This is a genomic window from Amycolatopsis heterodermiae (assembly GCF_034929455.1).
Taxonomy (GTDB): domain Bacteria; phylum Actinomycetota; class Actinomycetes; order Mycobacteriales; family Pseudonocardiaceae; genus Amycolatopsis; species Amycolatopsis heterodermiae.
Genome location: NZ_JAYFSI010000007.1, coordinates 171957 through 227223, shown reverse-complemented (window position 1 = coordinate 227223; position 55267 = coordinate 171957). Strand labels below are relative to the sequence as shown.

General features: G+C 72.5%; 58 protein-coding genes (2 of these 58 only partly in view). 29 read left to right on the top strand and 29 right to left on the bottom strand.

Annotated features, from left to right (window positions below):
- The 5 genes from VA596_RS28765 to VA596_RS28745 all read left to right on the top strand — a co-directional run.
- Window positions 1-674, top strand: partial view of a zinc-dependent alcohol dehydrogenase family protein gene (locus tag VA596_RS28765; protein ID WP_323331304.1) — the 3' portion only. Its footprint begins 331 nt before the window's first position; 674 of the gene's 1005 nt are visible here — the last part of the coding sequence; its start codon lies off the left edge, out of view; the stop codon is at window positions 672-674.
- Window positions 675-897: 223 nt separating this feature from the next.
- On the top strand, window positions 898-1455 hold the full coding sequence (gene pspAB / locus VA596_RS28760; RefSeq protein WP_323331303.1) for a PspA-associated protein PspAB: 558 nt from the start codon (window positions 898-900) through the stop codon (window positions 1453-1455).
- 70 nt (window positions 1456-1525) lie between these two features.
- Window positions 1526-1930 carry a VOC family protein gene (locus VA596_RS28755; protein ID WP_323331302.1) on the top strand — a complete coding sequence of 135 codons (405 nt, stop codon included), beginning with the start codon at window positions 1526-1528 and terminating at the stop codon, window positions 1928-1930.
- 85 nt (window positions 1931-2015) lie between these two features.
- Window positions 2016-2663, top strand: a complete 648-nt coding sequence (locus VA596_RS28750; RefSeq protein WP_323331301.1) for a hypothetical protein — start codon at window positions 2016-2018, stop codon at window positions 2661-2663.
- A 94-nt stretch (window positions 2664-2757) separates the two neighbouring features.
- Complete coding sequence (locus VA596_RS28745; protein WP_323331300.1) at window positions 2758-3435, top strand: GNAT family N-acetyltransferase; 678 nt, start codon at window positions 2758-2760, stop codon at window positions 3433-3435.
- Window position 3436: 1 nt separating this feature from the next.
- Here VA596_RS28745 and VA596_RS28740 read toward each other — a convergent pair whose 3' ends face one another.
- The 4 genes from VA596_RS28740 to VA596_RS28725 all read right to left on the bottom strand — a co-directional run bounded on the left by VA596_RS28740 (window position 3437) and on the right by VA596_RS28725 (window position 8227).
- Window positions 3437-3871, bottom strand: coding sequence for a hypothetical protein (locus VA596_RS28740; RefSeq protein ID WP_323331299.1), 435 nt, complete (start codon window positions 3869-3871; stop codon window positions 3437-3439).
- A 126-nt stretch (window positions 3872-3997) separates the two neighbouring features.
- Complete coding sequence (locus VA596_RS28735; protein ID WP_323331298.1) at window positions 3998-5275, bottom strand: sensor histidine kinase; 1278 nt, start codon at window positions 5273-5275, stop codon at window positions 3998-4000.
- 133 nt (window positions 5276-5408) lie between these two features.
- Window positions 5409-6848 carry a carboxylesterase/lipase family protein gene (locus tag VA596_RS28730; RefSeq protein ID WP_323331297.1) on the bottom strand — a complete coding sequence of 480 codons (1440 nt, stop codon included), beginning with the start codon at window positions 6846-6848 and terminating at the stop codon, window positions 5409-5411.
- On the bottom strand, window positions 6845-8227 hold the full coding sequence (locus tag VA596_RS28725; protein ID WP_323331296.1) for an FAD-binding oxidoreductase: 1383 nt from the start codon (window positions 8225-8227) through the stop codon (window positions 6845-6847). The genes VA596_RS28730 and VA596_RS28725 overlap by 4 nt, the downstream gene beginning before the upstream one ends.
- Window positions 8228-8428: 201 nt before the next feature.
- On the opposite strand from VA596_RS28725, the gene VA596_RS28720 reads away from it, so the two are divergent.
- A complete protein-coding gene (locus tag VA596_RS28720) occupies window positions 8429-9328 on the top strand; it encodes an NmrA family NAD(P)-binding protein (RefSeq protein ID WP_323331295.1) in 900 nt (299 codons plus the stop codon).
- Here VA596_RS28720 and VA596_RS28715 read toward each other — a convergent pair.
- Genes VA596_RS28715 through VA596_RS28705 form a run of 3 tightly spaced genes read right to left on the bottom strand, consistent with a single transcriptional unit; the run spans window position 9316 to window position 12900 of the window.
- Window positions 9316-11502 carry a xanthine dehydrogenase family protein molybdopterin-binding subunit gene (locus VA596_RS28715; RefSeq protein WP_323331294.1) on the bottom strand — a complete coding sequence of 729 codons (2187 nt, stop codon included), beginning with the start codon at window positions 11500-11502 and terminating at the stop codon, window positions 9316-9318. The two genes, VA596_RS28720 and VA596_RS28715, sit on opposite strands and share 13 nt — an antisense overlap.
- Window positions 11499-12461 carry an FAD binding domain-containing protein gene (locus tag VA596_RS28710; RefSeq protein WP_323331293.1) on the bottom strand — a complete coding sequence of 321 codons (963 nt, stop codon included), beginning with the start codon at window positions 12459-12461 and terminating at the stop codon, window positions 11499-11501. The genes VA596_RS28715 and VA596_RS28710 overlap by 4 nt, the downstream gene beginning before the upstream one ends.
- Entirely contained in the window at window positions 12448-12900 is a 453-nt protein-coding gene (locus tag VA596_RS28705) for a (2Fe-2S)-binding protein (protein ID WP_323331292.1), read from the bottom strand. The genes VA596_RS28710 and VA596_RS28705 overlap by 14 nt, the downstream gene beginning before the upstream one ends.
- Before the next feature lie 205 nt (window positions 12901-13105).
- Here VA596_RS28705 and VA596_RS28700 point away from each other — a divergent pair, with 205 nt between their 5' ends.
- On the top strand, window positions 13106-13693 hold the full coding sequence (locus VA596_RS28700; protein WP_323331291.1) for a TetR/AcrR family transcriptional regulator: 588 nt from the start codon (window positions 13106-13108) through the stop codon (window positions 13691-13693).
- A gap of 166 nt (window positions 13694-13859) precedes the next feature.
- Here the strand turns inward: VA596_RS28700 and VA596_RS28695 are convergent, their stop codons facing one another.
- On the bottom strand, window positions 13860-14267 hold the full coding sequence (locus VA596_RS28695) for a histone-like nucleoid-structuring protein Lsr2 (protein ID WP_323331290.1): 408 nt from the start codon (window positions 14265-14267) through the stop codon (window positions 13860-13862).
- Window positions 14268-14734: 467 nt separating this feature from the next.
- Here VA596_RS28695 and VA596_RS28690 point away from each other — a divergent pair, with 467 nt between their 5' ends.
- Both VA596_RS28690 and VA596_RS28685 read left to right on the top strand, forming a co-directional pair.
- Entirely contained in the window at window positions 14735-15268 is a 534-nt protein-coding gene (locus tag VA596_RS28690) for an FkbM family methyltransferase (protein ID WP_323331632.1), read from the top strand.
- Between the two features lie 207 nt (window positions 15269-15475).
- Complete coding sequence (locus VA596_RS28685) at window positions 15476-15784, top strand: glycosyltransferase (RefSeq protein ID WP_323331289.1); 309 nt, start codon at window positions 15476-15478, stop codon at window positions 15782-15784.
- 82 nt (window positions 15785-15866) lie between these two features.
- On the opposite strand, the gene VA596_RS28680 is transcribed toward VA596_RS28685, so the two are convergent.
- Window positions 15867-16145: a hypothetical protein gene (locus tag VA596_RS28680; protein WP_323331288.1), complete on the bottom strand. Its 279-nt coding sequence runs from the start codon at window positions 16143-16145 to the stop codon at window positions 15867-15869.
- Between the two features lie 92 nt (window positions 16146-16237).
- Here VA596_RS28680 and VA596_RS28675 point away from each other — a divergent pair, with 92 nt between their 5' ends.
- Window positions 16238-16510 carry a hypothetical protein gene (locus VA596_RS28675; protein WP_323331287.1) on the top strand — a complete coding sequence of 91 codons (273 nt, stop codon included), beginning with the start codon at window positions 16238-16240 and terminating at the stop codon, window positions 16508-16510.
- A gap of 71 nt (window positions 16511-16581) precedes the next feature.
- Window positions 16582-16986: an STAS domain-containing protein gene (locus VA596_RS28670; RefSeq protein WP_323331286.1), complete on the top strand. Its 405-nt coding sequence runs from the start codon at window positions 16582-16584 to the stop codon at window positions 16984-16986.
- On the opposite strand, the gene VA596_RS28665 is transcribed toward VA596_RS28670, so the two are convergent.
- From VA596_RS28665 to VA596_RS28645, 5 genes are all read right to left on the bottom strand, one after another.
- The gene (locus VA596_RS28665; RefSeq protein WP_323331285.1) at window positions 16983-17426 is read right to left on the bottom strand and encodes an ATP-binding protein; all 444 of its coding nucleotides are present in this window, start codon (window positions 17424-17426) and stop codon (window positions 16983-16985) included. The two genes, VA596_RS28670 and VA596_RS28665, sit on opposite strands and share 4 nt — an antisense overlap.
- Before the next feature lie 78 nt (window positions 17427-17504).
- Window positions 17505-18875, bottom strand: coding sequence for an MFS transporter (locus tag VA596_RS28660; protein WP_323331284.1), 1371 nt, complete (start codon window positions 18873-18875; stop codon window positions 17505-17507).
- Window positions 18876-18890: 15 nt separating this feature from the next.
- The gene (locus tag VA596_RS28655) at window positions 18891-19805 is read right to left on the bottom strand and encodes an amidohydrolase family protein (RefSeq protein ID WP_323331283.1); all 915 of its coding nucleotides are present in this window, start codon (window positions 19803-19805) and stop codon (window positions 18891-18893) included.
- 7 nt (window positions 19806-19812) lie between these two features.
- On the bottom strand, window positions 19813-20835 hold the full coding sequence (locus tag VA596_RS28650; RefSeq protein WP_323331282.1) for an amidohydrolase family protein: 1023 nt from the start codon (window positions 20833-20835) through the stop codon (window positions 19813-19815).
- 78 nt (window positions 20836-20913) lie between these two features.
- Entirely contained in the window at window positions 20914-21489 is a 576-nt protein-coding gene (locus tag VA596_RS28645) for a TetR/AcrR family transcriptional regulator (protein ID WP_323331281.1), read from the bottom strand.
- A gap of 151 nt (window positions 21490-21640) precedes the next feature.
- Here VA596_RS28645 and VA596_RS28640 point away from each other — a divergent pair, with 151 nt between their 5' ends.
- Together VA596_RS28640 and VA596_RS28635 are read left to right on the top strand one after the other, a co-directional pair.
- Window positions 21641-23083 (top strand): MFS transporter, encoded by a 1443-nt coding sequence (locus VA596_RS28640; protein ID WP_323331280.1) that lies wholly within the window; start codon window positions 21641-21643, stop codon window positions 23081-23083.
- Complete coding sequence (locus VA596_RS28635) at window positions 23080-24267, top strand: cytochrome P450 (RefSeq protein WP_323331279.1); 1188 nt, start codon at window positions 23080-23082, stop codon at window positions 24265-24267. The genes VA596_RS28640 and VA596_RS28635 overlap by 4 nt, the downstream gene beginning before the upstream one ends.
- 47 nt (window positions 24268-24314) lie before the next feature.
- On the opposite strand, the gene VA596_RS28630 is transcribed toward VA596_RS28635, so the two are convergent.
- Window positions 24315-25493 carry a sialidase family protein gene (locus VA596_RS28630; protein WP_323331278.1) on the bottom strand — a complete coding sequence of 393 codons (1179 nt, stop codon included), beginning with the start codon at window positions 25491-25493 and terminating at the stop codon, window positions 24315-24317.
- A gap of 115 nt (window positions 25494-25608) precedes the next feature.
- On the opposite strand from VA596_RS28630, the gene VA596_RS28625 reads away from it, so the two are divergent.
- Both VA596_RS28625 and VA596_RS28620 read left to right on the top strand, forming a co-directional pair.
- Complete coding sequence (locus tag VA596_RS28625; protein WP_323331277.1) at window positions 25609-25998, top strand: hypothetical protein; 390 nt, start codon at window positions 25609-25611, stop codon at window positions 25996-25998.
- A gap of 20 nt (window positions 25999-26018) precedes the next feature.
- Window positions 26019-26408 (top strand): VOC family protein, encoded by a 390-nt coding sequence (locus tag VA596_RS28620; protein ID WP_323331276.1) that lies wholly within the window; start codon window positions 26019-26021, stop codon window positions 26406-26408.
- Window positions 26409-26611: 203 nt separating this feature from the next.
- Here the strand turns inward: VA596_RS28620 and VA596_RS28615 are convergent, their stop codons facing one another.
- Window positions 26612-27523, bottom strand: coding sequence for a PfkB family carbohydrate kinase (locus VA596_RS28615; protein ID WP_323331275.1), 912 nt, complete (start codon window positions 27521-27523; stop codon window positions 26612-26614).
- 80 nt (window positions 27524-27603) lie between these two features.
- Window positions 27604-28155 (bottom strand): TetR/AcrR family transcriptional regulator, encoded by a 552-nt coding sequence (locus VA596_RS28610; RefSeq protein ID WP_323331274.1) that lies wholly within the window; start codon window positions 28153-28155, stop codon window positions 27604-27606.
- A 36-nt stretch (window positions 28156-28191) separates the two neighbouring features.
- On the opposite strand from VA596_RS28610, the gene VA596_RS28605 reads away from it, so the two are divergent.
- Entirely contained in the window at window positions 28192-29181 is a 990-nt protein-coding gene (locus VA596_RS28605) for a DMT family transporter (protein WP_323331273.1), read from the top strand.
- Here the strand turns inward: VA596_RS28605 and VA596_RS28600 are convergent.
- Complete coding sequence (locus VA596_RS28600; RefSeq protein ID WP_323331272.1) at window positions 29069-29536, bottom strand: DUF6292 family protein; 468 nt, start codon at window positions 29534-29536, stop codon at window positions 29069-29071. The genes VA596_RS28605 and VA596_RS28600 overlap by 113 nt on opposite strands.
- A 178-nt stretch (window positions 29537-29714) precedes the next feature.
- Here VA596_RS28600 and VA596_RS28595 point away from each other — a divergent pair, with 178 nt between their 5' ends.
- Together VA596_RS28595 and VA596_RS28590 are read left to right on the top strand one after the other, a co-directional pair.
- Complete coding sequence (locus tag VA596_RS28595) at window positions 29715-30101, top strand: ATP-binding protein (protein ID WP_323331271.1); 387 nt, start codon at window positions 29715-29717, stop codon at window positions 30099-30101.
- A gap of 180 nt (window positions 30102-30281) precedes the next feature.
- Entirely contained in the window at window positions 30282-32888 is a 2607-nt protein-coding gene (locus VA596_RS28590; RefSeq protein WP_323331270.1) for a hypothetical protein, read from the top strand.
- Between the two features lie 4 nt (window positions 32889-32892).
- Here the strand turns inward: VA596_RS28590 and VA596_RS28585 are convergent, their stop codons facing one another.
- A complete protein-coding gene (locus tag VA596_RS28585; protein ID WP_323331269.1) occupies window positions 32893-33984 on the bottom strand; it encodes an SGNH/GDSL hydrolase family protein in 1092 nt (363 codons plus the stop codon).
- 288 nt (window positions 33985-34272) lie between these two features.
- Between VA596_RS28585 and VA596_RS28580 the strand changes: the two genes are divergently transcribed.
- The 3 genes from VA596_RS28580 (at window position 34273) to VA596_RS28570 (ending at window position 40046) form a co-directional block, all read left to right on the top strand.
- Window positions 34273-38367, top strand: coding sequence for a SpoIIE family protein phosphatase (locus VA596_RS28580; RefSeq protein ID WP_323331268.1), 4095 nt, complete (start codon window positions 34273-34275; stop codon window positions 38365-38367).
- Complete coding sequence (locus VA596_RS28575) at window positions 38367-38681, top strand: STAS domain-containing protein (RefSeq protein WP_323331267.1); 315 nt, start codon at window positions 38367-38369, stop codon at window positions 38679-38681. The genes VA596_RS28580 and VA596_RS28575 overlap by 1 nt, the downstream gene beginning before the upstream one ends.
- A gap of 129 nt (window positions 38682-38810) precedes the next feature.
- Window positions 38811-40046 carry an NAD(P)/FAD-dependent oxidoreductase gene (locus VA596_RS28570; protein ID WP_323331266.1) on the top strand — a complete coding sequence of 412 codons (1236 nt, stop codon included), beginning with the start codon at window positions 38811-38813 and terminating at the stop codon, window positions 40044-40046.
- A 3-nt stretch (window positions 40047-40049) separates the two neighbouring features.
- Here the strand turns inward: VA596_RS28570 and VA596_RS28565 are convergent, their stop codons facing one another.
- From VA596_RS28565 to VA596_RS28555, 3 genes are all read right to left on the bottom strand, one after another.
- On the bottom strand, window positions 40050-40208 hold the full coding sequence (locus tag VA596_RS28565) for a hypothetical protein (protein ID WP_323331265.1): 159 nt from the start codon (window positions 40206-40208) through the stop codon (window positions 40050-40052).
- Window positions 40209-40235: 27 nt separating this feature from the next.
- Window positions 40236-41690: a phospholipase D-like domain-containing protein gene (locus VA596_RS28560; RefSeq protein WP_323331264.1), complete on the bottom strand. Its 1455-nt coding sequence runs from the start codon at window positions 41688-41690 to the stop codon at window positions 40236-40238.
- A 296-nt stretch (window positions 41691-41986) separates the two neighbouring features.
- Window positions 41987-42160, bottom strand: coding sequence for a hypothetical protein (locus VA596_RS28555; RefSeq protein ID WP_323331263.1), 174 nt, complete (start codon window positions 42158-42160; stop codon window positions 41987-41989).
- Between the two features lie 149 nt (window positions 42161-42309).
- On the opposite strand from VA596_RS28555, the gene VA596_RS28550 reads away from it, so the two are divergent.
- Window positions 42310-43305, top strand: a complete 996-nt coding sequence (locus VA596_RS28550; RefSeq protein ID WP_323331262.1) for a YncE family protein — start codon at window positions 42310-42312, stop codon at window positions 43303-43305.
- Window positions 43306-43324: 19 nt separating this feature from the next.
- Here the strand turns inward: VA596_RS28550 and VA596_RS28545 are convergent, their stop codons facing one another.
- Both VA596_RS28545 and VA596_RS28540 read right to left on the bottom strand, forming a co-directional pair.
- Window positions 43325-44104, bottom strand: a complete 780-nt coding sequence (locus tag VA596_RS28545) for a SigB/SigF/SigG family RNA polymerase sigma factor (RefSeq protein ID WP_323331631.1) — start codon at window positions 44102-44104, stop codon at window positions 43325-43327.
- 740 nt (window positions 44105-44844) lie between these two features.
- Window positions 44845-45159, bottom strand: a complete 315-nt coding sequence (locus VA596_RS28540) for a WhiB family transcriptional regulator (RefSeq protein WP_323331261.1) — start codon at window positions 45157-45159, stop codon at window positions 44845-44847.
- 789 nt (window positions 45160-45948) lie between these two features.
- Here VA596_RS28540 and VA596_RS28535 point away from each other — a divergent pair.
- From VA596_RS28535 to VA596_RS28515, 5 genes are read left to right on the top strand one after another with little or no spacing between them, the layout of a single operon-like run.
- A complete protein-coding gene (locus VA596_RS28535; protein WP_323331630.1) occupies window positions 45949-46449 on the top strand; it encodes a DUF4383 domain-containing protein in 501 nt (166 codons plus the stop codon).
- Window positions 46437-47624 (top strand): zinc-dependent alcohol dehydrogenase, encoded by a 1188-nt coding sequence (locus tag VA596_RS28530; RefSeq protein ID WP_323331629.1) that lies wholly within the window; start codon window positions 46437-46439, stop codon window positions 47622-47624. The genes VA596_RS28535 and VA596_RS28530 overlap by 13 nt, the downstream gene beginning before the upstream one ends.
- Entirely contained in the window at window positions 47621-48568 is a 948-nt protein-coding gene (locus VA596_RS28525) for an SDR family NAD(P)-dependent oxidoreductase (RefSeq protein ID WP_323331260.1), read from the top strand. Before VA596_RS28530 ends, VA596_RS28525 begins: the two co-directional genes overlap by 4 nt.
- Complete coding sequence (locus VA596_RS28520; RefSeq protein ID WP_323331259.1) at window positions 48565-48789, top strand: DUF6480 family protein; 225 nt, start codon at window positions 48565-48567, stop codon at window positions 48787-48789. The genes VA596_RS28525 and VA596_RS28520 overlap by 4 nt, the downstream gene beginning before the upstream one ends.
- Window positions 48790-48806: 17 nt before the next feature.
- Window positions 48807-49700 carry an oxygenase MpaB family protein gene (locus VA596_RS28515; protein WP_323331258.1) on the top strand — a complete coding sequence of 298 codons (894 nt, stop codon included), beginning with the start codon at window positions 48807-48809 and terminating at the stop codon, window positions 49698-49700.
- Window positions 49701-49707: 7 nt separating this feature from the next.
- Here VA596_RS28515 and VA596_RS28510 read toward each other — a convergent pair whose 3' ends face one another.
- Window positions 49708-50163: an SRPBCC family protein gene (locus VA596_RS28510; protein WP_323331257.1), complete on the bottom strand. Its 456-nt coding sequence runs from the start codon at window positions 50161-50163 to the stop codon at window positions 49708-49710.
- Between the two features lie 87 nt (window positions 50164-50250).
- Here VA596_RS28510 and VA596_RS28505 point away from each other — a divergent pair, with 87 nt between their 5' ends.
- Window positions 50251-50397, top strand: coding sequence for a hypothetical protein (locus tag VA596_RS28505; protein WP_323331256.1), 147 nt, complete (start codon window positions 50251-50253; stop codon window positions 50395-50397).
- 124 nt (window positions 50398-50521) lie between these two features.
- On the opposite strand, the gene VA596_RS28500 is transcribed toward VA596_RS28505, so the two are convergent.
- Both VA596_RS28500 and VA596_RS28495 read right to left on the bottom strand, forming a co-directional pair.
- Complete coding sequence (locus VA596_RS28500) at window positions 50522-50878, bottom strand: STAS domain-containing protein (RefSeq protein WP_323331255.1); 357 nt, start codon at window positions 50876-50878, stop codon at window positions 50522-50524.
- Window positions 50879-51005: 127 nt separating this feature from the next.
- Window positions 51006-52841: a SpoIIE family protein phosphatase gene (locus tag VA596_RS28495; RefSeq protein WP_323331254.1), complete on the bottom strand. Its 1836-nt coding sequence runs from the start codon at window positions 52839-52841 to the stop codon at window positions 51006-51008.
- A 300-nt stretch (window positions 52842-53141) separates the two neighbouring features.
- Here VA596_RS28495 and VA596_RS28490 point away from each other — a divergent pair, with 300 nt between their 5' ends.
- Window positions 53142-54011 carry a MerR family transcriptional regulator gene (locus tag VA596_RS28490; protein ID WP_323331628.1) on the top strand — a complete coding sequence of 290 codons (870 nt, stop codon included), beginning with the start codon at window positions 53142-53144 and terminating at the stop codon, window positions 54009-54011.
- A gap of 288 nt (window positions 54012-54299) precedes the next feature.
- Here VA596_RS28490 and VA596_RS28485 read toward each other — a convergent pair whose 3' ends face one another.
- Window positions 54300-54965 carry a VC0807 family protein gene (locus VA596_RS28485; RefSeq protein WP_323331253.1) on the bottom strand — a complete coding sequence of 222 codons (666 nt, stop codon included), beginning with the start codon at window positions 54963-54965 and terminating at the stop codon, window positions 54300-54302.
- Window positions 54962-55267, bottom strand: the 3' portion of a protein-coding gene (locus tag VA596_RS28480; protein WP_323331252.1) for an FAD-dependent oxidoreductase. It continues 807 nt past the right edge of the window; only the last 306 of its 1113 coding nucleotides appear in the window; the start codon falls outside the window, past its right edge; it ends in the stop codon at window positions 54962-54964. The genes VA596_RS28485 and VA596_RS28480 overlap by 4 nt, the downstream gene beginning before the upstream one ends.

Sequence of the window (55267 nt, the reverse complement as noted above, 5' to 3'; positions counted from 1 at the left end):
GGCTCGCGGAGTACCGGGCCGTCTCCGAGCATGCGCTCGTCGCGCTGCCGGATTCACTCACCTTCGAGCAGGGCGCGACCCTGCCGTGTGCGGCCGTCACGGCTTGGACGGCGCTCAACGGCGGCCGTCCGCTGGGTCCGGAAGACGTCGTCCTCACGCTGGGCACCGGTGGCGTGTCGTTGTTCGCCCTGCAGCTGGCGAAGGCGCACGGGGCACGGGTGGTCGCGACGACGTCGAGCGCGGAGAAGGCGGCCAAGCTGACGGAGCTCGGCGCGGACGTCGTCGTCGACTACGTCGCGACGCCCGAGTGGGGCAAGGCCGTACTCGACGCGACGGGCGGGCGGGGTGCCGACCGGATCGTCGAGGTCGGCGGGCCCGGCACGTTCGCGCAGTCGCTGGTCGCGGCCGGGACGCACCACGCCGAGATCGCGCTCGTCGGGTTCGTCGGCGCGGGCGGGGCGCCGGTCGAGTTCATGGACCTGTTCCGCAGCGGCGCGACCGTGCGCAAGACCTGGGTCGGCAGCCGGGACGACACCGAGGACCTCCTGCGGCGGCTGGCCGTCCGCCCGCTCGAACCGGTCATCGACAGCGTTCACCCGTTCGGGGAGGCCGACGCGGCGTTCCGGCACTTCAGGGGCCGGGGCCACTTCGGGAAGGTCGTCATCACCGCGTGAGGCGAAAGGGATACCGCTGATCGGCTGAACTGCTGGGGTGTCGACCGTTCGGCGGCACCCCGGCACCGTTCGCCGCGTGATCGGCCGGTTCCGGTCCGGAACCGCCGGGCCCGGGAGCATGCTGTCCTTTCCGACCCCGCGTCCCCGCACCTGACGTCCACTGTGGACATTGCCAGCGTGCCCGGCCCGGCGGTCATCTCGACCGGAGAATGGACACACTGTCGTGACCCTGCTGGACAGCAAGCTCGTCCGCTGCTGGACCTCCCGCCCGAACCTGCAGTCCCTCTACAGCCTCGCCGCGGCCGCCCCGCGCGTGCGCGCCTCGCTCGGCCTCGCGCCGACCGGCGGCGGCACGCTGAGCTTCAAGGTGGACGGCGACGCGCTGGACCGCACCGAGGCGGAGCTGCTCGCCGCGACGTCGGCCAAGCTGCCGGTGCACCCGCTGGTGACCCAGGACCTCTACGGCCGCTCGACGGTCCGCTGCTGGCGCCGCAACCGCGACCTGCGAGTGCTGACCGGTGACCTGGTGGACGTCGCCGACCGGCTGACCCGGGCGGGTTACGGTGGCGCGCTGCGCTTCGCGAGCGTCGAGTTCGCCGCCCCGGACGGGCGCCGGGACGGGAAGCTGATGCTCGTGTACCTGTTCGGGCGCGGCACCTTCCACGCCGCGGCGTCGCCCGGCTCCGGCACCCTGGACCGCGCGCTGGAGCTGCGCGCCCGGGCCGCGCTGCACGGCTCGCTGCCGTTGGAACCGGACGCACACCGGCGCTTCGTCGTCTGATATTTCCGCGTTTGTCGTGGTCACAGGGTTCTGCGAGGATGCTGCTCTCGTCCGAGCGAAGGAGATCGCCATGGCATCCCGGTTGAACCCGTACCTGAGCTTCAAGGACAACGCCCGCCAGGCGATGGAGTTCTACGAGACCGTGTTCGGCGGCAAGCTCACGGTGCACACGTTCGGGTCATTCGGTGCCCCCGAAGGGCCGGAAGCCGACAAGGTCATGCACGCCCAGCTGGACACCGACGGCGGCTACACGCTGATGGCGTCCGACACCCCCGAAGGCATGGAACACAACCCCGGCACCAACATCACGGTCAGCCTCAGCGGCGACGACGCCGACGACCTGCGGGGTTACTGGGACAAGCTGAGCGAGGGCGGCACCGTGACGGTTCCGTTCGAAAAGCAGGCGTGGGCCGACGAATTCGGGTGCTGCATCGACAAGTTCGGCATCCCGTGGATGGTGAACATCGGGCACTAGCCCGCTCCGCGGCGTTGCAGCCCGGCCCTGCGTCGGTGACGATGGAGGACCGGCGTGAAGCGGCGCCGGGCCCGAAGGAGGCCCGATGGCGGGTTCCCCCTGGACGTGTGCGCAGTGCGGCGCGGTCAACGACGGCGCCGCCGGGCGCTGTGGCACCTGCGCGAACCTGGCACCGGGCCGGGCCCGCAAGCGGGCGCTGTGGGTGCTGCTGACCCTGATGCTGGTCGCCGCCGTCGCGGTGACCGGGGTCGTGCTGTTCGCCGGGGGCCCGAAGTCCCCGCCCGCGGCGTCCGGGCCGTTCCCGCAGTACACGACGCCGGCGCTGCCGACGACCAAGACCGTCGTCACGACCGCCGAGGCCGTCACCCCGCCCGCCGCGCCCTCGACGTCCACCGCCAGCTCGGCGCCGTCGTCCACCCCGGCCGAGAAGCCGTGCCCGGGGGACGCCGCCCGGTACCTGCCGGGCGGCGCGGGGACGGCGCTGCTGGTGGGGGAGACCGCGAAGTCCGTCGTCACGGTCTGCAAGACCCCCGACGGCCGGATCTTCTACGACGGCCAGGCCCGCGGGCAGGGGGCTTCGGACGCCACCCACATCATGCTGCCCGCGCAGCCCGAGGGTGACGGCTTCGTCGCGGTGAACGGCGCGTACAGCTACAAGGTCGGCGGCGGGCGGCTCGTGGTGTCGGACGGCAGCCAGGTGCTCTCGGACGACGAGCTGACCACCACCGGCTGAGCGCCCGCTCACGATGTGGGAGCCGCGGCGCGGGATGGCGTTTTCGACGCATCCTGGCGGGTGATCACCCGAGGCCGACCCCGAGGTAGCGCCCATGTCTTCGCCGCTGGACAACCCGACCTGGACGTCGCTGGCCGGGCCGCACGCCCGGTTCGCCGAGCGGGCCGGCCGCGTGCTGCGCTACCCCGAGGACGTCGCGCCCTTCCTGGGCCTGCCCGACGACCCCGGCGAGCAGGACTGGCGGGACGTCGCCGCGCTGGCCGGCCCCGGGGCGACGGTCGTCGTCGCCGGCGGCACCGCCCGGCCGCCGGAGGGCTGGGAGGTGCTGGAGGTGCTCCCGGGCGTCCAGCTCGTCGACGAGGGGGTCGCGGCCGCGGCGGACCCCGAGGCCGTGCGGCTCGGGCCCGCGGACGTGCCGGAGATGCTCGACCTCGTCGCGCGGACGAAGCCGGGACCGTTCCGGAAGCGGACCGTCGAGCTCGGCACCTACCTCGGGATCCGGCGCGAGGGTGCGCTCGTGGCGATGGCCGGCGAGCGGCTGCACCCGCCCGGCCACACCGAGATCAGCGCCGTCTGCACCGACCCGGCCTTCCGCGGGCAGGGCCTGGGGACGCGGCTCGTGCACGCCGTCGCGGCGGGCATCCGCGAGCGGGGCGAGACGCCGATGATGCACGCGGCCGCCGGCAACACCTCGGCGATCCGGCTGTACGAGTCGCTGGGGTTCGTGGTGCGGTGGCGGCCGAACTTCGTGGCGGTGCGGGTCCCGGCCTGAGTCAGGCGCCGGTCGACGAGCCGGGCCGCACGATCATCAGCACGGTGACCGCGGCCCACAGCAGGTTGAACACGCCGGTCGTCATGCCCAGCCGGCCCAGGGTGGCCGGCGCGGGTGCGGCGAGCTGGCTCTTCTGGCCCGGCAGCACCACGAACGCGAGCACGGCCGCGGCGACCGCGGTCAGGCCGATGGACACGATCAGCCACGGGTCGCCCATGACGTGCATGGTGCCCGCGACGCCGAGCCCGAACACCGGGACGGCGATGGCCACGAGCGTGTAGACGCGGCAGATGCGGTGCAGCACGGTCACGGTGGTGACGTCGCCGCCCGCCGCCACCCGCCGGGCCGCGGCGGGGAACATGCTGGCCGCGACGGCGACCGGGCCGACGGCCAGGATCGCCGCCAGGACGTGCACCGAAAGCAGGAACTTCGACACGGAACTCCTCGGTTCGTACGGGAACGAGCCGAAGTTATCGGCTCGGCCGTGACGCCGGGAGTGGCTGGAATGCCAGATAGCGCCGAGATCCGGCCAGTGCTGGTGCCGCGTTCGACCGGGGAACGGCTAGCTCGGCACCCACAGGGTGACGCGGGTGCCGCGGCCCGGCTGGGAGTCCACCGTGCCGTGGCCGCCCACCTCGGCCAGCCGCGCCTTGATGGACTGGCTGATGCCGAAGCCCGGCGGCCGGTCGCGGACGTCGAAGCCCTGGCCCTGGTCGCGGGCGACCACCGCGATCCCGCCGTCGCGCTCCTCGACCCGCAGCACGACCTGCTTGGTGCCCGAGTGCTTCACGGTGTTGCGCAACGCCTCCCGGACCGCCTCGCACATCGCGGTCCGGCGGTCCTGCGAGAGCTTGTCGTCGTCGGCGAAGTCGGCGGCGACGAGCTGGGTGCGCAGGCCGTCGCGGGTCATCTCGGTGGCGACGTCGGCGAGTTCGACGGCGAAGCCGCGCGTGGAGCCGGACTCGACCGGCTCGGTGATCTTCCGGCGCAGCTCGCCCGCCTCGGCCTTGGCGATCGAGCGCAGCTCCTTGAGCCGGGCGACCGCCTGCGCGTCGTCGCCCGGGGCCGAGATCGCCAGCGCTTCGAGCGTCTGCAGGACGCTGTCGTGCATGATGCGCCGGGTCCGGCGGCGCTCGGCCTCGCGCCCGCGCCGCAGCCCGATGTCCAGGGCGAACCGGGTGCCGACGCCGAGCAGGATGAGGATGCCCGCGGCGAGCACGATGGCCACCGCGAGCGCGACCATGCAGCCGACCGAGCGAGTGAGGGCGAGCTGGTGGTCGAGCGGGAGGCCACCCGCGAGGGTGAGGGCCGACCGGAGGGGCAGCGCCGCGGCGAACAGCCAAAGCGCCGACGGCACGCCGGAGGTGCCCGCCCACATCGCGACCGTGCCGACCAGCCAGGTCCAGGAGACGTCGACGGCGAACGGCTGCACCGCGGCCGGGGCCGTCGCCGCGACGGCGAAGTTGAGCGCGACGCCGACCGCCAGATCCAGCGCGAGCGCGCGGCCGGTCGAGCGGGCCCGCAGGCCGCCGGTCCGCAGCAGCCAGACCGCCGCCGCGCTGTTGGCCGCGACGGCGAACACCGTCGCCGCGAGCACCGGCCCCAGCCCGAGGCTGCCGTTCGCGGCGGTGAACCCGATGAAGACCTTGATGAACGCGGCGATCCGGTAGGCCAGCGGCACGACCACCCAGTAGCGCGCGGCCCGGGCGAGCGTCGCATCGCCGACCGCGGTGAGGTCACCCTCGTCGTCGTCCGGTTCGAGGGGCTCGGCGGGCGTGCCGCGGCGCAACAACGTGCGGACGAACGCGCGCGGGGGCGCGTCAAAGCCCGCCTCGGGCATCGGTGTCCCCATTCATCCGGCCGTCCGGGCGGTTCGAGCCTCGCAGCGCGGCAGGGCCATGGTCAACCGTCCGGGTGACAAGTCTGCCCTGGTGGACCAAAGCCCGCCGTACGGGCGGGCGGCCGGGAAGTGATCAGTAGGTGGCCCCCGCGTGGAACGTCGTGTCCTCGCCGGTGTACTCCAGCCAGCCCGGCGAGCCGGTGGTGGCGAAGCGGTACCAGGCGCCGTTCAGGTCGTGGGCCAGCCGCCGCGGCGCGTCCTCGCCGAGCAGGCCGCGCGGCCCGGACAGCACGTCGAGGGAGTCGAAGACGAAGGGGAGCTCGAGGCCGTGGCAGGCGCCCATCCGGCCGTCGAGCAGCGGGGAGCGCCACTCGAACTCGTAGCGGAAGGTCCGGCCGGCGTGGTTCTCGGCCAGGTCGCGCACCGAGTCGCGGAAGACCAGGTCGGTCAGCGCGTCGACGAGCACCTCGCCCGCCACGCGCTCCCCGCCGAGGCCGTAGCGGTGCAGCACACCGGCCGGGTCGGGGTGCGACACGGCCAGCGACGCGACGGCCTGGTCGTCGGAGACGGCTTCCAGCACGCCGGTCGGCACCAGGTAGAGCCGCATCTCCTCGCGGCAGCTGCCGACGATCAGGTCTACGGCGGCGCCCGCGCCCGCCTTGATCGCCTTGCCCGGGTGCTGCGGCAGCACGTCGTCGCCGACCATCGGCAGGAACGGGCTGAGCCCGTAACCGCGGTCGTAACCCAGCGCGTCCCGCAGGTCGGGCGCGCCGCCCGGGCGCAGCACGGCGTCCTGGGCGTCGAGCAGCTGCTCGGTCGACACCTTGCGGAACGCCTCCGCGGTCGCCTCGACGTGCAGCTCGTCGGCGATGACGCGGGCGAGCCGCTTCGCCTCGACGACACCGCGGACCATGTCCGGGTGTCCACTTTGGACGATCGCCCGGCGGAACAGCCCGGTCGCGAGCGGGGAGCCGAGCAGGCACGCGACGCTCACCGCGCCGGAGGACTCACCGAAGAGCGTGATGTTCTCGGGGTCGCCGCCGAACGCCTCGATGTTCTCCCGCACCCACTTCAGCGCCGCGATCTGGTCGCGCAGGGCCAGGTTCGTCACGCCGCCCTCGAGCGGCAGGAACCCGTCGATCCCGAGCCGGTACTGCACGGTCACCAGGACCGCCCCGGCCCGCGCGAACGACGTGCCGTCGTAGACCGAAGCCGAGCCGGTGCCGCCGATGAACGCGCCGCCGTGCACGAACACGAGCACCGGCAGCCCGGCCGCGCCCGGGTCGGGCGTCCAGACGTCGGCCGTCAGGTACTCCGGCCCCGGCCGCCAGCCGGGGCCGACGATCGGGTCGAGGTCGAAGCCCGGCAGGTCACGGTGGCGCTGCGGGGCGGTCGGCCCGGGTCTCCGCGCGTCGCGGACGTCCTCCCACGGCGGTGCCGGCACGGCCTCGGCGAAGCGCAGCTCGCCCTCGGGCGCGGCGGCGTACGGGATGCCGCGGAACCGGGCGACGCCGTCCGCGGTGAGCTCCCCGCGGACCGCGCCGGACGTGGTGGAGACGATCGCGTCGGTCATGCGGGGGTCCCTTCGTGGAAAACCTTGCCGGGGTTGAAGATCTGCTGCGGGTCGAGTGCCCGCTTGACCGCGCGGTGCAGCTCGAGCACCGCCGGGCCGAGCTCCCGGGTCAGGCCGGGTTGCTTGAGGAGGCCGACGCCGTGCTCGCCGGTGACCGTGCCGCCGAGGTCGAGCGCGCCGGAGATGATGTCCTCGAACGCCGCCTGGGCGTTCTTCCGCGCGGTCTCGTCGCCGGGCGGGGTCACCAGCAGCGGGTGCAGGTTGCCGTCGCCGATGTGCGCGATGTTGGCGATCACGACGTCGTGGCGCAGCGCCGCCCGGTCGATCCGCGCGAGCATCTCGGGCACGGCCTGCGTCGGCACGCAGACGTCCTCGGTGAGCACCGGCCCGAGCCGTTCCAGGGCCGGGTAGGCGAGGCGGCGGGCGGCGAACAGCGCGTCGGCCTCGGCCTGGTCGGACGACTGGGCCGCCCAGGTCGCCCCGGCCTTTTCGAAGCATTCGAGCAGTACCGAGGCTTCGTGCTCGCCTTGGGCGCCGGGTGCGTCGGTGCGGCCCAGGAGCACGACGTTCGCGTCGGTGCTCAGGCCCATGTTCTTCCACGCGTCGACCGCGGCGAGGCAGTGCCGGTCGACGAGTTCGAGCGCCGACGGCAGGATTCCGCACGCCGCGACGGCCGCGGCGGCTTCCCCGGCGGCGACCGTCGTGTCGAAGTAGCCGGCCACCGTCCGCTCGGCGGCCCGTGCCGGGCGCAGCCGCAGGGTGACCTCGGTGATCACGCCCAGCGTGCCTTCGGAGCCGACCATCAGCCCGGCCAGGTCGTAGCCCGCCACGCCCTTCGCGGTGCGGCGGCCGAGCCGGACGAGCTCGCCGGTGCCGGTGACGACCTGCATGCCCAGGACGTAGTCGCGGGTGACGCCGTACTTCACGCAGCAGACGCCGCCGGCGTTGGTCGCCACGTTGCCGCCGATCGTCGACCACGGCGAGCTCGCCGGGTCCGGCGGGTACCAGAGCCCGCGTTCGGCGCAGGCGGCGCGCAGATCGTCGTTCACCACACCGGGTTCGACGACCGCGAGCCGTTCCTGCTCGTTGATCTCCTTGATGGCCCGCAGCCGGTCGGTCACCAGCACCACGCAGTCCTCGACGGCGTTCGCGCCGCCGGACAGCCCGGTGCCGGCGCCGCGGGTGACGAGCGGCGTGCCGTGGCGCAGGCACGACCGCACCACGGTCTGGACCTCTTCGGCGGTGTGCGGCCGGACCACGACGGCGGGCAGCGCGTGCGGCGCCCATTCGGCCTCGTCGTGGGCGAAGCCGCGCAGCACGTCGGGGTCGCGGACCAGCCGGTCGGCCGGCAGGGCGGCGGACAGGTCGTCGATCAGCATTCTCGGGGGACTCCTCGTTGTCGCCCGCAAGCCTAGGACGGCGGACCGGCCGCGTCATGGGCGAATCGGCCCGTGATCGTCGCGGATGGGTAACGGCCGGGCGGCCTGTCCGGGGGTAGTGGGTTTCATTACGCAACTCAGCAGATGGACGTGACTTTCTGGCACTATGAGGTGACAACACGCGAGCTGGGAGGACACCTCATGGCCGATCTCGTTCTCGTCACCGGCGCCGGCGGCGTGGGCCGTCTCGTCACCGAGCGGCTGTGCGCGCACGACCTGCCGGTGCGCGTGCTGGTCCGCCGCGACGACGAGCGGGCGGCCGAGGTCCGGGCGCTGGGCGCGGAGGTCGTCACCGGCGACCTGACCCGGCCCGAGACCGTGGCGGCCGCGCTCGACGGCGTCGGCCGCGCCTACTTCGGGCTCAGCGTCTCGCCGGACCAGCTGCTGGCCGCGACCGTGCTGGCCACCGTCGCCCAGGAGCTCGGCGCCCTCGACGTGCTGGTGGACATGTCGCAGATGACGGTCTCCCAGATGACCGTGGTCAGCACCGCGGAGTCCCGCCAGCAGCGGCTGCACTGGCTTTCGGAGCGGGTGCTGGACTGGTCGGGACTGCCCGTGGTGCACGTGCGCCCGACGTCCTTCCTGGACAACCCGCTGTTCACGACCTTGGCCGCGCGGTCGATCCGCGAGCGCGGCACGCTGGAGCTGCCGTTCGGGACGGGCCGCACGTCCCCGGTCGCCGCGGCCGACGTCGCCCGCGTGGTGGCGGCGATCCTGCGCGACCCGGGCGAGCACGCCGGGAAGGTGTACGAGCTGACCGGCCCGCGGACGCTCGACCTGGCCGGCGTCGCGGCGGAGTTCTCGGCGGCGCTCGGCCGCGAAGTGTCCTATGTGGACGTCCCGATGGACGTCTGGCGCGCCCGGGTGCTCGCGAAGGCGGGCCTGCCGCCGCACACCGAGCAGCACATCGCGACGATGGCGAAGCTGCACCGCGAAAACCGCTACGACCGCTCCACCGATGACGTCGAGCTGGTCACCGGGGAGCGGCCGCAGACCGTGGCGGAGTTCGTCGCCGGGCGCAAGGAGTTCTACACGGGCTGATCCGCCAGCAGGTCCTCGATCGCGATCGGGATGTGGCGGACCCGGACGCCGGTGGCGTTGTAGACGGCGTTGGCGATGGCCGCGGCCATCCCGACCGTGCCGATCTCGCCGAGCCCCTTGGCGCCCACGGCGTTGTGCAGCGTGTCCGGGTACTCGACGAAGTGGACGTCGACCTCCGGGATGTCCGCGTTCACCGGGAGCAGGTAGCTCGCGAAGTCGCCGTTGGCGAGCCGGCCGTTGGCCTCGATCTCCAGGCCCTCGTGCAGCGCGGCCGACACGCCCCAGATCATCCCGCCGATCAGCTGGCTGCGGGCGGCCCGCGCGTTGATGATCCGGCCGGTGTCGAAGACGCCGAGCATGCGTGACACCCGCACCTCGCGCGTCCACTTGTGCACGCGGACCTCGCAGAACTGCGCGCCGAACGAGCTGAAGGAGTGCTTGGTCAGCTCCTCGCCGGGAGCCGACGAGCCGGTGACCTCCAGCGACGTCCGGCCGACGGCCCGCAGCAGCTCGCCGAACGTCATCGACTTCCCGTCGGCCAGCACGCGGCCGTCGGCGTAGGTGACCTCGGCGCCTTCGAACGGCGCGCCCGGGTCGGCCGCCAGCGCGACCAGTTCGTCGATGGCCTTGGTCGCGGCGATCATGATGGCCGTGCCGACGCTCGCCGTCGCGGTCGAGCCGCCCGACAGCCCGCCCGGCGGGAGCGCCGAGTCGCCGAGCCTGGGCACGATCTTCTCCGGCGCGATGTCCAGCGATTCCCCGCCCACCAGCGAAAGCACGGTCAGCAGGCCGGTGCCCGGATCCGCGCCGCTCGTGGCGACGACGGCCGTGTCGTCGTCCAGCAGGGTGATGCCGACGGTCGCCGGGAAGCGCAGGGCGGGGAACATCGCCGTGGCCGTGCCGAGGCCGACCTGCCAGTCGCCGTCGGTGTGCCCGTGCGGCTTGCGGTGCGCCCAGCCGAACCGCTGCGCGCCGATCTGGAAGCACTCGTCGAGGTGCTTGCTCGACCACTGCAGGTCGTGGCCCGGCGGCGCGGTCGAGTTGTTCTTCTGGCGCAGCTCGATCGGGTCCATGTCGAGCGCGACGGCCAGCTCGTCGATCGCGCTCTCCAGCGCGAACGACCCGGGTGCCTCGCCGGGGGCCCGCATGAACGTCGTCGGCGGGATGTTGAGCGGCACCACCTTCTGGCTGATGTGCAGGTTGCGGGTGGCGTACCACTCGCGGGACGTGCCGTGCGACGTCGGCTCGACGAACGCGCGGTGGACGTCGGTGCTGCACCAGGAGTCGTGGCGCAGGGCGACGAGCGTGCCGTCGCGTTCGGCGCCCAGCGTCATCTTCTGGACCGTCGCCGCGCGGCCCGCGGTCGCGGTGAACACCTGCTCGCGGGTGAGCGCGGCCTTCACCGGCCGGTCGAGGGCCCGGGCCGCGGCGGCGGCCAGGAACGCCGGCGCGGACGTCCGGCCCTTGCCGCCGAACGCGCCGCCGACGTACGGGTTCAGCGTGTGCACGGCTTCAGGGGCCAGGTCCAGCGCGCTCGCCAGTTCCTGGGCCTGCAGGTGCGCGCCCTGGTTCCCGCTGTAGACGGTCAGCTCGCCGTCGTCCCAGACCGCGACGGCCGAGTGCGGTTCCATCGCGGCGTGGTTCTGGGTCGCCGTGTGGTAGGTCGCCTCGACGACCACCTGGCTCGACGCCATTGCGTCGTCGAAGGATTCGACGCCGTCTTCGAGGATCTCGAACGTCGGCGGGGTGCCGTCCCGGCTCGGCGGGGCGTCCTCCGCCGTGGCGAGGCCGTCCTCGAGCGAGGTCAGCGCCGGCCGCGTGCGGTAGGTGACCTCGACGAGCATCGCCGCGTCACGGGCCTGCTCGAAGGTCTCCGCCACGACGAAGCCGATCGCCTGGCCGTAGTAGTCGACCTCCTTGGTCTGCATGGGCACCCACGTCTCGCCGAACAGCGGCGAGACCGGGGTGCGCAGCTCCAGCGGGTCGAACGGCGAGTACACGCCGAGCACGCCGGGCGCGCTCTTCGCGGCGGTGACGTCCATCGCTTCGAGCTCGGCGCTGGCGACCGTGCTGAGCACGACGCAGCCGTAGACCATGCCGGGGAAGTGGTGGTCGGCGCCGTACTTGGCCCGGCCGGTGACCTTCACCGGCGCGTCGAGACGGGCGGCGGTCATCGGGTGCTCTCCTCGGTCAGTTCGAGCAAGGCGCGGACGAGGGTCCGCTTCAGCAGCGGCACCTTGAAAGCGTTTTCGGACAGCGGGCGGGCGCCGTCGGCGGCCACGGAAACGGCCTCCTCGAAGAACTCCTGCGTCGCGGGCTTGCCGCGCAGGGCGTCCTCGACGGCGGGCAGCCGCCACGGCACCGTCCCGACCCCGCCGGCGGCGATCCGGGCGTCGGCGACCACGCCGTCCCGGACGTCCAGCGCGACCGCGGCCGAGCACAGCGCGAACTCGTAGGACTGCCGGTCGCGCACCTTGACGTAGGTGGAGTTCGCGGCCCAGTCCAGCTTCGGCACGACGACCTCGGTGATCAGCTCGCCGGTGCGCAGGTCGTTCTCGACGCCGGGCGTGTCACCCGGCAGCCGGTAGAAGTCCGTGAGCTTCACGGTGCGGGTGCCGTCCGGGCCGGCCAGGCGCAGTTCCGCGTCGAGTGCGACCAGAGCGACGGCGACGTCACTGGCGTGCGTCGCCGCGCAGGAGTCGCTGGTGCCGAGGATCGCGTGCATCCGGTTGGCGCCGTCGAGCGCCGGGCAGCCGCTGCCGGGCACGCGCTTGTTGCACGGCGTGGCGACGTCGCGGAAGTACGAGCAGCGGGTGCGCTGCAGCAGGTTCCCGCCGATGCTGGCCATGTTCCGGATCTGCTGGGACGCGCTGAGCAGCAGCGCGCGGGAGATCGCCGGGTACACGCCGGGGTGGGCGGCGATGTCGCTCATCCGCTCCAGCGCGCCGAACCGCAGGCCGTCGGCCGTGTCGATGCCGCGCAGCGGGACGTCGTTGATGTCCAGCACGTGCTGCGGGGTGAGGACGTTCAGCTTCATCAGGTCGACCAGCGTCGTGCCGCCGGCCAGGAAGGTGCCGGGCGTGGCGAGCGCGTCGTCGAGGGTGGTGGGCGCGGTCAGCTCAAAGGGACGCATCGGCCCGCCTTGCCTGCTCGACGGCCGCGACGATGTTCGGGTAGGCCGCGCACCGGCAGAGGTTGCCGGACATGAACTCGCGCACGTCGGTGACGTCCTGCTCGACGGCCGCGACCGCCGACATGATCTGGCCGGAGGTGCAGAAGCCGCACTGCAGCGCGTCCTGGTCCACGAAGGCCCGCTGCACCGGGTGCAGGTCGTCCCCTGTGGACAGTCCTTCGACGGTGGTCACGGGCTGCTTGACAGCGGCCGCGAGGGTGAGGCACGACAGCACGGGCTTGCCGCCGACGTGCACCGTGCAGGCGCCGCACTGGCCCCGGTCGCAGCCCTTCTTCGGGCCGGTGACCTCGAGGCGTTCGCGCAGGGCGTCGAGCAGGGTGACGCCGGGATCGACGTCCAGGTGCTCGGTGGTGCCATTGACTTGGAGGGAGATGTCCACTGGTCTCTTTCCGCAGATCGTCCGGGTGGGAGCCTGAACGGCGTCGTGGTGGGAGCCAGGTGTACCGGATACTCATCCGCTTCACCTCTTCGCGAGGTTAGCGGATTACAATCCGCTTCGCAACGAGCCCGAGACCTGGAGTTGCTCCAGGTCAGAGCCCTGCTGCACTACATTCACCGTAGACGGACGACCACCGGGAGGGACGATGACGACGGGATCGGTCAGCCCCCGGCGCGCGGACACCCGGCGCAACCACGAACGCATCCTCGTCGCGGCCGCCGAGTCCCTCGCCGCCACCGGCGACGTCTCGTTCAACGCGATCGCGAAGCGCGCCGAAGTCGGCGTCGGCACGGTGTACCGGCACTTCCCGACCCCGGAGGCGCTGATCCTGGCGGTCTACGAACGTGAGGTGCGGCACCTCGTCGACGTCGTGCCGGTGCTGCTGGGCAAGTACGCGCCGCACGAGGCGTTCCGCGTCTGGGCGACCGACCACCTGGCGCACTACATGATGACCAAGCGCGGCCTGGCGGACGCCCTGCGCACGGCGACGGCGTCCCGCGGCGAGCTGCCGGCGAGCGCGTACGAGTCGATGGTCGGCGCGGTCACGACGTTGCTGAAGGCGAATGCCGAAGCGGGCGCGGTCCGCGCGGACCTGGACCCGGTGACGGTGCTGCGCGGCCTCGGCGGCCTGCTCTACCTCGACCCGAACGGGGAGTGGCGGCGGCACGCGGCGGACCTGGCGGATCTGCTGTGGCGGGGAATGGCCGCGCCCGGCGACGGACCCTGCCGCTGAAAGGCTCGCGGGTATTTCCACCGCGGTGACCAGCGAAATGACAACGACTGTCCGGTTCGTGCTTTCCGGAAACGCGACCCGGGAATCCACCGGCGGCGAGTGCTGGAGTCTCACCGCCGGTGGGCCGGCCTTCCCGATCTCTCCCCGGTGATCGGCACGCACGTCATTACTTCTTCGCGGCGGCGACCTTCTTGCGCGGCGCCCGCTTGCGGGCCGGTGCCGGGGCGGCGGCCTGCAGCTGCGCCTCGTCGTAGGCGTTGACGATCTCCGAGGACAGGCGGCCCCGCTCGGAGACGTCGTAGCCGTTCTCGTTGGCCCAGGCGCGGATCGCGCGCGAGCGCTCGCGGTCGGCCGAGCTCGCGGCCGTCGACTGGCCGGTCGCCACGCGCACCTTGCGGCCACCGGTCTTGCGGCCCGCGGCGATGAACCGGGAGAGCTCCTCGCGCAGCGCGGCGGCGTTGTCGTCCGAAAGGTCGATCTCGTAGCTGACGCCGTCGAGGCCGAACGGAACGGTGTGGCTGGCGGGGCTGCCGTCGATGTCGTCCAGCATTTCGACGAGGACCTTCTGGGCCATGGGGCTGCTCCTTGACGTTGATGTCCGTAGTGCGACTGTGACCGAACGCACGATAAATGCCCGATCCACTGTGGAGCGTAGCAGCTGACATACCGGCGCGTATGTATCCGGACCGGGTTGAGCTAATCAAGCGGCGCTCAAATTCGCCGTTTAGTCTCCGGATCCCCCCCCCCACACTTCCCGGGCCGGCGGGTGGTCCGGCGCCGGGGAAACAGGGGGCACGATCTTCCACGGCAACTGCTACCGGGTCCTCGCGATCGAGCCGATGCCCGAGACCTACGCCGCCCTCGAAGCGAATCTCGGCCGGCACGGCTGCCTCGGCGTCACCCCGCTGCGGGCGGCGCTCGGCGCGCGGCGGAGGGCGAGGTCGCGTTCACCTATTTCGAAGACCTGCCGGGCAATTCGACGCGCTACCCGGACCTCAAGGCCGACGTGGTCCGGCTGCCGGGAACGGCGGCCGAACGTGAATACCGCGAGCGCCTTTTCGCGACGGCCTCCGAAGTGCGGATGCCGGTCGAACCCTGCTGAAGGTCGACGTCGAAGGCGCGGAGGCGGACGTGCTCGCCGGAATCGCGGAAACCGACTGGCCCCGGATCCGGCAGGTCGTGCTGGAGACGCAGCACGCAGGGCCGCACCTCCGCGCGCTGCTGGCCGCGCGCGGCTTCACCGTCACCACCGCGCGCCCCGAGGGTGTGCTCGCCGGGCTGGGCACCGAGACCGTGCGGGCGTGGTGCCGGTGCTCGTGCCGGTGGCGAAGGCGCTGCACCGGGCCGGGCACGCCGTCGCCGTCGCCGTCGCGACCGCCCCGGCGATGGCGGACGAGCTGGCGCGCCACGGCATCGAGCACGTGGTGCTGCCGCACGTGCGCACGCCGGAGCAGCTCCTCGCCGACCCCGCCGTCCTGTCGAGCCCCGGCGTGCCGGGCGCCGAGGACGAGGAAGCCGCCGGCACCGCCCGCGCCCGCGAAGAGCCGGGCCGCTGGCCGGGATCTTCGCGCGTGACCTCATCGCGGCGGCGCGGCGGTGGCGGCCGGACGTGCTGGTGCGGGAGTGCAACGAGTTCGGTGGCTACCTGGCCGCGGTCAAGCTCGGGCTGCCGCGCGCGGTGCTCGACATCGCGCCGTTCACCGCGGCGAGCTGCCGGGTCCGGCGGTGCTGTCCACCGGCCCCGCCTCGTGGACCGGACCGCGGCCGTCGAACGTCCGGATCGTGCCGTTCGCGCCGCAGGCACGGCTGCTCGGCCGCGCGTCGGTTTTCCTGTCCCATGGCGGGTTTGGTGGTGTCCAGGAGGCACTTCGCGCCGGGACGCCGATGGTGGTGCTGCCGTTGTTCGCCGACCAGCCGGCCAATGCTCGCCGGATTGCCGAGTTGGGTCTTGGTGTGGCGGTGGATCCGAGCCTCGTTTCGCCTGAGGTGTTGGCTTCGGCGTGTCTTCGGGTGCTTGACTCGGAGTTTCGGGGCCGGGCGGGGTCGGTGCGGGAGTTGCCGGGGTTCGAGGTTCTTGCCGCGTTGCGCTGAGCGCACTGGGAAACGTGGGGTTGTCGGCCAAGTTCCGCTGGGTGACCGGGCTCCTCCGCGATGGCACCGGAAACCATGGTGGTCAACCATTCTTTTGCACGGCGAAACGCTGTTCTGTCCTGCCCGGAAAACGAAGGGAACAATCACGGAGTTCGACGTCCGGCCGATTTCGGGAGCGCTCGACCCCGAGGCGCACAAGGTGTTCGGCCGCCGGTTCGGGGAGCTGGAGGTGCACCCGTTTTTGCCGAAGCTGCCGGGCCACGACGAACTGGTGGTGCTCGACTCCGACCAGGGCGCGCGCGCCGACGGGCTGCAGCTCGTCGAATGCCCGCCGGGCGGGCGGGGACACGATGTGGAGCAACCAGTACCTCGCCTACGAAGCGGATGTTCACCCGCCGGATCCCGTAGCTGACGCCGGGGGAGAGCGCGGCGCTGCTGGCCCAGCTCTGCTAGGTGGCCGAAAGCCCGCAGCGCGTCTGCCGGTACCACTGGCGGCCGGGGGTGATCGCGGTCTGGGACAACCGGGCCACCCGGCACTACGTGGTCAACGACTACACCGGCCGGCGGGCGAGCAGCCGCGCCGGCCGCACCACGAGGGAGCCGCCGACACGCCGTGGTGACCTGTTGCTGCGAACAGGTCACACGGTGGCTCGCACAGGTGTGCGGTACGGTCGGCACGCAGCGGTTCAACCGGCAGCCGTCGCACCCCGAGACCCACGGCCCTGATTCGGGGCCGGTGTGGGACTGGACTGGTGCACGAGCGGTTTGGCCTCACGGTTCACCCAGGAGGCTTCCGCATGTCCACCGTTCCGCTGCCCGGCCTGAGAGATCCGGCGCCCGTCGGGACCTTCGCCGTCACGACGACCGCCGACTCGACCGTGGTGTCGGCCACCGGCGAACTCGACGTCAGTGTCATCGGCCACTTCACCGGAATCCTCGAGCGGGAGCTCGGCCTCCGGCCCCGCGTCCTCGTGGTCGACGCCTCGGCCGTGACGTTCTGCGCCGCCCGCGCGCTGACCGTGCTGATCAACGCCGCCTCGGACGCGCACGCGGCCGGGGTGCCGTTCGCCGTGGTCACCCGCAGCCGCGCGGTGCTGCGCCCGCTGACCGTCCTCGGTCTCGAGCGGGTCCTGCCGGTGCACGGCGACCTCGCCGCGGCGCTCGACTGGCTGGCTCTCCTGCCGGCGCTGACTTCCCGCTAGTTCCGGCTCGCCCAGGCCCGCGGGCACGGCTCGCCGGAGGTCGCGCACTGCAGGCGGGCCCACACGAGCTTGCCGTCGTCGTGGTGGCTCACGCCCCACGCCAGGCACAGCCGGTCGACCACCCGCAGGCCGCGGCCGCCGTCGCGCGTGGGCACCCGCAGGTGCGGCGTCCCGGCGCCGTCGTCCGCGACAGCCACGGTCACCTCGCACGGCCACGCCGTCCGGCGCAGCCGCAGCTCCACGGGGCCGCCGGCGTGCAGGTAGGCGTTGTCCAGCAGCTCTCCGGCGACCAGCAGCGCGTCCAGCCGGTGCGGGTCGCCGAGCGCGGTCAGCTGCGCCTGCGCCCACATCCGGGCTTCCGCCAGGCCCGACGGGTCGGCGCCGGCCACGTCCAGGGTCTGCCAGCCCGGCTGGTCCGCCAAGGTCCAGTTCACCGGCACGATGCGACTCCTCCCGAGGGCGCGCACCCGGGGGTGCGACGTCCTCCTACGAGGATCGGTTACCCGTGACAGCGGCCGTTACCCGCGAATCGGCGTGCCGGTATTTTTCGGTTCGGCCGTTTCGGCGCGCGACCGTCCCGGGCGGGTCCGGGGACCGAACAGGGCCAGCACGACCGCGCCGACCAGCCAGGTGCCGGCGATGAAGAGGAAAACGCTCTGGTACCCGCTGCCGTTGTACAGCGCGGCGACGATCAGCGGGCCGGCCGCGTTCGACAGCCGCCCGAGGCCGTAGGAGACGCCGGTGCCCAGTGAACGGGCGCGGGTGTCGAACAGTTCGGGTGAATAGGCGTAGCCGAGTGCGGTGTACCCGCGCTCGAACAGGTTCACCAGGAACCCGAAGACCACGATCAGGACCGGGTTGAACGTCAGCCCGTAGAGCAGGCCGCACAGCGCGATCACCGAGCCGAACGCGACCAGGCACCACTTGCGCTCGAAGCGGTCGGTGACCAGGGCGGCCAGGTACGACCCGAGCGGCGCGCCGACGGTGGTGAGCGCCACGTAGAAGACCGACTTCTCGACGCTGAAGCCCTCCTGGGCCAGCAGCGTGGGCGCCCAGCTCGAGTAGCCGAAGAAGCCGATCGTCTGCGTCACCCACACGACCGTCAGCAGCAACGTGGGCCACAGGTATTTCTTCTGCATCAGCAGCCGCAGCGGGGCCTTGGTCACCGGGGCCTCTTCGACGGGCGGCTCGGGCTCGGGCAGCGGGCCCTTCTCCGCCGCGACGCGCTCCTCGATCTCCCGCAGGATCTCGTCCGCCTTGGCGTGGTCGCCGCGGCTCTCGTGCCAGCGGGGCGACTCCTTGAGGTGCCGCGTGAAGAAGACGAGCAGCACGCCGAGCGCGCCCCAGAGGTAGACCAGCCGCCACGACCAGTCGTTGATCGGCACCACGGCGCTGGCGATCAGGTTGGTGACCGGCGTGCCGCAGATGCCGATCACGATCGCGTACGCCTGGTACTTGCCGCGGCTGGTCGCCGGGTACAGCTCGTTGACGTAGATGACCGCGACGACGGTCATCGCGGACAGCCCCGCCGACGTCAGCACGCGGAACACGCCCAGCGAAACGACGTCCCACGAGAACACCGCCGCGAACGAGAACACGCCGAACCACAGGGTCGTCCACAGCAGCGTCCGCTTGCGGCCCCACCGGTCGGCCAGTCCACTGGCGACGATCGCCCCGAAGAACATCCCGACGAACGACAGCGAAGTGACGTACGCGACCTGGTTGACCGTCACGCCCCACAGCTTGATCAGCTTGGGCGCGGTGGTGGCGAAGCTGTTGATGTCCGCGAACTCGAAGAAGTAGGCGAACGAGACGGCGAGCAGGGTGATCTTGTGGAACCGGGAGATCGGCAGGCGGTTCAGCCGGTTCAGGGAGTTGGCTTGCTGCATGGGGGTTCCTGTCGCTCAGGCGTCATTGCCGGGCCAGTACAGGCGCGTCGGGTTCGTCACGAGCAGCTTCCGCTGCTGGTCGGTGGTCACCGCCACCTGCGGCACGTGGTCGACCAGCAGGCCGTCGTCCGGCATGTGGCCCAGGAGGTTGGGGTGCGGCCAGTCGCTGCCCCACAGCACGCGGTCGGGGAACTCCGCCACGACCCGGCGGCCGAACGGGACGACGTCGCGGTAGGCGTGCTGCTCGCCGCCGAGGGCCGGCGGCCCGGTCACGGTCAGGCGCTCGGGGCAGCTGACCTTGACCCAGACGTCGTTGCGGTCGACGAAGCGCAGGAAGCGGCCGAACTGCGGCCCGGCCACCGGCTGGGTGACGTCCGGCCGGCCCAGGTGGTCGATCACCAGCGGTGTCGGCAGCGAGCCGAAGAACCCTTCCAGCTCAGGCAGGTCGGCGCTTTCGAAGTACAGCACGACGTGCCAGCCGAGCGGGGCGATCTTCTTCGCGATGGTGCTCAGGTCCTCGTGCGGGGCGGCGTCGACCAGGCGGCGCACGAAGTTGAACCGCACCCCGCGCACGCCGGCCTCGTCGAGTGCGCGCAGCTCGCGCGGGCTGACGTCCGGACGCACGGTGGCGATGCCCCGCGCCCGGCCGTCCGCCGCGCGGACGGCGTCGAGCATGGCGGAGTTGTCCGCGCCGTGGCAGGTGGCCTGGACGATGACGGAGCGGGTGACGCCCAGGTGGTCGCGGAGGGCGAACAGGTCGTCCTTGCCGCCGTCGCACGGGGTGTACTTGCGTTCGGGGGCGAAGGGGAACTCGGCCTGCGGGCCGAAGACGTGGCAGTGCGCGTCGACGGTTCCGGGTGGGAGCCGGAACCTCGGCTTCGACGGGTTCGCGTACCAGTCGAGCCAGCCGGGGGTTTTCAGTGCGGTCATGGGGTTCTCACCGCCCCTGGCGCTTGAGCAGGGCGTCGAGGCGGGGGTAGACGGCGCGGGCGTTGTGCTCCCGGATCGCGGCCTGGTCCACTTCGGACAGTTTGGCGGCCTCGACGTACCGGCGCGTGTCGTCGAAGTGGTGGCCGGTGCGCGGGTCGACGTCGCGGACCGCGCCGATCATCTCCGAGGCGAACAGGATGTTCTTCGCCGGGACGACGTCGAACAGCAGGTCCGAACCGGGCTGGTGGTAGACGCAGGTGTCGAAGAAGACGTTGCCCAGCAGGTGTTCTTCCAGCTCCGGCTTGCCCAGCGCCAGCGCGAGGCCGCGGAACCGGCCCCAGTGGTAGGGCACCGCGCCGCCGCCGTGCGGGATGACCAGCCGCAGGGTCGGGAAGTCCGCGAACAGGTCACCCTGCAGCAGCTGCATGAACGCCGTGGTGTCGGCGTTGAGGTAGTGCGCGCCGGTGGTGTGGAACGCGGGGTTCACGCTCGTGCTGACGTGGACCATCGCCGGGATGTCGTACTCCACCATCTTTTCGTAGACGGGGTACCACGACCGGTCCGTGAGCGGCGGCGCCGTCCAGTGCCCGCCGGAGGGGTCCGGGTTGAGGTTCAGCGCGACGGCGCCGTACTCCTCGACGCACCGCGTCAGCTCCGGGATGCAGGTGGCCGGGTCGACGCCGGGGGACTGCGGGAGCATCGCGGCCGGCGCGAACCGCCCGGGGTAGAGCGCGCTGACGCGGTAGCAGAGTTCGTTGCAGAGCGCGGCCCACTCCGACGACGTCGCGAAGTCCCCGACGTGGTGGGCCATGAACGACGCGCGCGGCGAGAAGATCGTCAGGTCGATGCCGCGTTCGTCCATCAGCCGCAGCTGGTTCGGCTCGATCGTCTCGCGCAGCTCGTCGTCGCTGATCCGCAGGTCGGCGCGCGCCGGGGCCGGGCCGCCGGACAGCGCCGCGACCTGCCGGTCACGCCACGCGGCCAGCGCGGGAGGTGCGGTCGTGTAGTGCCCGTGGCAGTCGATGAGCATGCCTGCACCCTAATCGTCGATGAAATTGTTGACAATATCTACGACGAAAAGTTCTGCGGGAGGTGACGTGCGAGGGGGTCAGCCGAGGTCGAGCAGCGAGGCGGCCATGCGGTCGACGTACTCGCCGATCGCTTCACGGTCCGCGGCGGTCAGGGCCTTCGCGCCCACCTTGCCGCGCAGCACCGCGACCCCGGTGATCAGCGCGGCCAGCAGTTCCGCGCGCAGCGCGCGGTCCGGCCCGCTCAGGCGCGGGGCCAGCTGCTCGTCGAACGCGCGCTCGATCCGCTCGCGCACGACGGCCCGGATCATGTCGTCGTTCGCCGCGGTCACCAGGCCGGACAGGCCGCCGGGGTGCTCGGCGCCGACGTTCAGCGCGCGCTCCAGCAGGGCGCGGGGGAGGTCCTTCAAGGGGAGGTCCGTCGTCATGGTGTCGGCGGAGTCCCAGCCCCGGTCCGCCGCCTCGGCGAACAGCTTCTCCTTCGACCCGAAGTAGCGGTAGACCAGCGCCTGGTTCACCCCGGCGCGGGCCGCGACGTCGCGGGTGCTCGTGCCCTCGACGCCGTGTTCGCTCAGCAGCGTCCGGGCCGCCATCAGCAGCGCTTCCCGGGTCGCCGCCGCGTCACGGCGGCGGGCGCGCGGTGTCGCCGTGTCCATCGCCGGCCTCCGTTTCGTCGGTGTCCGCAGTGTAGACCAGCGCAAACGTGCTGTGAGCGTGATCACCGCGCGGTTAAGTAGTCACTCGTTGACTTGGCTTCCGGCCCCTGACTACCGTGGAAGTCGTCAGTTGACTACAAAGGAGAATCCCGTGTCCGACACCCTCACCGCCCCCGCGCCCGCGCGCCCCGGCCGGCGCGCGGAGTCGCATCCGACGGCGGTGCTGCTGGTGCTGGCGCTGTCGACGTTCGCGATCGTCGTCATGCAGAGCATGGTCCTGCCGATCCTGTCCGGCCTCGCGCAGTCGCTGAACGTCTCGCTGGCCGACGTCTCGTGGGTCGTGACCGTCAACATGCTCTCGGCCGCGGTGTTCACGCCGGTGCTCGGTTCCCTCGGCGACAAGCTGGGCCGCAAGCGCGTCCTCATGGCGACCCTGGCGCTGACCACGCTCGGCTCGGTGCTGGTCGCGGTGTCGACGTCGATGGGGGTCGTGCTGGCCGGCCGCGCCCTGCAGGGCATGGGCTTCGCCGCGATGCCGCTGGCCATCGGGATCGTCCGCTCGATCTTCCCGCCCGAACGCGTGCCCTCGAGCATCGCGCTGCTGAGCGCGCTGACCGGCATCGGCGCGGGCGCGGGCCTGCTCGTGTCCGGGCTGCTGGTGCAGGCGGGCGTCTCCGCGCAGGGCATGTTCTGGATCTCGGCCGCGGTCACCGCGCTCGGCCTGCTCGGCACGGCGGTGCTGATCCGGCTGCCCGAAACGGCGGGCAAGTTCTACGTCGACGTCCTCGGCCTGCTGACGCTCGCCGGCGGCCTGGTGTGCCTGGTCCTCGGCATCAACCGCGGGCCGTCGTGGGGCTGGGGCTCGGGGACCGTGCTCGGCCTGTTCGCCGGCGGGGTGGTGCTGCTCGTCGCGTGGGTGTTCGTCGAACGGCGGGTGCGTGAGCCGCTGGTCGACATCGCGATGATGCGCACCCCGGTCGTGCTCGGCACCAACATCGCCACCTTCCTCACCGGAGCCGGCATGTACGGCGCGTTCATCCTGGTGATCCAGTTCGTGCAGACGCCGGCCAAGGTCGGGTACGGCTTCGGGGCCGACGCGCTCGGCGCGGGCCTGACGCTGCTGCCGCTGACCGCGGGCACGCTGCTCGCCGCCGGCGCGGTGTCGATGCTGATCCGCCGCGTCGGGCCCAAGTGGCCGATGGTGCTCGGCACGGTCGTCGCGACCGCGACGTTCGCCTTCCTGCTGGCCTTCCACGCCGAGCACTGGCACTTCTACGTCGCGACCGGCCTGCTCGGCCTCGGGCTGGGGCTGGCGTTCGGCGCGATCCCGACGTTGCTCAACAGCGGCGTCACCCCCGAGCAGACGAGCGTCGCCAACAGCGTCAACCAGACGCTGCGCTCGATCGGCGGCTCCATCGGCACGGCGGTGGCGTCGGCGATCCTGGCCGCGACCCTGCTGCCCGGCCTCCCCCTGCCCACGGTCGGCGCGTACACCACCGCGTTCACCGTGTCCGGCGCGATCTGCGTGCTCGCGGTCGTCGCCGCCGTGCTCGTCCCGTACCGCCACCGCGAAACCACGAAGGAGTCTCGATGACGAGGGCGTATCCCTTCAGTGAGCCGGAAAAGCTGGACATCGAGCCGCTGTTCGAGAAGCTGCGCAGCGAAGAGCCGCTCAGCCGCGTGACCATGCCCTACGGCGAACCGGCTTGGCTGGCGACGCGCTACGAGGACGTCAAGGTGGTCCTCGGCGACCCGCGCTTCAGCCGCGCGGCCGCGACCGGGCGCGACGAGCCGCGGCTGCGCCCGCACCTGCCGCCGCCGGGCAACATCCTCAGCCTCGACCCGCCGGACCACAGCCGGCTGCGGCGGCTGGTGATGAAGGCGTTCACCATGCGCCGGATCGACGCGCTGCGGACGCGGGCGCAGGAGATCGCCGACGGGCTCGTCGACGCGATGCTCACCGAGGGCCCGCCGGCCGACCTGGTGGAGGCCTTCGCGCTGCCGTTCCCGGTGACGGTGATCTGCGAGCTGCTGGGCGTCCCGTTCGAGGACCGCGGCGACTTCCGCGTCTGGTCCGACGCGTTCCTCTCGACGACGAAGTTCACGCCGGACGAAGTCCTCGACGCGATGACGAAGATGCGCGAGTACATGGCCGGCCTGATCGCCGTGCGCCGCGAGACGCCGCACGACGACCTGCTCGGCGCCCTGGTCGTGGCCCGCGACGAAGACGACCGGCTCTCGGAGGAGGAGCTGCTGTCGCTGGCGCAGACGCTGCTGGTGGCCGGCCACGAGACGACGGCGTCGCAGATCCCCAACTTCGTCTACGCGCTGCTCACGCACCCGGGCCAGCTGGCGCTGCTGCGCGCCGACCTGAGCCTGGTGCCGAAGGCGGTCGAGGAGCTGATGCGGTTCGTCCCGCTCGGTACCGGCGCCGGGATCGCGCGGTACGCGCTGGAGGACGTCGAGCTGGGCGGGGTGACGGTCCGGGCGGGGGAGCCGGTGCTGCCCGCGCTGGCGTCGGCCAACCGCGACGACGCGGTGTACGCGGACCCGGAGGTGCTGGACCTGCTGCGTGGGGAGGCGACGCACATCGGGTTCGGCCACGGCGCCCACCACTGCCTGGGCGCGCCGCTGGCCCGGATGGAACTGCAGGTGGCGCTGGAAACGCTGCTTCGGCGGCTGCCCGACCTGCGCCTGACCGACGGCGAATCCGGCCTCGACTGGAAGAAGGGGCTCTCGACGCGCGGCCCGCTGCAGCTGCCGCTGGCCTGGGGCTGAGCGGGGCGTCCCGCACCCCGGCCGCGCGCCGGGGTGCGGGACCGGGCTCAGCGCACCTGCGTGAGCGGGATGCGCTGGAACACCACGGTTTCGTACGGTCCGGCGGTGCCCGTCTCGTACAGCAGCCCGACGGTGAGCGGGTCGGCCTGCACGAGGTCGGAGTACGCCGCGGGCCCGGTGGTCAGCGTCCGGCCCGGGGTCCAGGTGTGCCCGCGGTCGGTGCTCAGCCGCAGCTGCATCACCGCGCGCGTCGCGGGGTCGGACGGGCCGGAGTACAGCAGCAGCCACGGGATCGTCGTCTGCAGCACGCTGCCCTCGACCTTCGTCCCGGACAGCGACGGCTGCACCCGGTACGGCCGCACGAGCGTCTTCCCGCCGTCCACGCTGTAGCCGTCGACGCGGTGCTCGGCCGCGGAACCCTGGTTGCGGCTGGAGAAGTAGAGCGTGCCGTCGGGCAGCTCGGTCGTCGACGTCTCGTTCGCGGCGACCACGCCGTCGGTGCGGTCGTCGGTGAAGCCGATGTGCCAGGTGCGGCCGTTGTCGTCGCTGTAGAGGTCGTGGCCGCCGTAGTACTTCGCCTCGGTGCCGACGTCGGCGGAGCCGGCCGGCGGGGAGCTGGAGTGGTTGGCGGGCACCACGATCCGGCCCGCGTGGGGGCCGTGCCGCAGCAGCGTGGCGTGCCCGGGACCGGTGGCGTACCACCGCCAGCCGGGTAGCTTCGTGTCCGCGGTGATGTCGCGCGCGGCGCTCCAGGTACGGCCGTTGTCGGTGCTGCGCTGGACGAACACCCGGCGAGTGTCCTGGTCGGACGCCTGGCCGGACATGATCTGCTTCTCCGACACGAGTCCGTTGTGGACGGTCAGCAGCACGAGGTCGCCGTTGCGCGCGGCCACCGGCGTTGGGTTGCCGGCCGTGGCGTCACCGTTGGTGGTGACCACGGAGAGCGGGCCCCAGGTGCACCCGCCGTCACGGGAGCTGCGCGACACCGTCTGGATGGCGCCGGAGTCGCCGGCCGAGTCGCGCCGGCCTTCGGCGAAGGCCACCAGCGAGCCGTTCGCGGCGCGCACGACCGCGGGGATGCGGAAGGTGTCGTAACCCTCGGTGCCGGAGGTGAACGGCACCGAGGACGAGCATCCTCCGGTGGCGGCCGAGGCCGCGGGGGTGAAGGGCAGCCAGACCACGGCCGCGGCCAGCAGCATCGTGCCGAACCTGCGTTTCGGTGACACCGGTTCCGCCTCCTCGCTGAGGGGATGGGGGTGGTAGGACATGGGATGTCCGACGTCCTATGTCCGACAACCTAGGGAGCCGGTGCGCGGTTCGTCAAGGACTAGGCTGAGCACTGTGGACCTTCGGGAGCTGTTCGACGGGATACGCCGGCGGCCGCAGCTGTACGGGCTGGACGGCAGCTACCACGACTACTGCGTGTTCCTGCTCGGTGTGGACGCGGGCAACGACGGCGGGCTGCTGACGGGCTTCACCGAGTCGCTCGTGCCGCGGGTGGGCACCGGCGCCAACCTGACGTGGACGTCGCTGGTGCTGCACCTGGCCTTTCCGGGCCGCACCACGGGCTGGCGCGACGAGGCCGCGGGCGACGGCCGTCAAGTGGCCGTCGACCAGCTCTTCGCACTACTGGACGAGTTCCTCGAGAGGCGCGCGGCGCCGGGCGGCACGGCGGCGATCTTCGACGAGTACCTCACGTGGCGCCGTGCCCAGCCCTGGCACCACGGCTGAGGCGGCGCTACGGTGACGCGATGGCTTGCCGCATCAGCGAAATCGTCATCGACGCCCACGACCCCGAGCGGCTCGCGAAGTTCTGGGCGGACGTGCTCGGCTACGTCGAGATCGCCCGCGAACCGGACGGCATCGAGATCGGCCCGCCGGGCACCGGCTTCGGCGGACCGCAGCCGACCCTCGTCTTCGACATCGGCGACCGGGCGGAGGTCTCACGTGTGAAGCTGCCGCTGCACCTGGACGTCAGCGCCACCGACCGCGACCAGGAGGCGGAGCTGCGACGCCTGCTGGAGCTGGGCGCCCGGCACGCGGACATCGGCCAGACGGGTGAGGAAAGCTGGTACGTACTGCAGGACCCGGAGGGCAACGAGTTCTGCCTGCTGCGCAAGCGGATCGATCCGGTGCCGTGACCCTTTGGGCGCACTTTCACGCGCTCCAGCCGAGGGTGGTTGCTCGGTGGTTGTCGTGGTCGCCCAGGTGCTCGATTGTCTCCGCGGCGGTCGCCGAGCTGGGCCCGGCGGTAAGGCGCGCGCGTCTTCGGTTCGCTCCGGGCGAAGGCGGCCAGGGTGCTCGGGTCGTCGCTGCGGCGGTCGCACCGATCAGGCCCCGGCGGTCAGGCGTGGACCTCTTCCAGGTGCTCCGGCTGCAGCCGGTCGAGGTCCGGGCGAGTCAAACGCGGCCGGCCGCCCGCGTGCTCGGTCGTCGCCGCGGCCGCCGCTACCGCCAAGCGCGCCGCCGTCTCGAAGGGGCGTCTGCGGGTCAACGCCGCGGTGAGGGTGGCGATCAGCGCATCCCCGGCGCCGGTCGTGTCGACGACCTCCGTCTCCACGTTCGGGACGAACCAGGTTCCGTCCGGGCCGGCGAACAGGTTGCCGCGGCCGGAGACCTCCAGCACGACCAGGGACGGGCCGCGGCGCCGGAGGTCGGCGGCGGCGTCGGCGGCCGTCTCGATGTCCGGTAGTGGGCGGCCGGCCAGCAGGTCGGCGCGGACGACGTCGGCTAGGGCTAGCAGCTCCGGGTCCTCCGGGGCGCCGTCCAGCACCACTCGGGTGCCCGCGGTGTGCGCCAGCCGCGCCGCCAGCAGGGCCGCCGGTGCGGGCTGCTGCAGCTGGACGATCAGGGAACAGGCGGCCGAGATCGGCGCGGCGGCGGCGATGACGTCGGTCTCGGTCACCAGCGTGGCCGCTGGGGTGTGCTCGAGGTAGCGGCGGCGGCCGTGCTCGTCGACGACGTCGACGATCAGTGCCGTTTCGGCGCCGCGGCGGCGGACCACGTGTGTGGTGCCGATGCGGTCCGCCCGCGCCCGCGCTCGCAGGGCGTCGCCGACGAGGTCTTCGCCGACTACGCCGACGAGCGACACCGACGTGCCCAGCTGGCTCAGGGCCAGCGCCTGGTTGACGCCCTTCCCGCCGAGTGCCTCGGGCCGCTGCCGCGCTTCGGCCGGCACCCCCGCGGCGGGCGCGTCCGGGACTTCCACCACCAGGTCGCGGGCGACCTGGCCGACGACCACGACTTCGCTGGGCATGAACGGCCTCCTCGGCTCGGAGGTCGGCTACCCCGCGCCGCGAGCAAGGCAAACCGCTCGTTCGGGTAGGTGAACCCGGCTCAGCCGGCCTCGAGCAGCTTCACCGCGACGTCCCGCGCCTGGGCGTACGGGTTCTCGAAGACGTGCATCCCGTCGCTGACGAGCGCGCCTTCGTGCAGCAGCATGAGGGCACGGGCGGTCGGGACGGACCCGGCGGCGATCGTCGTGAACAGGTCGAGCATCCACGCCTTCTGCGCCACGATCACCCGGTAGGCGGGGTGCGCGGGGTCGCTGATCTCGGCGTGGGCGTTGATCATGCTGCAGCCCTTCCCGCTGTTCGCGGCGGACCACCGGGCGGAGGCGTCGAACACCGCGCGGAGCCGGGCGGCCGGGTCGTCACCGGCCGCGTCCAGCAGCGGGGCGAGGAACGCGCGCCACCGGGCGTCCCGCCCCCGGAGGTACTCGACGACGAGGCGGTCCTTCGAGCCGAACCGGTCGTAGAGCGTCTTCTTCGTGACCCCGGCGCGCTCGGCGATCAGGTCGACGCCGACCGCGTGGATGCCGCGCGCGTAGAACAGCTCCTCCGCCGCCGCCAGCACCGCGCGCGCTTTGGGGGTCCAGTCGATCTCCATGGATCCGACTATACCGATCGGTGTACTGTCGGGCGAATGAGTAAACAGATCGGTATACCGCCGGCGACGCTCGGGCTGAGCGCCCTGTTCGTCGTGTGCTGGTCGTCCGGCTTCATCGGGGCGAAGCTGGGGGCCGCGGACGCGCCGGTCGCGACCGTCCTGATGTGGCGGTTCGTGCCGCTGGCGCTGGTGCTCCTGCCGGCCCTGCGCCGGGCCGGGCGAGCGGGGCTCGGGCGGCAGGTCGCGGTCGGGCTGCTGTCGCAGTCGGGGTACCTGCTGACCGTCTACTGGGCCATCGGCCTGGGGGTCAGCACCGGCACGACGGCGCTGGTCGACGGCATCCAGCCCCTCGTCGTCGCGGCGCTCGCCGGGCCGCTGCTGGGGGTCGCCGTCAGCGGACGGCAGTGGCTCGGCCTGGGCCTCGGCCTGTCCGGCGTCGTGCTGGTGACCTGGTCGGACGCGACGTCGGGGCGCGGCACCCCGCTGTGGGCCTACCTGGTGCCGTTCGCCGGGATGTGCTGCCTGGTCGCGGCGACCTTCCTCGACCGGCGCACCCGTGAACGCGGGTCACCGTGGCAGGCCGTCGCGATCCACTGCGCCACCTCGGCCGTCGTCTTCACGATCCTGGCGGTGGCGACCGGTGCCGCGCTGCCGCCGGCGTCCGGCCGGTTCTGGCTCGCGATGGCGTGGCTGATCGTCTTCGCCACCCTCGGCGGGTACGGGCTCTACTGGCTCCTCCTGGACCGCGCGGGCGTCACCCGCGTGAACACGCTGATGTTCCTGGTCCCGTCGGCCACCACGATCTGGGGTGCGCTGATGTTCGGGGAACCGTTCGGCCCCTGGACGATCACCGGGCTTGCGCTGGCGCTCGCCGCCACCTGGCTCGTCGCCCGGACGCCGCAGCGGTCCGATGTCAGGGACGTGACCACGCGGTGTTCGGGGGACGGGAGTACCGCATCGGCGCGGCCGCGGTCCGGCGCGGCCGCCGCTTCGCCGGCTCGGCGTAGCGGTCCAGCAGAATGCTGAGCCGGTCGCCGTCGTACTGGCGGCGGATGAGCCGCTCGCCGCGGTCCGCCAGTGCTTCGAGGGTGAAGTCCGCGACGGCGCGCGGCGCCGGCCGGATCTCGCCGGGCAAGGTCGCGACCACGTGCAGGGACCCGGATCTGCCGCCGGCCGCGTTCAGCTGCCAGCCGTCGCGCCGGTCCCAGGTCAGGAGCAGGTGCTTCGCGGGACCGTCGGCCGGGCGGCCGGCGAAGCGGATCTGCCCGTACAGCGGGTCGGCGGGTTCGACGGCGGCGTCTTCGGCGAGCAGCCCGAGTTCGGCCGCGACGGCGCGCAGATACGGGATGAGAGCGTTTTCGTCCGACGGTTCGGTGGTCACGGTTCACCTGCCTGATTTCGACGACGTTCCCGGTTACCCGATTTTCGCGTGGCCACGCCTGATCCGGTCATTTCCCCCAGAGCCATGCCTCTATTCGTGCGATATCGCCGCGCGCGGGTGTGAACGGCGGCGACGCTGGGAAACCGACTGTGTCCGCTCGAACCTGGGGGTTGAGAACGTGATACTCGAAAGCTTCGAATTCGACGCGAGCCCGCGGCAGATCGGAAAGGTGCGGTCGTGGGCGCGCGAGCAGCTGGCCGCGGCGGGTGACGTGCCGGACGAAGCGATCGCGGACATCGTGCTGATCGTGAACGAGCTGGCCACCAACGCCGTCCGGCACGCCGCGGGGCCGGTGCGTGCCCGCCTGGTGCGGTCCGACGCCACGATCTGGGTCGGCGTCGAAGACGCGGGCGGGGCCGCCTGGTTCGACCCGGCCGCTCCCGTCGCCGCCCCGCTGGGCACCGGGCTGACCCTGGTCGCGGCGTGCTCCCGCCGCCGGGGCCACTTCCACCGCGGGGACGGCGGCCGGACGGTGTGGGCCGAGATCCCCGTCGCGGCCCGCTGACCTAAAGGTAGGAACTCTGCGCTGTCAAGACTGACGGCGAATCTTGTCTCGTGATGGTCCTGTTTGGGGTATCCACCCCGTTCAGACGCCTGAACTGGCGGTGCTGGAGGTATCCCGCTGCGAGGTGGGCCGGGCTATATTCATCAGATGTCTGCCCGCTGACCCTGCCGGAGAACCCCGATGCGAATCGCCACCGTCGTCGCGCACCTGGTCACCGCCACCGCCGTTGTCGCGGCCGTCGGCGCCACTCCCGGAAGACCCCCGGACGTCCTGTACGCCGCTCCCTCCGGGCACGGCTCCGCTTGCAGCTCGTACGCCCCCTGTGACCTGTCCACGGCCCGTGACCGGGTCCGCGGGCTGGTCGCGCACGCTCGCGGCGACGTCGTGGTCGAGCTGCGCGGCGGCACCTACTCGCTGACCACACCGTTGCGGCTGGGCGTGCAGGACTCCGGCGCGCCGGGCCACCGCGTCGTCTACCGGGCCGCTCCCGGCCAGACCCCGGTCCTCAGCGGCGCGCGGAAGATCACCGGCTTCCGGAAGACGGACGCCGCCAAGAACGTCTACCGCGCCCCGGTGCCGAAGGGGACCGCGAGCCGCGAGCTGTTCGTCGACGGCGTCCGCGCGCAACGGGCCCGCACCACTCAGGACCCCGGCGGGTTTTCGGTGTCCGCCACCGGGTTCACCACCGCCGACGCGTCCTACGCGTCCTGGACGAACGCGCCCGGCGTCGAGGTCGTCGCCAACAACGGCTGGAAGCAGCTGCGCTGCCCGCTGGCCTCGATCACGCCCGGCGCTGCGGGCGGATCGGCGCTGACCGTCGACCCCGGGTGCTGGACCAACAACCACACCTCGGTCCCCAACCCGAGCTTTCCCTTCAACGGCGCGGGCCTGCCGAGCCTCGACCGCGTGACCTGGCTCGAAAACGCTTACCAGCTGCTCGGCACCCCCGGCCAGTTCTACCTCGACAGCGACGCCGGCTACCTGTACTACGTGCCCCGGCCCGGCGAGGACCTCGCCAAGGCCGACGTCGAACTGCCCGTCGCGCCGGAGCTGCTCGACCTCGCCGGCACCCCCGGGCACCTCGCGCCGCTCAACGACACCGACTGGCGCGCGACCTACACCGGCGCCTGGAACTACTCGAGCGGACGGCACCTGGGTGACCTCGGCGCCGACGTGCACTACACCCAGAACAACGGGGACGCGTTCAGCTACACCTTCACCGGCACCGGAATCCAGGTGCTGACCGAAACGAACGCGGACGAAGGCGACATGGACGTCTACGTAGACGGCGTCAAGAAGCAGACGGTGTCGGCGAAAAGCACCGAACGGCTCGCGCAGCAGGCCGTCGTCTCGGTCACCGGGCTCGCGAAGGGGAAGCACACGGTCCGCGTGGTCAAGGCCGGCGGCGACTACCTGCTGATCGACGCCTTCACCGTCATCCCCGACGTGGTCGCGCCGGTGCACGACATCGCGTTCGAGGGCATCACGTTCGCCTACGCGACCTGGACCGCGCCGAGCACCGCCGGCTACGTCGACAACCAGGCCGGGATCCTCTGGGACCCGGCCACCCGCACCCCGACCCGGATCCCGGCCGCGGTGCAGGTGCACCGCGGCGCGCGGATCGCCTTCACCGGCGTCACCGTGCAGCACACCGGGACCAGCGGCATCGACCTCGCCGACCAGACCCAGGATTCGACGGTGTCCGGCAGTTCGATCACCGACATCGGCGGCAGCGGCGTCGACGTCGGGGAGGTCGACGACTACTACCAGACCCAGCCCGCGCTGATGACCAGCGGCAACACCGTGGCCGGCAACGTCGTCCAGCGGCCGGGGCAGGAGTACCAGGACGCGGTCGGCGTCTGGGTCGGCCACAGCCGCGGGACCACGTTGTCCCACAACGACATCGGCTACACGCCGTACTCGGGCGTGTCGATCGGGTGGGGCTGGGGCTGGGCGTCGAGCTGCGCGCTGCAGGCCAAGCAGGGCCTGGCCGACCCGTGCCTGCACGGCACGACCTACACCGGCGGCAACCACGTCGTCGGCAACCACGTGCACAGCGTGATGGGCGTGCTGTTCGACGGCGGTCCGGTCTACACGCTCGGCGGCCAGGCGTCGGGCTCGGAGTTCGTCGGCAACGTGCTCGGGGAGTGCATCAACGGCTGCAACATGATCTACCACGACGAGGGCAGCTCGCTGTGGAACACCCACGACAACGTGGTGGAGTTCAGCAACGGCTCGCTGTGGCTGAACCTGTGGACGCCGACCATCCACGACGACTCGATCCACGGCAACTTCACCGACACCGACCGGTACAACAACAGCGGCACGGACATCGACCTCACGCCGTCCACAGTGGTCACCGACGGCCGCTGGCCGCCGGCGGCCCAGGCGATCATCGACGCGGCCGGGCCGCACCTGCCGCCCGCCCCGGTGCTCGACGACGACGACCTGCGGATCTCCTACACCGGGAGCTGGTCCTCGAGCGGTTCGCGCAGCTACGGCGACCTCGAAAACGGGGTGCACTACACCCAGCAGGACGGTGCGTCCGCGTCGATCACCTTCACCGGGACCGGGATCAGTCTCCTCACCGAGACGAATTCCGACGAAGGGGATATCGGCGTCACGCTCGACGGCGCCGACAAGGGAACGGTCAGTGCGAACACCGCCCAGCGGCAAACCCGGTTTCCCGTTTATTCGGTGACCGGGCTCGCCGCCGGGCGGCACACGCTGACCGTTTCCAAGAAGAGCGGAACCTATTTCCTGGTGGACGGCTTCCGCGTCAAATAGCGGATCAGCGGTTCAACAGCCGCAGGTCGACCGCGTCGGCCATGGCCTGCATGCCGGCTTCGTTCGGGTGGAGGTGATCACCCGAGTCGAAGCCGGCTCGCAGGGCCGCCGGATCGGAGGGGTCTTGCAGCGCCTGGTCGAAGTCGACGACGCCGTCGAACTGCCCGCCGGTGCGGATCCAGGCGTTGGCCGCCTGGCGGATCGCCTCGGCGGACTCGCTGTAGTAGCCGGCCCCCTTGTCCGGCAACAGGGTTCCGCCGAGGATCCGCACCCCGGCCGCGTGCGCCTGCCGGATCAGCTCGCGGTAGCCGTCGATCAGCTGCTGCGCGGTCAGCGGGACGCCGCCGGGACCGGCGTTGTTCCCGATGTCGTTGATGCCCTCCATGAGGATCACCGTCCGCACGCCGGGCTGCGCCAGCGCGTCGTGGGCGAACCGCTTGAGGGCGCTGACCCCCTGCCAGATGTTCGGCACGTCGGTGAGCACCCGGTTGCCGCCGATCCCGGCGTCGACCACGGCGCTCGGGTGCGGGCCGGCGAGCCGGCGGGCGAGGTCGTCCGGCCAGCGGTGGTACACGCTCGCCGGGGTGTTGTAGCCGTCGGTGATGGAGTCGCCGAACGCGACGACGGTGCCGCGGGCGGCGGGGGCGACGACGTCCAAACCGGACAGGTAGTACCAGGAGGTCGTGGCGGCGACGTAGTTCCCGTCCTCGGCGTCGGCGGTGTGGTCGCCCGGCTTCGAGAGGTAGGAGACGTCGAACGCGTCGGAGTGCCAGGTCGCCGAACTGGTCGCCTGCGGCAGGTACAGGCTCACGAGCAGGTTCTGCTCCGCGCGCACGGACAGTGGCACCGGGTCGCTGACGACCTCCTGGCCCGCCGGGATCGTAAGCGCTTTCTTGTGCGAGAACGTCACCGCGCGCTGGGAGCCGTCGGCGGCGGTCGCCCGGTCGGCCTGCAGCGCGACGCTCACCGCGCCGACGGCGAGGGGAGTGGTGCCGCGCAGGTTGGACAGGTGCACGCGTAGTCCGGCACCGCCGACGCTGGGGTGGGCGACCATCCGCAGCGTCTGGTCGGTGAAGTTCGGGCCGCCGGTCGTCATGCTCGGCGACCAGGCGGAAACCCGCTGAGCCGACGAGGAATCCGGTTCGGCAAGGGCGGTATTCGCGCTGCCCGAAATCAGCAAAACGATTGTCGCGGCGGCCAGCAACGCCTTTTGTGGAATCACGGGAATCACCTTCTTCGGTGGGGAGGAAAACAGTATTGCCGGATATCGCCGGAAATAGCCAGGGTGCGTTGGGCGGGACCGGTTCGTGCCCGGCCCGGCCGCGACGTAGAGTTCCGGGGGACGGCCGGGAACCGGCCCACGGTGCAGGGTGACGGAGGGTTCGTGGCCGGTTCCGACGACGACGCGTTCTTCGCCGACGGCGACGTCGGTGAGGACCTGGCCGCGGTCGACTGGGCAGCGACCCCGCTCGGGCCCCCGTCCGGGTGGCCGCAGAGCCTCCAGACCGCGGTGGACATCCTCGTGTCGTCCCGGTTCTCGATGTGGATGGCCTGGGGCCCGGACCTGACGTTCTTCTGCAACGCCGCCTACCGCCGCGACACCCTGGGCCGCAAGTACCCGTGGGCCCTCGGGCGGCCGGCGAGCGAGGTGTGGGCCGAGATCTGGGACGACATCGGCCCGCGGATCACCACCGTGCTCTCCACCGGGCGGGCGACCTGGGACGAAGGCCTGCTGCTCTACCTGGAGCGCTCCGGCTACCCGGAGGAGTCCTACCACACGTTCTCCTACAGCCCGCTGCGCGACGACGACGGCGTCGTGGTCGGGATGCTGTGCGTGGTCCGCGAGGACACCGACCGGGTCATCGCGGACCGGCGGATGACCACCCTGCGCGACCTGGGCTCCGACCCGGCCGTCGTGCGCACCGAGCAGGAGATGCTGGCCTTCGCCGGCCGCCAGCTCGCCCGCAACCGGCGGGACCTGCCCTTCACGGTCACCTACCTCTTCGGCGAGGACGGGCTCGCGCGGCGCGCGGGGTCCACCGGCATCGCCGCGGGGCACCCGGCCGCGCCGGCCACGCTCGCCGCCGGCGACGGCGACGCGGTGTGGCCGTCGGCGGGCCCGGCGGCCGGCGAGTCCGTGCTCGCCGACCTCGGGGGCGCGGCGTTCGCCGGGCTGCCGGCCGGCGACTGGCCGGAGCCGCCCACCCAGGCCCTGCTGGTGCCGCTGGTGCAGCAGGGCGGCGCGCCCTACGGCTTCCTGGTGGCCGGGCTGAACCGCTACCGCACCCTGGACGAGACCTACCGCGGGTTCGTGGACCTGGTCGCCGGGCACCTCGCGGCCGGGATCGGCAGCGCCCGCAGCTACCACGCCCAGCAGCGGCGCGCCGAGGAGCTGGCCGAGCTCGACCGCGCCAAGACGGCGTTCTTCTCCAACATCAGCCACGAGTTCCGCACCCCGCTCACCCTGATCATGGGACCGCTCGAGGAGCTGCGCGCCCGCGTCGGCGCCACCGACGAGCGCACCGGCCGGGAGCTGGAAGTCATCCACCGCAACGGGTTGCGGCTGGGCAAGCTGGTCAACACCCTGCTGGACGTCTCCCGCCTCGAGGCCGGCCGCATGCAGGCCCGGTTCGAGCCGGTGGACCTGGCCGAGGTCACCGCCGAGCTCGCCGGGGTGTTCCGCTCCGCGGTCGACAAGGCCGGGCTGCGGCTGGACGTCGGGTGCCCGCCGCTGGGCGACCCGGTGTACCTCGACCGGGGCCTGTGGGAGAAGGTGATCTTCAACCTGCTGTCCAACGCGCTGAAGTTCACCTTCGAAGGCGCGATCACCGTCACGACGCGGGCGGACGGCGACCAGGCGGCCGTCACCGTCGCGGACACCGGCATCGGCGTGCCCGAAGGGGAGCTGCCCCGGTTGTTCCAGCGGTTCCACCGCATCGAGAACGCCCGGGCCCGCTCCACCGAAGGCAGCGGCATCGGGCTGGCGCTGGCCCAGGAGATCGTCGACCTGCACGGCGGCACGATCACCGCGCACAGCGTCGAGGGGGAGGGCACCACCTTCACCATCCGGCTGCCCTTCGGCGCCGCGCACCTGCCCTCGGACGCGCTGGTCCCGGCGGGCGGCCACACGACGACCCCGGACGCCGCCGCGTACGTGCAGGAAGCCCTGCGCTGGCTGCCCAGCACGCCCGGTACGCCCAGCACGCCCGGCGCCGGTCCCGAGCCGGCTCCCACGGCGCCGACGCGCGTGCTGGTCGCCGACGACAACGCCGACATGCGCGAGTACCTCACCCGGCTGCTGAGCGACGCCGGCTACCAGGTCGACGCGGTCACCGACGGCCAGGAGGCGCTGGAAGCCGCCCGGACGGCGGCGTTCGACCTCGTCGTCAGCGACGTCATGATGCCCCGGCTCGGTGGGCTCGAGCTGGTCGCGGCCCTGCGCGAAGACCCGCGGACGGCGTCGGTGCCCGCGCTGCTGCTGTCCGCGCGTGCCGGGGAGGAAGCCTCGATCGAGGGCCTGCGGGCCGGCGCCGACGACTACCTGATCAAGCCGTTCGCGGCGGCCGAGCTCCTCGCGCGGGTCCGGGCGAACGTCGAGCTGGCGCGGCTGCGCACGCACCAGGCCCGCTGGCGCAGCGCGCTGGTCGACTCGCTGCAGGAGGCGTTCTTCGTCTGCGACGCCGACGGCGCGGTCATCGAGATCAACGCCGCCTTCACCGACATCCTCGGCTACCGCACCGACGGGCTGCCGTACCACCCGGTCCACCCCTGGTGGCCGGACGCGGAAACCGATCCCGAGGGCTACGGCGCCGTCAGCGAAGCGTTCGCGACCCTGCTCGGGCGCAGCCACGGCACCTACACGATCCCGGTGATCCACCGCGACGGCCACCGGCTGTGGGCCCGGGCCGCCTTCAGCCAGGCCCAGGACCCGGACACCGGCAAGGCCGTGATCGTCGGCACCTTCCGCGACGTCACCGCCGAGCACTACGCGATCCAGCGGGACGGCGCCGTGGCGTCGATGAGCACCCGGCTGGCGCAGGCGACCACGCTGACGGACGCGATGGCCGGCGCGCTGAGCGAGCTGAAGGACCTCTGGCGGGCCGAAGCCGTCACCGCCGCCGTGTTCGGCCCCGGCGACGAGCCCATCCGGATCTACGGCGACGCGCCCGTGTCCGGCGAGCAGAGCCGCGTCCTGGGCGAGCTGCGGCACGGGCCGCTGCTGGCCCCGGTCTCCGGGCACACGTGGTCCGGGACCGTGCTCGAACACCCGCACGGACGGCTGGCGCTGCTGATCACCCTCGGCGACCGGCGCCCGTTCACCGACCAGGACGGGCTGCTCCTGTCGCTGCTGGCCGGCCACATCGGGCCGAGCCTGAACCGCGCCCACCAGATCGACCAGCAGCGCGAGACCGCCGTCGCCCTGCAGCGGGCCATCCTCGGCCCGGCCGACCTGCCCGCCGGGTTCGCCGTCCGCTACGAGCCCGCCACCCGGCCCCTGGAGGTCGGCGGCGACTGGTACGACACCGTCACGCTGGCCGACGGGCGCATCGGCATCGTGGTCGGCGACTGCGTCGGGCGCGGCCTGAACGCGGCCGCCGTGATGGGGCAGCTGCGCAGCGCGTGCCGCGCGCTCCTGCTGCAGGACCCGCGCCCGGCCCAGACCCTGATGGCGCTGGACCGGTTCGCGGCCAAGCTCGACGGCGCGCTCTGCACCACCGTCTTCTGCGGCGTGCTCGACCCGGGGACCGGGCTGCTGACCTACAGCACCGCCGGGCACCCGCCGGGGATCCTGGCCCTCTCGGACGGGACGACGCTCCTGCTCGAAGGCGGCCGGTCGGTGCCCCTCGGCGTCCGTCCCGGGCGCCCGCGCCCCGAAGCCGAGCACACCATCCCCGCCCGCGCGACCCTGCTGCTGTACACCGACGGCCTGGTCGAACGCCGGAGACGCTCGCTGGACGAAGGCATCGCACGGGCCGGCCGCGTCCTGCACGACGGGCGGGTGAACGCGGTCGAAGACCTGGCGGGCGAGCTCATGCGCAGCCTGAGCCCGGACGCGGGGTACGACGACGACGTCGCCCTGCTGCTCTACCGCCACCCCGGGCCGCTGGAGGTGAGCTTCCCGGCCGAGGCGGGCGAGCTCGGCCACGTCCGGCGGACGCTGCGCACCTGGCTGGGCCAGGTCCAGCTGGACGCCCAGCAGGCCCAGAACATCCTGGTCGCGGCGGGCGAGGCCTGCGCCAACGCCGTCGAGCACGGCCACCGCGACAGCCCGGGTGACCTCGTCCGCCTCCGCGCCGAGGCCTTCGCCGACCGCCTGCGCCTCACGGTCGCGGACACCGGCCGGTGGAAGAACGCCGACGCGGTCCCGAACTCCCACCGGGGCCACGGCATCACGTTCATGCGCGCGATGATGCAGGAGGTCACCATCAACACCGGCGCCACCGGGACCACCGTCGACATGCAGACCAGGATCGTGTGATGACCACAGCGCTTTCCCTCGTCCTCCAGGAACGTCCCGACGGCACGAGGCTGCTGGCGGCGAGCGGCGAGATCGACATCAGCAACGCGGCCGACCTCGCGAAGGCGCTCGAAGGGGCCCTCGAAGGGGCCCCAGAAGGAAGCAACGGCCGGGTCACACTCGACCTGACGGCGGTCGACTACCTGGACAGCGCGGGCATCGCGGTGCTGTTCGACCACGCCGACCACCTCGAGCTGGCGGCGACGCCGCTGCTGATGCCGGTCCTGACGGTGTCCGGCCTCGGCGACCTGGCGCCGATCCGCGAAAGCGACTGAGCGGCGCCCGGGCCCCGGTGCTGCGGAAGTCCGCCCCGGGTCCCGTCCGGGTCTGCCACCCGCGGGGGTGGTGGCGCGGTTGAGCTTCGCCGGGCCGGGAACCCCGCTCCGTGACGGAGGGAGGTCACCGTGGCCGGAACAGCCGGGGTCGTGATCGTCGGGGGTGGGCTGGCCGGGTTGAGCGCCGCGGCGCGGCTGCACCGGGCCGGGTTCGGCACCACCGTGCTGGAGGCGGGCGACGACGTCGGCGGCCGGGTCCGCACGGACGTCGTCGACGGCTTCCGCCTCGACCGCGGGTTCCAGGTCCTGCTGCCCGCGTACCCGGCGCTGCGGCGGCTGGCCGACGTCAAGGCGTTGCGGCCGCGGCCGTTCACCCGCGGCACGATCGCGGTGACCGCCACCGGCCGCCGCACGCTGGCGGGTCCCTGGCACGGCGTGTCCGCGGTGGGCGGGGTCGCCGGGTTCGCCGCGGGCCACCCCGGCGACGCCGCGCGGATGGCGGCGCTGGCGGCCCGGGACCTGCTGGCGCCGGACGCGGCCGTGCGCGCCGACCACGGGCGCAGCACGGCCGAGGAGCTGCGGCGGTGGGGGTTGAGCGCGGAGACGGTCGAGCAGGTGCTGCGGCCCTTCCTCGCCGGGGTGTTCCTCGATCCGTCGCTGGGGACCTCGGCCCGGCTGTTCCACCTGCTGTGGCGCAGTTTCCTGCGCGGCGGCGGGGTGCTGCCGGCCGACGGCATGCAGGCGCTGCCGCGTCAGCTGGCCGACGGCCTGCCGCCCGGCACGATCCGCACCGGTGCCGAGGTCGCCGAAGTCACCGCCGGCGGCGTGCGCACGGCCGACGGCGAGGACCTGCCCGCGCGGGCGGTGATCGTCGCGACCGACGGGGACACCGCCGCGCGGCTCCTGCCCGGCGTCGAGGCGCCCGCCTGGCACGCGGTGACCACGTTCTACTTCCGCGCCACGACCAGCCCGCTGCGCTCGCCGACCCTGGTCGTCGACGGTCTCGACGAACTGCTGCTCACCACCGGGGTGCTGAGCGAGGTCAACCCGGCCTACTCGCCGGACGGCTCGGCGCTGGTCGTCGCCTCGGTACCCGGCCGCGCCGACCCCGGCCTGGCCGAGCCGGTGCGGCAGCGGCTGGCGCACGTTTACGGCACCGACACGCGCGACTGGGACCTGCTGGCCACCTACGCGCTGCCCCGGGCGCTGCCGGTGTTCGGGCCCGGCGCGCCGCTGCGCCGTCCGGTGCGGATCGCGCCCGGCCGGTACGTCTGCGGCGACCACCGCGACACGCCCTCGGTGCAGGGGGCGCTGGTGTCGGGGCAGCGCGCGGCGGCCGCGGCGGTGGCCGACCTCACGCGGTGAGGCTCAGCTGGGCGGCTCCGTCGTCCCGGCGTCCTCTTCGACGTCCTGCGTGTCGGGTTCTTCGCGCTCGGCTGCGGGCACCGGCACGTCCAGGTCGACGTCCGGGGTGCCGGGCGTGCGGGGTACGTCCGGGCTCAAGGGTCCCTCTTCGGTTTCGCTCATGATCGGGGTTACCCGGTTCGCGCCGGGTTAGCCATCCACCAGGAGACCGCGCAGCGGCCCCTGGAGGCGCCCGGCCCGGCGGGAGACGCCCGGGAGCAGCACCAGCCGGTGGGTCCGGCGCTCACCCCGGTCTTCCCGCTCGCGCTGTTCCTGCGCGAGGGGCCGCCAGAGCCCGTCGACGACGTCCGCGGGGTCGGCGTCCACTTCGGACATCGGGCGGCCCAGGTGCTCGGCCCACAGGCGCAGCCGGGTGGTGCGGACCAGCTCGCGGTCGTCGGTCGCGATGTTGACCTCGGTGTCGTTGAACAGCGAGTGCTCGTTGAGGTTCGCGGACCCGATGGTCAGCCACTCGTCGTCCACGATGCCGACCTTCGCGTGCACGTAGACGGGCGCGGCGGTCTCCCCTTCGTGCGCGCTGACGGTCGCCGCGAGCAGCCGGCCGGCCCCGTCGTCCGCGTCGACCAGCCGGCCGAGCTGGCCGCGGGTGGTGTCGGCGCCGTTGCTGGGCTTGCGGGGGAGCAGCAGGACGATCCGGAAGCGGTCGTCCGGCGGGTTCCGCAGCTTGTCGAGCAGCACCTCGGCGATCTCGGGGGACCACAGGAACTGGTTCTCCAGGTAGATCAGCCGCCGGGCCGACCGCAGGGCTCGCAGGTAGCCGTCGAGGATGGTGAACTCGCCCTTCGGCGCGAAGCCGTACGTGCCGTCCGGCACGGTCCGCAGCAGCTGCACGCGGGTCTCGCCGGCCGGTCGGGACCGCTTCGGCTCCGGCAGGTCCTCGCCCGCGACCTCGGTCCACCGGTGCCGGAAGTGCCCGGCGACGTCGGCGACGACCGGCCCTTCGAGCCGCGTCGCGAGGTCGTGCCAGCCGATGTCGCGCGGCGGGTGGTCGGGGCTGTCGTGCCGGTCGCCCTGGAGGGCGGTGAAGTCCACCCCGCCGACGAACGCGACCTCGTCGTCGACCACGACGACCTTCTCGTGGTGGCAGTGCATGGTCCGCTCGCGGGAGTCGAGGACGCAGCGCACGCCGGTGCCCTCGGTGAGCTTGCGCTGCTGCTCCTTAGCCAGGCCCCGCGTCGGCTGGAACGCCGGGACGGGCGGGCCCGCCCACATCAGGACCCGCACGCCGACCCCGCGCCCGGCGGTCTCGGCGAGCAGCTCCCGCAGCGTGGGCGCGCCGGGCTCGCGGGTCAGCCGGAAGTCCGCGCTCGCGTGCCAGTTCGCGATGTGGACGTGCGACTTCGCCCGCCGGATGGCCTCCGCGATGGCCGGCAGCGACTCCTCACCGTCGATCAGGACCTCGACGCGGTTGCCGTCCCGCACCGCGGCCCGCCCGCCGAACGGGTCGGCCGCGCCACCGCGGCCGAGGACGTCACCCCAGCCGAGCCCGCGCAGCCGCCGCCGGTGGTGGGCGCACAGGACGTGCTCGAGCCCGTCGCCCAGCCGCTCGTCCGCCTTGTCCAGGAAGGTGCGAAAGATGGTCACGCCCCCATGGCACTACAGATCGGCCCGCTCCGCCGCGTGGGGCCTTGTCGTGGAGGGGAAATGGTGAGCACATGACATCCGGAGCGGATCGACGTGGCAGGCCGTGGTGACGGTGGAGCCGCGACGCCGGCTCGGACTGGAGTCGTTGTCCCCGCGGCCGTTCAGATGTGCAGCTTGCCGTTGCCGGCGGCGGCCAGGTCGCTGACGCCGTCGTCGTCGAAGTCCGCGCCGTCCCCGGCGTCGATCCACTTTTCGAAGAGCTCGATTTGGCTGCCGCGCAGCAGCGCGTCGCCCGGCTACAGGTCGTCCGGGCTCACCGGGGACTTGCCCGAACAGTCGGCGAAGTCGTCGGTGTCGAGGTCCCAGCCGTCGGACTTCTTCGGCAGCCGTCCCTGCGGCTGATCACCTGCGGTGGCCCCTTCGACCACGGCACGCACCAGTACCGCGACAACACCGTGGTGTTCGCGCACCTCGTCACCGCACCGCCCGACGGCCGGTGAAGGCTCGCCGGCGAACCACGATCGGCCGATCTTACGGCGCCCTTACCGGATGCGCCGCCGGCCGATCTGCCCGGCTCGGCGTGCCTAGGGTGGGTCGCCTTCGGACGAAAGGGGTTTCGGTGCGACTCGCTCCCTGGTGCCTGGCCGGCGTTCTCCTCGCCGGCTGCTCGAGTCCGGTCGCGGACAAGCCCGCCGAGCTGCCGCCGGCGGCCGAACCCGCGGCCGCGCCCGGCGTGGCCCGGCCGCCGGCGGGCCAGGTGCTGCCGATCGGGTCGGCGCCCGAAGGGGTCGCGGCCGACGCGGTCACGCACCTCGTCGCGGTCGGCGTCCGCAAGCCGGACGCGCTCGCTCTCCTCGACGCCCGCACCGGGCAGGTGGTCAAGCGGGTACCGCTGCCCGGCTCGCTGCGGCACCTCCAGCTCGCCGCGCCCGGCGGGCCGGTCCTGGTGCCCGACGAATCCTCCAACTCGCTGCTCACCGTCGCCCTGCCCGGTGGCGAGGTGACGACGACCGTGGTGACCGGGGTGGTCCCGCACGACGCCACCCGGGCCGGCAACGGCTCGTACTTCGTCGCGAACGAACTGGGCAAGAGCGTCGTCGTCGTCCGGGACGGGCACGTGGTGCACACCTTCCCCGACGTCACCCAGCCCGCCGGGCTCGCCGCCGTCGGGGACCTCGTGGGCCTGGTCGACGTGCGGCAGAACGACCTCACCGTGTACGACGCCGCGGCGCTGCGGCAGGTCGGGCGCGTCCCGGCGGGTGCCGGGCCTACGCACGTCCTCGCCGACAAACGGGGCCACCTCGCGGTCGCCGACACCCGCGGCAACGCGATTCTGCTCTACCGGCTCACGCCGCGACTCGAACAGATCGGGAAGCTGGCGCTGCCGGGAACGCCGTACGGGATCGCCTACGACGCCGTGCGCGACCGCATGTGGGTCACGCTGACCGCGCGCAACGAGGTGGTCGGCCTCGACCTCTCCTCCGGCACGCCGACCGAGGTCGTTCGGCTGCCGACCGTGCGGCAGCCGAACACCGTCGGTGTCGACTCGTCGACCGGGAGGCTGTTCGTCACCGGTACCGCCGACGGCGTCCTCGAGCTGATCGACCCGCGCTGAACCCCGTCGTGGTGACGCGTCACAGGGTGAGCTGGTCGCGGAACTCGCGCAGGATCTTGGTGAGCAGGCGGGATACCTGCATCTGCGAGACGCCGACGCGGGAGGCGATCTGCGACTGGCTCATGCCGTCGAAGAACCGCATCATGACGATGGCCCGTTCGCGCTCCGGCAGCCGGCGTAGCAGGGGAGCCAGCGTTTCGTGGTCCTCGACGAGCTCGATGCGCGCGTCGACCTCGCCGACCGAATCGGCCAGGGTCATGGCGCTTTCGCCGGCACCCGCCGGTCGGTCCAGGGACGACGTCTCGTAGCAGTTCGCGGCGAGCAGGCCTTCGCGCACGGTCTCGACGTCGATGCCGAGGTGGGCGGCCAGCTCGCTCGGGGTGGGCGCGCGTCCGAGGGTCTGCGCGAGCTGGGTGGTGCCCTGGCCGAGCTGGGCGCTCAGCTCCTTCAGCCCGCGGGGGACGCGCATCGCCCAGCCGGTGTCGCGGAAGAACCGGCGGACTTCGCCCATGACGGTCGGGACCGCGAAGGACAGGAAGTCCGATCCCTGCGCGGGCTCGAACCGGTCGACGGCCTTCACCAGGCCGATGCGCGCGACCTGGACGAGGTCGTCGCGCGACTGGCCACGGCCGCTGAAGCGCGACGCGATGTGCTCGGCGAGGGACAGGTGCTCGAGGATCAGCCGCTCACGCAGCCGTCCCCGGTCCGGGTGGGCGTCGGGGAGCGCGGCCAGCTCGTCGAACAGCGGCCGGCAGTGCGAGTAGTCGTCACTCTTGCGGCGACCGCGGGGAGCGGGAATCCGGTCGTCCGCCGCGGTTTGCCGGTCGGTGACGTCCAGCGCCGGCGCGGTCAACGGTTCGCTCTTCGGTGGAGACCGGCGGGCGCTACCGGGCGTGCGGGGGGATCGGTCGCGCTGCTCGCCGGCATGCGGTCTCCTGTCGTCGCGCCGGAGGTACCCACAACCACGGGCACGGCAAACATGGACGCGCGACTGCGTCCCGCTACGGCTACCCACCACGACGGGTGGAAAACCCCGGCCGCGATCGCGGCCTGCGAAGTCAGCGGGAAGCGGGCGGTTCCCGCCGGCGGCGCAGCAACGCGTCGTGACGACGCTGCTCGCGGGTGCGGCGGGGAGGTGCCAGCAGGTCGACGGCCCATCGATCCGCCCACGTCAAGGGGGGCGTCGGGCGTTTTTCCGAGGCGGGGCGAATGCTCATGGCGGACTCCGGCGTTCCGGCAGGGCCGCTGGGGTCTGGAGCGACAGCTCGGGTTCGGTCGCTGGTGATTCGGTGACCGTTCCGCCTCGGTTTGGTCCCATCCGGTGGCACTGTCACGAGATCGCCGCCGGCGCACCGGAGGTGAAGCGGTGCCGGGCCCGCCCCCTACGCGAGCCCGGCACCTCATCCCCTGGGCGCGGTCAGCGGCTTCCCTGAACGCGCCACCAGCCGGACGGCCGGCTCTCCCCGGAGCCGATCCTCAACGGCGAAGCGCCGGCCGTCCCGCGGTGCGGTGGGTTCTCGGCGGGCCCACCGCGGTCTGTTATCCGGCGTGGTCGTCGGGGACCAACCGGCGCGAGCAGGCCGGGCGGTGCAGGAGCGCCACGCGCTCGGCAGCCGTCAGGCCACCCCACACGCCGTAGGGTTCCCGCACCAGCAGTGCGTGACGACGGCACGCCTCGATCACCGGGCAGCCGGTGCAGATCGCCTTGGCGAGCCGGTCGCGATCGTCCTTGGCCAGGCCGCGTTCGTGGTCCGGGTGGAAGAACGTCGTGCTGTCGATGTCGCGGCACGCGGCATCTCGCTGCCAGTCCCAGTTCGCGGTCAGCGGGGGCGGCAGGTGGCTCACGTCGACCACGGCCCACCACCGTCCACTTCGGACTCGGACGCCGCGTGTCGTGTGCAAGGAATGATGATCACCCACGTCTCCGGTACACCGCGATAGCTGTGCGAGTGCCGCCAGGGGCCGGGGCGGTGGTGCGGACCGAGCACCGTCCGCACCTCGAGGTGGTTACAGCGTTGCACGAACGCTGCGCAGCAGCAAGGGCTCACCCGTTGCCTGTTTGCATCGATGGTGAAACGCTGTGTCGAGCACGACTTCAGCGCCTGGACCCAGCGTTTCCACCACCATCCGGTGTGTCGTTCGTGGCCACCGGAACGGTTTCGGTTTCGGCGCCGCCGGGCCGGCCGGCTGCCGATCGGCGCCACGGCCGGCTGGGTGCTGCCAGCCCTCCCGCCGGCTTGGTGGCCGCGCGCAGCGCCGCCGCGGCGCGCAGCATGAGACGGCTGACCGGGATCCTCTTTTCCACGCGATCACTCACGGTGGCGCGGGGAACGACCGAAAACGGTGCGGTCGTGACCGAAAACACGCGTGGAATCGGTTTGCCGTCGATTCGGCGGGATATTCCGAGCCGTCACGGCCACGGTCGCCGGGGCAAGCCGGATGCCGCCTTCGGAAGAGCGTCTTGCCGTTGTGCATCGTTCGTGCAACGCTTGACATCGGCGCACCTGAACCCGGCGCGGGTTCCCTTCGGGCGCAACTGGGCGTCTGTCCTCTTCGGACAGAGCCGGACCGGAGACCCGTCATCTTTCGTGTGCCCGGTTTCGGAAAGCGTTGGCGCCCTCACCTCGACGGACAGGAGCCCGCATGACCCACCACACCGCCACCGCGCCGGAGGTCGCGCGGCGGCCGGGCCTGCACACGGCGTTGCAGCTCGTCGCGCTGGTGATCGGCCTCGGCTACCTCGCCCTCGGCATCGGGGGGTTCCTCGTGCCCGGCAACGCCGACGCGGCGGCCGGCGAAGGCTTCGGGGCCCCCTCCCCGCAAAGCACGCTGCTGATCTTCACCGTCGGGCCCGTCCTGAACGTGCTGCACACCCTCGGCGGGCTGGTGGGCCTGGCCGCCGCCCGAAGCGTCTCCGGCGCCGCCCTCTACGGGCTGGCCGGATCGGTCGGGTTCGCGGGCCTCAGCGCGTTCAGCTTCCTGGCCGTCACCGTCGACATCGACGACCGGCCGCCCTTCGGCTGGGCCGACGTCGTGCTGTACGTCATCACCACCGGCGTCCTCGTGGCGCTCGCCGTCCTGGCGTTCCGGGCCGTCCGCCTGGCGTCGAACCCACCGGCCGAGGAGTCGACATCCAAGCTCTGACCTGGCAAGGCAACGAAGACGTCCGCGTCACCGACGTGCCGGACCCGCGCATCGAAGAGCCGACCGACGCGATCATCAAGGTCACCTCGACCGCGATCTGCGGCTCCGACCTGCACCTCTACGGCGTCCTGGGCCCGTACCTCAAACCGGGTGACGTGCTCGGCCACGAGGCGATGGGCGTCGTCGAGGAGGTCGGCCCGGGCGCCGCCGCGCACCTGTCGGTGGGCGACCGGGTGGTGGTGCCGTTCACCATCTCCTGCGGGCACTGCTGGATGTGCGGCCGGGGCCTGTTCGCGCAGTGCGAAACGACCCAGGTCCGCGAGCACGGCAAGGGCGCGAGCCTCTTCGGCTACACCGACCTCTACGGCTCCGTGCCCGGCGGCCAGGCCGAGTACCTGCGCGTGCCGCAGGCCCAGTTCGGGCCGATCGTCGTCCCCGACGGCACCCCGGACGAGCGGTTCCTGTTCCTCTCCGACGTCCTGCCGACGGCGTGGCAGGCCGTCCGCTACGCCGACATCCCGCCCGGCGGCACGGTCGCGGTGCTCGGCCTCGGCCCGATCGGGCAGCTCGCCGTGCGCATCGCCGCGCACCTCGGCGCCGGGCGGATCATCGGCGTCGACCGGGTCCCCGAACGGCTCGCGCTCGCCGCGCGGTACGGCGCCGAGCCGCTGAACCTCGAAGACGTCGACGACGTGGCCGCCGCGCTGATCGAGCTGGTCGGCGGCCGCGGCCCGGACGCGACCATCGACGCCGTCGGGATGGAGGCCCACGGCGGCCGGTTCGTCGCCGCGGCGCAGAAGGCCACCGGCATGCTCCCGGACGCGCTCGCCCGGAAGGTGACCGACAAGCTGGCCGTCGACCGGCTCGACGCGCTGCACGCCGCGGTGAAGGGCGTCCGGCGCGGCGGGACGGCGTCGGTGTCCGGCGTGTACGGCGGTGAGGTCGACGCGATGCCGATGATGGAGATGTTCGACCGGGGCATCCAGCTGCGCATGGGCCAGGCCCACGTGCGCCGGTGGACCGACGAGATCCTGCCGCTCGTGCTCGACCCGGCCGACCCGCTCGGCACGCTGGACCTCGCCACGCACCACCTGCCGCTCGCCGAGGCCCCGCACGGTTACGAGATGTTCCGGGACAAGCACGACGGCTGCGTCAAGGTGGTGCTCCACCCGTGACCGCACGAGTCGTTCTCGTCGTCGGCGCCGGCAGCGGAATCGGGCTGGCCACCGCGCTCGCGTTCGCCGCCCGCGGCGAGCGCCTGGTGCTGGTCTCGCGCAGCGCCGAAGCGCTCGAGAGCGCGGAAGCCGCGTGCCGCGTCGCGGGAGCCGGCGAGGTGGACACCGTCGCCGAGGACATCGCGGAGCCGGCCGCCGCGGGCCGGATCGTCGCGCGGGTCCTGGACCGCCACGCCCGGATCGACGTCGTCGTGCACACGGCCACCGTGATGGGGTACGGCACCATCGAGGCGATGCCCGCGGACGTGTTCACCGCCGTCGTCGACACCGCCGTGCACGGCACGCTCCACCTGGCCCGGGCGGTGCTCCCGGTCCTGCGGCGCCAGCACGCGGGCACGTTCATCGGCGTCAACTCGCTGCTGGGCTCGGTCACCGTCCCGCAGATGGGCGCGTACGCGGTCTCGAAATGGGGCCAGCGCGCCGTTCTGCGCACCCTGCAGCAGGAAACCCGCGACGAACCGGGCGTGCACGTCTGCGTCGTGAGCCCCGGCAGCATCAACACGCCCATCTACTACCAGGCCGCCAACTACACCGGCCGGGCCGCGCGGCCGCCGTGGCCGGTTCTGCCGCCCGAACGGGTGGCCGCGGCGATCGTGCGCCTGGCCGACCGGCCCCGCCGGCACGTGTCCGTGCCGGTCGGCCCGGGAAACCCGCTCATCATCACCGGATTCCGGCTGCTGCCGCGGATCTACGACCGGGTGGTCGGCCCGTTGTTCCGGCTGGCCGCCCTCACGCGTACGCGCGTGCGGCCCACACCGGGCACCGTGCACCAGCCGGCGCCGGCCGGGGAACGCGTGCACGGCCACTGGCCGGAACCCCCACGAGGACAGGTGGTACCGATGCGGCAGGTTCACGCGATCGACGGATCCCGGAGCAGCTCGTGACGGCGCCGGGGCCGGAGCCGGACGACGTGCCGGGCCTGGAGCCGGGCGGTTCGGTGCAGCCGGGGGACACCCCGCCCGACGCCGGGCAGACGTCGGGCCTGTCGCACCCGCAGCCGATGCCGTCCAAGACGATTCCCGTGCTCGCGCTCGTGATCATCGGCCTGATGGTGGCCGGAGCGGCCGCGTTCTTCCTGCTGCGGGCCTTCGACCTGTTCGGTTGAGCGCGCGTAGCCTGACGATGGGTGAAAGGAAGTCGGCGCTGGTGACGGTGTTCAGCTCGGGTGTGGCGGACGTCCGCGAGCGGGTCCGTGACGCGCTTTTCGCACGCGTGGCCGGCCCGGACGGGCCTCGCAACCGGGCCCGGATCCACGGCGCGCCCGGACCGCGCTGGTTCCCCGACGGCAGCGCGATCCGGCAGGTGCACGGGGACACGGCGATGTTCGTGGGCGGCCTGCGCGCTCTGCTGCTGCAGTCGCTGCACCCGCTGGCGATGGCCGCGGTGGCCGCCCATTCGGGGTACCGCGGCGACCCGTGGGGCCGCCTGCAGCGCACCAGCACCTTCCTCGCGGTGACCACGTTCGGGACGGCGGAGGACGCCGAGCACGCCGTGGCGACCGTGCGCGCGGTGCACGGGCGCGTGAGCGGTACCGCCGCGGACGGCCGTCCCTACCGGGCCGGCGACCCGCACCTGCTGAAGTGGGTGCACATCGCGGAGGTCGACAGCTTCTTGCGCGCCCACCAGCGCTACGGCGCGCACCCGCTCGACGACGCGGGCTGCGACCGGTACGTGGCGGAAACCGCGGTGGTCGCGGAAAAGCTCGGCGTCCGGGAACCGCCGCGCACCCGGGACGAACTCGAGCACGCAATCGCCGAGTACCGGCCGGAGCTGCGCGGAACGCGGGAAGCGCGGGAGGCGGCCCGGTTCCTGCTGGTCACCCCGCCGATCCCGTGGGCGGCCCGTGCGCCGTACGCGGTGCTGGCGGCCGCGGGGGTGGCGATGATGCCGATGTGGACGCGCTGGCCGTTGCGGCTGCCCTACCTGCCGGTGGCCGAAGGGACGGCGGTGCGCCTGGCGGCCGGGGGCCTGGTCAAGGCGGTGCGCTGGGCGATGAGCGCCCCGGTGCCGGGCTGACGGCTTTCTAGGGCCGGGCGCTCGCGTGCCGTCCGACCGCGATGTCGGCCAGCCGGGCCAGGGATTCCTTGTTGCGCGGGCGAAGCAGCCACGCCTGCACCCGTTCCGGCAGCAGCTTGCCGGGCCCGCGGACGGCGTGCTCCCGCATCCGGACCAGGGTGCGCGCGCCGTCGTCCCGCGCGAAGAGCGCGATCTCGACCGCCGCGGTGCCGAACAGCCATGCCTTGGCGTGCAGGGAAAGCAGCTCGTCCGGCCGCACCGCCACGACCGTCGATTCGTCTTCGATCTGGAGCGGCCACAACCCGACGCTGTGGTGGATCCGGGCGCCGACGGCGGGCCAGTCCTCGTCGACGACCCGGATGTGCGAGCTGCCGACGACCCACCCGCCGAAGGACCACCCGTCGGCGAGCACGGCGAAGGCGGCTTCCGGTGGTGCGTCGACCATCCGGCTGACTTCGGTCACGGCGTTCTCCGCTCGTTCGCTGGAACGCGCCGGGTACCCCGTGCGCCTCCGTTCACTCCCGAGACCGGACCCGCCGGGTGCCGCGCCGTGGCGGCTTCGGCCTCGGCACGGTGGCGGCGGCAGGCGGTGCACACCATCGTCCGGCCGATCACGGTGCCGTCGCCGTCGACCAGCCGGGCGACGTACAGCGTCCGCTGGCCGCACGCCTCGCACGGCGTCGAAACCGGACGCTGACGGGCAGGCGGGGACCGGGCCAGGCCGAAGCGTGGAAGGGCGGCTGCTGCTCGGTCAGCCGCGCGGCGCCAACGTAACTCGCCGGGGTCGGCACGATCAACCACCGACTGATTCGGAGCAGCGGCTAGTCGGCGACGGCCGTGTCGACGTCGGTGTACGTGGTGAACTGGGCGGTCAGGCCGGTCACCTCGAGGACGCGGGTGACGGTCCGGGAGGTGGCCACCAGGGCGATCGTGACACCGGTGTGCGCGGCCCGGCTGCGGTGGTCGGCGAGCAGTTCCAGGCCGACGGACGCGAGGAACGTGACCGCACGCAGGTCGATCACGAGCCGGTGGCGTGCTTCGGCCGCCGCCTCGGCGTGGGCCCGTTCGGTGACGGTGCGGGCCTCGGGTGCGGTCGCGAGGTCGAGTTCACCGGTGAAGGCGAGCACGACGGCTCCGTCGCGGCGGGTGATCGAGCCGAGAAAGGCCGGGGCGGTCACGGAGGGACCTCGTTCCAGGCCGGGGAGGCGGCGACCGGCGGTGCGCGGTCCGCGAAACGTGCGGGATGGCGATCTCCCCGGCAAGGGCGTGTCACCACATGGTGTCGACGGTACTGCGCGTGGCCGGTCAGTGCCGATCGGCGGCGGGGAGGTGCGCGGCGAGCACGACGACGTCGTCGTCGTGCGGGGTCCCCTGCCCCAGCATGCGGCGGATGGTGTCGTCGACGAACTGGGCCGGGTCGGCGGGGTCCAGCTCGGCGACGGTGTCCCGCAGGCGCCGGATGCCGACGTCCAGGTCGCTCGCGCGGCGTTCGACCAGGCCGTCGGTGTAGAGCAGCACGGTGTCGCCCGGCCGCAGCCGGACCTCGTGGTCGGTGAGCGGGACCTCGCGCAGCTCGGGGTAGCCGAACATCAGGTCCACCCCGGTCAGGGCGGTCGTGGTGCCGTCGTGGTGGCGCACGATCGGCGGGAGGTGCCCGGCGCTGGCCCACCGCATGACCCAGCGGTCGCCGTCGCCGGGGCGCAGGTGGGCCTGCAGGACGGTCCCCGTCGCCCGGACCCCGGTGGCGGCGCAGGCCTGCTCGACCGCGGCGAGGATGGCCGAAGGCGGTCCGGTGGGACGCTCCCAGGCCGCCTGCCGGCCCATGCTGCGGACCTGGCCCATCAGCGTGGCGGCGTGGATGTCGTGGCCGGTGATGTCGCCGACGACGAGGGCGACGGCGTCGCGGTCGGCCCCGTCGACCGTATTGAGATCGATGGCGTCGTACCAGTCGCCGCCGACCTGCTCCAGCCGGCCGACGGGCAGGTAACGCGCGGCCAGCCGCACGCCGGTGAGCTCCGGCAGCCGGGTGAGCATCGCCTCCTGCAGCTCCCGCGCGACGGTGACGCGGTCTTCCACGAAGCGGGCGCGTTCCAGGGCGTGCCCGACGTAGCCGGCCAGCGTGGTGATCACGGCTTGCTCGTGGACGTCGACGTCGTGCCGGGTGTCCCACCCGAACAGCAGGACGCCGGCGACCCCGTCCGGTCCGGGCAGGGGAACGCAGGTGATCGTGTGCAGGCCCAGCTCGGCGTAGCGGCGCTGCGCGGTTTCGGGGAACGCGGCGGCGATGGCTTCGGGGTCGGGGTAGAGCTGCAGGCTGCCCTCACGCGCGGTGAGCGCGATCGGAGTGTCGTCCTCGACGTGGGAGAACGCATCACCCGATTCGGGGCCGAGTGCCTGCAGCGGGTCGTCGATCCGGTGCAGGTCGCCGCCGCTTTCGGTGAGGGTGAGCCCGACGTACGCCGGTTTCAGGTCGCCGGAGACCAGATCGGTGACGATCTCGCGCAGCTGCGAGATGTCGTCGGCGTGGGCGAGGGACTGCGACGCGGTCAGCAGCAGCTGGGAGCGGGTGAACGCCACGCGCAGCATGGCCTCGGCGGTGTCGGTGCGGGCGCGTTCCTGGTGGGCGTCCCGGGTGGCGATGCGCAGCCGCAGCTCGAGCGAGCACGTGTGCGCGAACTCGGCCAGCACGGCGAGCTCGTCCTCACGCCAGCTGCGCGGCTGGTGATCGATGACGCACAGGCTGCCCAGGACGCGGCCCGCGGCGTCGGTCACCGGGAACCCGGCGTAAGCGCCGATACCGATGTCGGCGACGGAGCGGTTGTCCCACGCCCTCGGGTCGGTACCGCCGTCTTCGATGATCAGCGGAGCGCCGGTCACCACCTCGAGACGGCACAGCGACGCCGACAGCGGCGTGCGGCGGGTGCGTGCCCACGGCTCGCCGAGACCGGCCAGACCCGGGAAGACCTGATCCTGGTCCGTGACCAGCGAGACGAGCGCCACGGGGGTGCCGACGCGCTGCCGGGTGCGTTCGGCCAGCGCGTCGAGCGCCGCGTCGGGTTGGCTGCCGAGCCCGGTCTCGGCCAGCGCGGCCAGCCGGCCGGGATCGGCCAGCGTCGCCTTCGCGTCCTCGTGTTCGGTCATCGCACAAGCCCCTGCATCGTCGAAGTCCATGCCGGTCGGGCCATAACGAGGCCTTAGTACCCCTTCACCGTCTCGACCACGCAGGGCATTTTCCAGCCGGCGAAGTCGTCGAGTTGCATCGGTCGTGCAACGATACATGCGGACGGTCCGGGGAGCCACGAAGGCCCTCCGCATGTTCGCCGTCGCCGCGAACACGGCGCTCGCCCGATCCCGGCCGGGTAAGGTCGTGTCCGGCCCTGCCGGCCGACGGAGCTGAGAGGCGGTGTGCGCATCGTGGATGCGACGAACGTCGAAGCGACCGTGGACGTGCGGGGACGTGCCGCCCTGGCGACCTGGACGCCGGCCAAGGTCGCCGAGGTCGTCGGTGTCTCGCCGGTGACGCTCCGCAGCTGGGCCGCCCGGTACGGGGTGGGGCCGTCCTTGCATGAGGACGGCAAGCATCGCCGTTACTCCGCGGTCGACGTCCGCCGCCTCCAGCACATGCAGCGCCTCATCGACCGCGGCATGCGAGCCCGCGAAGCGGCGGCAACGGCCTTCTCGGGCGACGAGGACGCGGCGGCGGAGCTCTCGATCCCCCAGAGCGTCCAAGAACTCGGCGAAGCGGCGGAAGACCTGCGGTTCGCCACGATCGCCACGGTGATCGCGGACACCCTCGCCGCGATCGGCCCGGCAGCGACCTGGACCGAAGTGGTCGCCCCGGTACTGGAGAACCTGGGTGGCCGGTGGTTGCGCGGCCAGTTCTGCTTCGAGGCGGAGTGGGCCCTCACGACCGAAGTATCGGCAGCGTTGCAGCGGTTCACCGCGCAGTACGAGCCGGTGCTTCCGGGACGCCCCGTCCTGCTGGCCTGCTGCCCGGGAGAGCGCCATTCACTACCACTGGAGTTCCTCCGGGCAGCGCTCCTGGAGGTGGGCACCCCGGCCCTCCACCTGGGCCAGATGGTCCCGGCCGAAACAACAGCCGCCATGGCAACCAAACTCGACCCGGCGGTGGTGATGCTGTGGTCGATAGCCCCAAACACAGCCGACGAACTACTCGCGGACCGGCTGACGCGCGAAGGCATCACGGTGTGCATCGCCGGCCCGGGCTGGGAACAGTTCGCCGATCACGGCACACCGTGGGTGAACGACATGTCAGCCGCGATCAAGTTCCTCGTCGAATCACCGGCCTGAGTCCGCACCGTTGGCCACGGCCTGTAGATCACGAGCACGAGGTCATTGCTCCGGCTCGCCGCCCGGAAGAAGCGGCCATGTTGCGCAAGGTGGACTTGCAACTTGGGGCGAACTGCTGTTGTCGGAGACTCGCCTATCACCGCCGCCCCTGACGGCTGTTCCGGAACCTGACCGGGGGAGACCTCACGACTTCCGTGATCAGGTCTGCCGCCTCGTGGCCGACCCCTCCGGCCGAATCCATCCCTCAACCATGAGGTAGCGGCCCACGAGATCGAAGGGCGCGGTACCTCACCGCGAATCGGCCGGGCGGAGCCGACGGTCGCGTTCGGCCAGGAGGATCGGGCGGACCTGGCGCATCCGCAGGCGCGTGTAGGCGATCATCGCCACCAGCACCGCGATCAGCGGAACCTGCGACAGCAGCAGCGAGTCCGTGATCTCCGCCGGTGAGAAGCTGTACACGATGATCACCCGCAGCGCCGCGTCCAGCAGGAATCCCACGCCCCACACCAACGTCACCGAGCGGATCGCCGTGCGGAAGGGCTCGGAAACCTCCCAGTTGTGGTCGTAGGCCTCGACCATCCGCGGGTCGCCGCGAGTGGCGAACGGCTTTCCGGCCTCGAAGACCAGCGGGCGGCCCACGAAAAGCGTGCCCAGCGCGTACACCCCGGCCACACCGACGTAGAACGCCGGCTTCAGCAGCAGCACCCGCGGGTCGTCGCTGACGAACAGCAGGACCACCGACAGCAGCACCTCGATCACCACCAGGATGCCGAACCCGTCGAGCTTGCCCCGGCGCACGGTCGTGATGATCGCGTTCACCATCGTGGCCAGGCCGCCGATGCCCAGGGCCCAGAACGGGCTGAGCCCGAACACCGTGTGCAGCAGCCAATAGGCGGCGATCGGCAGCACCAGGTCCAGCGCGAACGGCGCCAGTGCGCGGATTCTCTCCTTCATCGGTCTTCCCCCGTTCCGTGGCCGCGGAGACCCGCGGCCTGGTTGCTGCGGCGCACCACGGCCGTGGCGTACTCCCGCATTTCCCTCTCGTACGCGGCGATCGCGGTCAATGGGTCACCGCTCGCCAAGCCCTCGGCCAGCAGCGCCGCGTCCCGCAACGCCGTGTTCGCACCGACCCCGCCCGACGGCGGCATCACGTGGATCGCGTCGCCGAGCACGGTGATCCGCCCGGCCGGCCATTCGGGGACCGGTGGCGACGTCCGGATCGGCGTGCGGAACGTCGCGGGCACGTCGGCGTGCCG

Coding starts and splice junctions, on each gene's coding strand:
- VA596_RS28755 (WP_323331302.1), top strand. CDS start 1,526: ATGGCATCCCGGTTGAACCCGTACCTGAGCTTCAAGGACAACGCCCGC.
- VA596_RS28750 (WP_323331301.1), top strand. CDS start 2,016: ATGGCGGGTTCCCCCTGGACGTGTGCGCAGTGCGGCGCGGTCAACGAC.
- VA596_RS28745 (WP_323331300.1), top strand. CDS start 2,758: ATGTCTTCGCCGCTGGACAACCCGACCTGGACGTCGCTGGCCGGGCCG.
- VA596_RS28735 (WP_323331298.1), bottom strand. CDS start 5,275: ATGCCCGAGGCGGGCTTTGACGCGCCCCCGCGCGCGTTCGTCCGCACG.
- VA596_RS28730 (WP_323331297.1), bottom strand. CDS start 6,848: ATGACCGACGCGATCGTCTCCACCACGTCCGGCGCGGTCCGCGGGGAG.
- VA596_RS28725 (WP_323331296.1), bottom strand. CDS start 8,227: ATGCTGATCGACGACCTGTCCGCCGCCCTGCCGGCCGACCGGCTGGTC.
- VA596_RS28720 (WP_323331295.1), top strand. CDS start 8,429: ATGGCCGATCTCGTTCTCGTCACCGGCGCCGGCGGCGTGGGCCGTCTC.
- VA596_RS28715 (WP_323331294.1), bottom strand. CDS start 11,502: ATGACCGCCGCCCGTCTCGACGCGCCGGTGAAGGTCACCGGCCGGGCC.
- VA596_RS28710 (WP_323331293.1), bottom strand. CDS start 12,461: ATGCGTCCCTTTGAGCTGACCGCGCCCACCACCCTCGACGACGCGCTC.
- VA596_RS28700 (WP_323331291.1), top strand. CDS start 13,106: ATGACGACGGGATCGGTCAGCCCCCGGCGCGCGGACACCCGGCGCAAC.
- VA596_RS28695 (WP_323331290.1), bottom strand. CDS start 14,267: ATGGCCCAGAAGGTCCTCGTCGAAATGCTGGACGACATCGACGGCAGC.
- VA596_RS28670 (WP_323331286.1), top strand. CDS start 16,582: ATGTCCACCGTTCCGCTGCCCGGCCTGAGAGATCCGGCGCCCGTCGGG.
- VA596_RS28660 (WP_323331284.1), bottom strand. CDS start 18,875: ATGCAGCAAGCCAACTCCCTGAACCGGCTGAACCGCCTGCCGATCTCC.
- VA596_RS28655 (WP_323331283.1), bottom strand. CDS start 19,805: ATGACCGCACTGAAAACCCCCGGCTGGCTCGACTGGTACGCGAACCCG.
- VA596_RS28650 (WP_323331282.1), bottom strand. CDS start 20,835: ATGCTCATCGACTGCCACGGGCACTACACGACCGCACCTCCCGCGCTG.
- VA596_RS28645 (WP_323331281.1), bottom strand. CDS start 21,489: ATGGACACGGCGACACCGCGCGCCCGCCGCCGTGACGCGGCGGCGACC.
- VA596_RS28635 (WP_323331279.1), top strand. CDS start 23,080: ATGACGAGGGCGTATCCCTTCAGTGAGCCGGAAAAGCTGGACATCGAG.
- VA596_RS28620 (WP_323331276.1), top strand. CDS start 26,019: ATGGCTTGCCGCATCAGCGAAATCGTCATCGACGCCCACGACCCCGAG.
- VA596_RS28615 (WP_323331275.1), bottom strand. CDS start 27,523: ATGCCCAGCGAAGTCGTGGTCGTCGGCCAGGTCGCCCGCGACCTGGTG.
- VA596_RS28610 (WP_323331274.1), bottom strand. CDS start 28,155: ATGGAGATCGACTGGACCCCCAAAGCGCGCGCGGTGCTGGCGGCGGCG.
- VA596_RS28605 (WP_323331273.1), top strand. CDS start 28,192: ATGAGTAAACAGATCGGTATACCGCCGGCGACGCTCGGGCTGAGCGCC.
- VA596_RS28590 (WP_323331270.1), top strand. CDS start 30,282: ATGCGAATCGCCACCGTCGTCGCGCACCTGGTCACCGCCACCGCCGTT.
- VA596_RS28585 (WP_323331269.1), bottom strand. CDS start 33,984: ATGACGACCGGCGGCCCGAACTTCACCGACCAGACGCTGCGGATGGTC.
- VA596_RS28575 (WP_323331267.1), top strand. CDS start 38,367: ATGACCACAGCGCTTTCCCTCGTCCTCCAGGAACGTCCCGACGGCACG.
- VA596_RS28565 (WP_323331265.1), bottom strand. CDS start 40,208: ATGAGCGAAACCGAAGAGGGACCCTTGAGCCCGGACGTACCCCGCACG.
- VA596_RS28535 (WP_323331630.1), top strand. CDS start 45,949: ATGACCCACCACACCGCCACCGCGCCGGAGGTCGCGCGGCGGCCGGGC.
- VA596_RS28515 (WP_323331258.1), top strand. CDS start 48,807: ATGGGTGAAAGGAAGTCGGCGCTGGTGACGGTGTTCAGCTCGGGTGTG.
- VA596_RS28495 (WP_323331254.1), bottom strand. CDS start 52,841: ATGACCGAACACGAGGACGCGAAGGCGACGCTGGCCGATCCCGGCCGG.
- VA596_RS28485 (WP_323331253.1), bottom strand. CDS start 54,965: ATGAAGGAGAGAATCCGCGCACTGGCGCCGTTCGCGCTGGACCTGGTG.